The sequence below is a fragment of the Streptomyces sp. NPDC000348 genome, assembly GCF_042898795.1.
In the GTDB taxonomy this organism is placed as follows: domain Bacteria; phylum Actinomycetota; class Actinomycetes; order Streptomycetales; family Streptomycetaceae; genus Streptomyces.
Genome location: NZ_JBIAZD010000008.1, coordinates 115,343 through 171,201 on the forward strand (window position 1 = coordinate 115,343; position 55,859 = coordinate 171,201).

The 55,859-nt window shown below is 72.9% G+C and carries 49 protein-coding genes, 3 tRNA genes and 3 pseudogenes (2 of these 55 running past the window's edge); 28 read left to right on the forward strand and 27 right to left on the reverse strand.

Annotation, left to right across the window (positions count from 1 at the left end):
- From gap to ACFY3N_RS17720, 6 genes are all read left to right on the forward strand, one after another.
- On the forward strand, nt 1–135 hold the final stretch of the coding sequence (gene gap, locus ACFY3N_RS17695) for a type I glyceraldehyde-3-phosphate dehydrogenase (RefSeq protein WP_390817596.1). 864 nt of this gene lie to the left of the window's left edge; 135 of the gene's 999 nt are visible here — the last part of the coding sequence; the start codon falls outside the window, past its left edge; its stop codon occupies nt 133–135.
- A gap of 155 nt (nt 136–290) precedes the next feature.
- Nucleotides 291–364, forward strand: a tRNA-Pro gene (locus tag ACFY3N_RS17700).
- A 202-nt stretch (nt 365–566) separates the two neighbouring features.
- On the forward strand, nt 567–1,850 hold the full coding sequence (locus ACFY3N_RS17705) for an ABC transporter substrate-binding protein (protein WP_390817597.1): 1,284 nt from the start codon (nt 567–569) through the stop codon (nt 1,848–1,850).
- Nucleotides 1,847–2,764 (forward strand): carbohydrate ABC transporter permease, encoded by a 918-nt coding sequence (locus tag ACFY3N_RS17710; protein WP_390817598.1) that lies wholly within the window; start codon nt 1,847–1,849, stop codon nt 2,762–2,764. The genes ACFY3N_RS17705 and ACFY3N_RS17710 overlap by 4 nt, the downstream gene beginning before the upstream one ends.
- Nucleotides 2,764–3,597 (forward strand): carbohydrate ABC transporter permease, encoded by an 834-nt coding sequence (locus tag ACFY3N_RS17715; RefSeq protein ID WP_390817599.1) that lies wholly within the window; start codon nt 2,764–2,766, stop codon nt 3,595–3,597. Before ACFY3N_RS17710 ends, ACFY3N_RS17715 begins: the two co-directional genes overlap by 1 nt.
- Nucleotides 3,598–3,622: 25 nt before the next feature.
- Nucleotides 3,623–4,801, forward strand: coding sequence for an ABC transporter ATP-binding protein (locus tag ACFY3N_RS17720; RefSeq protein ID WP_390817600.1), 1,179 nt, complete (start codon nt 3,623–3,625; stop codon nt 4,799–4,801).
- A gap of 12 nt (nt 4,802–4,813) precedes the next feature.
- On the opposite strand, the gene ACFY3N_RS17725 is transcribed toward ACFY3N_RS17720, so the two are convergent.
- The 6 genes from ACFY3N_RS17725 to ACFY3N_RS17750 form a co-directional block, all read right to left on the reverse strand.
- Nucleotides 4,814–5,341 (reverse strand): NUDIX hydrolase family protein, encoded by a 528-nt coding sequence (locus tag ACFY3N_RS17725; protein WP_030868386.1) that lies wholly within the window; start codon nt 5,339–5,341, stop codon nt 4,814–4,816.
- A 31-nt stretch (nt 5,342–5,372) separates the two neighbouring features.
- Nucleotides 5,373–6,185: an SAM-dependent methyltransferase gene (locus ACFY3N_RS17730; protein WP_390817601.1), complete on the reverse strand. Its 813-nt coding sequence runs from the start codon at nt 6,183–6,185 to the stop codon at nt 5,373–5,375.
- A gap of 116 nt (nt 6,186–6,301) precedes the next feature.
- A complete protein-coding gene (locus ACFY3N_RS17735; RefSeq protein ID WP_390817602.1) occupies nt 6,302–6,958 on the reverse strand; it encodes an endonuclease in 657 nt (218 codons plus the stop codon).
- Between the two features lie 5 nt (nt 6,959–6,963).
- Nucleotides 6,964–7,296, reverse strand: a complete 333-nt coding sequence (locus ACFY3N_RS17740; protein WP_390817603.1) for a DUF3140 domain-containing protein — start codon at nt 7,294–7,296, stop codon at nt 6,964–6,966.
- 42 nt (nt 7,297–7,338) lie between these two features.
- Nucleotides 7,339–7,821, reverse strand: a complete 483-nt coding sequence (locus ACFY3N_RS17745; RefSeq protein ID WP_390817604.1) for a Dps family protein — start codon at nt 7,819–7,821, stop codon at nt 7,339–7,341.
- Nucleotides 7,818–8,078 (reverse strand): WhiB family transcriptional regulator, encoded by a 261-nt coding sequence (locus ACFY3N_RS17750; protein WP_390817605.1) that lies wholly within the window; start codon nt 8,076–8,078, stop codon nt 7,818–7,820. Before ACFY3N_RS17750 ends, ACFY3N_RS17745 begins: the two co-directional genes overlap by 4 nt.
- A gap of 183 nt (nt 8,079–8,261) precedes the next feature.
- On the opposite strand from ACFY3N_RS17750, the gene ACFY3N_RS17755 reads away from it, so the two are divergent.
- A complete protein-coding gene (locus ACFY3N_RS17755) occupies nt 8,262–9,449 on the forward strand; it encodes a thiolase family protein (RefSeq protein ID WP_390817606.1) in 1,188 nt (395 codons plus the stop codon).
- Nucleotides 9,450–9,524: 75 nt separating this feature from the next.
- On the forward strand, nt 9,525–10,298 hold the full coding sequence (locus ACFY3N_RS17760; protein WP_390817607.1) for a sulfite exporter TauE/SafE family protein: 774 nt from the start codon (nt 9,525–9,527) through the stop codon (nt 10,296–10,298).
- On the opposite strand, the gene ACFY3N_RS17765 is transcribed toward ACFY3N_RS17760, so the two are convergent.
- Nucleotides 10,284–11,687, reverse strand: a complete 1,404-nt coding sequence (locus tag ACFY3N_RS17765) for a diacylglycerol/lipid kinase family protein (RefSeq protein WP_390817608.1) — start codon at nt 11,685–11,687, stop codon at nt 10,284–10,286. The two genes, ACFY3N_RS17760 and ACFY3N_RS17765, sit on opposite strands and share 15 nt — an antisense overlap.
- Before the next feature lie 121 nt (nt 11,688–11,808).
- Between ACFY3N_RS17765 and ACFY3N_RS17770 the strand changes: the two genes are divergently transcribed.
- A complete protein-coding gene (locus ACFY3N_RS17770) occupies nt 11,809–12,558 on the forward strand; it encodes a cobalt-precorrin-6A reductase (protein ID WP_390817609.1) in 750 nt (249 codons plus the stop codon).
- Between the two features lie 258 nt (nt 12,559–12,816).
- On the opposite strand, the gene cobF is transcribed toward ACFY3N_RS17770, so the two are convergent.
- Nucleotides 12,817–13,590, reverse strand: a complete 774-nt coding sequence (cobF, locus tag ACFY3N_RS17775; RefSeq protein WP_390817610.1) for a precorrin-6A synthase (deacetylating) — start codon at nt 13,588–13,590, stop codon at nt 12,817–12,819.
- Nucleotides 13,591–13,645: 55 nt separating this feature from the next.
- Complete coding sequence (locus ACFY3N_RS17780; RefSeq protein WP_390817611.1) at nt 13,646–14,176, reverse strand: DUF309 domain-containing protein; 531 nt, start codon at nt 14,174–14,176, stop codon at nt 13,646–13,648.
- 100 nt (nt 14,177–14,276) lie between these two features.
- On the opposite strand from ACFY3N_RS17780, the gene ACFY3N_RS17785 reads away from it, so the two are divergent.
- Nucleotides 14,277–14,350, forward strand: a tRNA-Pro gene (locus ACFY3N_RS17785).
- Nucleotides 14,351–14,431: 81 nt separating this feature from the next.
- On the opposite strand, the gene ACFY3N_RS17790 is transcribed toward ACFY3N_RS17785, so the two are convergent.
- Nucleotides 14,432–15,382: an endonuclease/exonuclease/phosphatase family protein gene (locus tag ACFY3N_RS17790; RefSeq protein ID WP_390817612.1), complete on the reverse strand. Its 951-nt coding sequence runs from the start codon at nt 15,380–15,382 to the stop codon at nt 14,432–14,434.
- 165 nt (nt 15,383–15,547) lie between these two features.
- Between ACFY3N_RS17790 and ACFY3N_RS17795 the strand changes: the two genes are divergently transcribed.
- Nucleotides 15,548–16,528 carry an aldo/keto reductase gene (locus ACFY3N_RS17795; RefSeq protein WP_390817613.1) on the forward strand — a complete coding sequence of 327 codons (981 nt, stop codon included), beginning with the start codon at nt 15,548–15,550 and terminating at the stop codon, nt 16,526–16,528.
- Nucleotides 16,529–16,544: 16 nt separating this feature from the next.
- On the opposite strand, the gene ACFY3N_RS17800 is transcribed toward ACFY3N_RS17795, so the two are convergent.
- From ACFY3N_RS17800 to iolC, 5 genes are read right to left on the reverse strand one after another with little or no spacing between them, the layout of a single operon-like run.
- On the reverse strand, nt 16,545–17,330 hold the full coding sequence (locus ACFY3N_RS17800) for a GntR family transcriptional regulator (protein WP_390817614.1): 786 nt from the start codon (nt 17,328–17,330) through the stop codon (nt 16,545–16,547).
- A 32-nt stretch (nt 17,331–17,362) separates the two neighbouring features.
- The gene (gene iolD, locus ACFY3N_RS17805; RefSeq protein ID WP_390817615.1) at nt 17,363–19,234 is read right to left on the reverse strand and encodes a 3D-(3,5/4)-trihydroxycyclohexane-1,2-dione acylhydrolase (decyclizing); all 1,872 of its coding nucleotides are present in this window, start codon (nt 19,232–19,234) and stop codon (nt 17,363–17,365) included.
- Nucleotides 19,231–20,124 carry a 5-deoxy-glucuronate isomerase gene (gene iolB / locus ACFY3N_RS17810; protein WP_390817616.1) on the reverse strand — a complete coding sequence of 298 codons (894 nt, stop codon included), beginning with the start codon at nt 20,122–20,124 and terminating at the stop codon, nt 19,231–19,233. The genes iolD and iolB overlap by 4 nt, the downstream gene beginning before the upstream one ends.
- A 28-nt stretch (nt 20,125–20,152) precedes the next feature.
- A complete protein-coding gene (locus ACFY3N_RS17815; RefSeq protein ID WP_390817617.1) occupies nt 20,153–21,028 on the reverse strand; it encodes a deoxyribose-phosphate aldolase in 876 nt (291 codons plus the stop codon).
- A gap of 13 nt (nt 21,029–21,041) precedes the next feature.
- Entirely contained in the window at nt 21,042–22,034 is a 993-nt protein-coding gene (gene iolC / locus ACFY3N_RS17820; protein WP_390817618.1) for a 5-dehydro-2-deoxygluconokinase, read from the reverse strand.
- A gap of 315 nt (nt 22,035–22,349) precedes the next feature.
- On the opposite strand from iolC, the gene ACFY3N_RS17825 reads away from it, so the two are divergent.
- Genes ACFY3N_RS17825 through ACFY3N_RS17845 form a run of 5 tightly spaced genes read left to right on the forward strand, consistent with a single transcriptional unit; the run spans nt 22,350 to nt 27,311 of the window.
- Entirely contained in the window at nt 22,350–23,369 is a 1,020-nt protein-coding gene (locus ACFY3N_RS17825; RefSeq protein WP_390817619.1) for a sugar ABC transporter substrate-binding protein, read from the forward strand.
- Nucleotides 23,369–24,445: an ABC transporter permease gene (locus ACFY3N_RS17830; protein ID WP_390817620.1), complete on the forward strand. Its 1,077-nt coding sequence runs from the start codon at nt 23,369–23,371 to the stop codon at nt 24,443–24,445. The genes ACFY3N_RS17825 and ACFY3N_RS17830 overlap by 1 nt, the downstream gene beginning before the upstream one ends.
- Before the next feature lie 5 nt (nt 24,446–24,450).
- Complete coding sequence (locus ACFY3N_RS17835) at nt 24,451–25,362, forward strand: ATP-binding cassette domain-containing protein (protein ID WP_390817621.1); 912 nt, start codon at nt 24,451–24,453, stop codon at nt 25,360–25,362.
- Between the two features lies 1 nt (nt 25,363).
- The gene (locus tag ACFY3N_RS17840) at nt 25,364–26,266 is read left to right on the forward strand and encodes a sugar phosphate isomerase/epimerase family protein (protein WP_390817622.1); all 903 of its coding nucleotides are present in this window, start codon (nt 25,364–25,366) and stop codon (nt 26,264–26,266) included.
- Nucleotides 26,267–26,291: 25 nt separating this feature from the next.
- On the forward strand, nt 26,292–27,311 hold the full coding sequence (locus tag ACFY3N_RS17845) for a Gfo/Idh/MocA family protein (RefSeq protein ID WP_390817623.1): 1,020 nt from the start codon (nt 26,292–26,294) through the stop codon (nt 27,309–27,311).
- Nucleotides 27,312–27,371: 60 nt separating this feature from the next.
- Here the strand turns inward: ACFY3N_RS17845 and ACFY3N_RS17850 are convergent, their stop codons facing one another.
- The 4 genes from ACFY3N_RS17850 to ACFY3N_RS17865 all read right to left on the reverse strand — a co-directional run bounded on the left by ACFY3N_RS17850 (nt 27,372) and on the right by ACFY3N_RS17865 (nt 31,495).
- The gene (locus ACFY3N_RS17850; RefSeq protein WP_390817624.1) at nt 27,372–28,394 is read right to left on the reverse strand and encodes a Gfo/Idh/MocA family protein; all 1,023 of its coding nucleotides are present in this window, start codon (nt 28,392–28,394) and stop codon (nt 27,372–27,374) included.
- Nucleotides 28,391–29,395, reverse strand: coding sequence for a Gfo/Idh/MocA family oxidoreductase (locus ACFY3N_RS17855; protein WP_390817625.1), 1,005 nt, complete (start codon nt 29,393–29,395; stop codon nt 28,391–28,393). The genes ACFY3N_RS17850 and ACFY3N_RS17855 overlap by 4 nt, the downstream gene beginning before the upstream one ends.
- A gap of 94 nt (nt 29,396–29,489) precedes the next feature.
- Nucleotides 29,490–30,302, reverse strand: a complete 813-nt coding sequence (locus ACFY3N_RS17860) for an SDR family oxidoreductase (RefSeq protein ID WP_390817626.1) — start codon at nt 30,300–30,302, stop codon at nt 29,490–29,492.
- Between the two features lie 17 nt (nt 30,303–30,319).
- The gene (locus ACFY3N_RS17865; protein WP_390817627.1) at nt 30,320–31,495 is read right to left on the reverse strand and encodes a phytanoyl-CoA dioxygenase family protein; all 1,176 of its coding nucleotides are present in this window, start codon (nt 31,493–31,495) and stop codon (nt 30,320–30,322) included.
- 106 nt (nt 31,496–31,601) lie between these two features.
- Here ACFY3N_RS17865 and ACFY3N_RS17870 point away from each other — a divergent pair, with 106 nt between their 5' ends.
- Both ACFY3N_RS17870 and ACFY3N_RS17875 read left to right on the forward strand, forming a co-directional pair.
- Nucleotides 31,602–32,639 (forward strand): LacI family DNA-binding transcriptional regulator, encoded by a 1,038-nt coding sequence (locus ACFY3N_RS17870; protein ID WP_390817628.1) that lies wholly within the window; start codon nt 31,602–31,604, stop codon nt 32,637–32,639.
- Between the two features lie 53 nt (nt 32,640–32,692).
- On the forward strand, nt 32,693–33,304 hold the full coding sequence (locus ACFY3N_RS17875) for a TMEM175 family protein (protein ID WP_390817629.1): 612 nt from the start codon (nt 32,693–32,695) through the stop codon (nt 33,302–33,304).
- A gap of 7 nt (nt 33,305–33,311) precedes the next feature.
- Here the strand turns inward: ACFY3N_RS17875 and ACFY3N_RS17880 are convergent, their stop codons facing one another.
- Nucleotides 33,312–34,475 (reverse strand): Gfo/Idh/MocA family protein, encoded by a 1,164-nt coding sequence (locus ACFY3N_RS17880; protein WP_390817630.1) that lies wholly within the window; start codon nt 34,473–34,475, stop codon nt 33,312–33,314.
- Between the two features lie 188 nt (nt 34,476–34,663).
- Between ACFY3N_RS17880 and ACFY3N_RS17885 the strand changes: the two genes are divergently transcribed.
- The 5 genes and pseudogenes from ACFY3N_RS17885 to ACFY3N_RS17905 all read left to right on the forward strand — a co-directional run bounded on the left by ACFY3N_RS17885 (nt 34,664) and on the right by ACFY3N_RS17905 (nt 38,685).
- Nucleotides 34,664–35,314, forward strand: a complete 651-nt coding sequence (locus ACFY3N_RS17885) for a GntR family transcriptional regulator (protein ID WP_390817631.1) — start codon at nt 34,664–34,666, stop codon at nt 35,312–35,314.
- 10 nt (nt 35,315–35,324) lie between these two features.
- Nucleotides 35,325–35,662: pseudogene (locus tag ACFY3N_RS17890) on the forward strand (PrpF domain-containing protein); the annotation flags it as partial.
- Nucleotides 35,643–37,061 (forward strand): annotated as a pseudogene (locus ACFY3N_RS17895) (MFS transporter). The pseudogenes ACFY3N_RS17890 and ACFY3N_RS17895, both read left to right, overlap by 20 nt.
- Nucleotides 37,039–37,112, forward strand: a tRNA-Pro gene (locus ACFY3N_RS17900). The pseudogene ACFY3N_RS17895 and the gene ACFY3N_RS17900 overlap by 23 nt, the downstream one beginning before the upstream one ends.
- A gap of 133 nt (nt 37,113–37,245) precedes the next feature.
- Nucleotides 37,246–38,685 carry a Yip1 family protein gene (locus ACFY3N_RS17905; RefSeq protein WP_390817632.1) on the forward strand — a complete coding sequence of 480 codons (1,440 nt, stop codon included), beginning with the start codon at nt 37,246–37,248 and terminating at the stop codon, nt 38,683–38,685.
- Nucleotides 38,686–38,698: 13 nt separating this feature from the next.
- Here ACFY3N_RS17905 and ACFY3N_RS17910 read toward each other — a convergent pair whose 3' ends face one another.
- On the reverse strand, nt 38,699–39,835 hold the full coding sequence (locus ACFY3N_RS17910) for a hypothetical protein (protein ID WP_390817633.1): 1,137 nt from the start codon (nt 39,833–39,835) through the stop codon (nt 38,699–38,701).
- A gap of 681 nt (nt 39,836–40,516) precedes the next feature.
- Nucleotides 40,517–41,602, reverse strand: a complete 1,086-nt coding sequence (locus ACFY3N_RS17915) for a hypothetical protein (protein ID WP_390817634.1) — start codon at nt 41,600–41,602, stop codon at nt 40,517–40,519.
- A gap of 95 nt (nt 41,603–41,697) precedes the next feature.
- Here ACFY3N_RS17915 and ACFY3N_RS17920 point away from each other — a divergent pair, with 95 nt between their 5' ends.
- The gene (locus ACFY3N_RS17920) at nt 41,698–43,416 is read left to right on the forward strand and encodes a LuxR C-terminal-related transcriptional regulator (RefSeq protein WP_390817635.1); all 1,719 of its coding nucleotides are present in this window, start codon (nt 41,698–41,700) and stop codon (nt 43,414–43,416) included.
- Nucleotides 43,417–43,599: 183 nt separating this feature from the next.
- Here the strand turns inward: ACFY3N_RS17920 and ACFY3N_RS17925 are convergent, their stop codons facing one another.
- Nucleotides 43,600–46,173, reverse strand: a complete 2,574-nt coding sequence (locus tag ACFY3N_RS17925) for a CHAT domain-containing protein (protein WP_390817797.1) — start codon at nt 46,171–46,173, stop codon at nt 43,600–43,602.
- Between the two features lie 166 nt (nt 46,174–46,339).
- Here ACFY3N_RS17925 and ACFY3N_RS17930 point away from each other — a divergent pair, with 166 nt between their 5' ends.
- From ACFY3N_RS17930 to ACFY3N_RS17940, 3 genes are read left to right on the forward strand one after another with little or no spacing between them, the layout of a single operon-like run.
- On the forward strand, nt 46,340–47,770 hold the full coding sequence (locus ACFY3N_RS17930; RefSeq protein WP_390817636.1) for a S8/S53 family peptidase: 1,431 nt from the start codon (nt 46,340–46,342) through the stop codon (nt 47,768–47,770).
- A gap of 59 nt (nt 47,771–47,829) precedes the next feature.
- Entirely contained in the window at nt 47,830–48,405 is a 576-nt protein-coding gene (locus ACFY3N_RS17935; RefSeq protein WP_390817637.1) for an RNA polymerase sigma factor, read from the forward strand.
- A 5-nt stretch (nt 48,406–48,410) separates the two neighbouring features.
- Nucleotides 48,411–48,872: a hypothetical protein gene (locus tag ACFY3N_RS17940; protein ID WP_390817638.1), complete on the forward strand. Its 462-nt coding sequence runs from the start codon at nt 48,411–48,413 to the stop codon at nt 48,870–48,872.
- 236 nt (nt 48,873–49,108) lie between these two features.
- Here the strand turns inward: ACFY3N_RS17940 and ACFY3N_RS17945 are convergent, their stop codons facing one another.
- The 4 genes and pseudogenes from ACFY3N_RS17945 to ACFY3N_RS17960 form a co-directional block, all read right to left on the reverse strand.
- Nucleotides 49,109–49,906: an N-formylglutamate amidohydrolase gene (locus ACFY3N_RS17945; RefSeq protein ID WP_390817639.1), complete on the reverse strand. Its 798-nt coding sequence runs from the start codon at nt 49,904–49,906 to the stop codon at nt 49,109–49,111.
- Nucleotides 49,907–50,042: 136 nt separating this feature from the next.
- Nucleotides 50,043–52,262 carry an NADP-dependent isocitrate dehydrogenase gene (locus ACFY3N_RS17950; RefSeq protein WP_390817640.1) on the reverse strand — a complete coding sequence of 740 codons (2,220 nt, stop codon included), beginning with the start codon at nt 52,260–52,262 and terminating at the stop codon, nt 50,043–50,045.
- Between the two features lie 147 nt (nt 52,263–52,409).
- A complete protein-coding gene (locus ACFY3N_RS17955; protein ID WP_390817641.1) occupies nt 52,410–53,507 on the reverse strand; it encodes a mechanosensitive ion channel family protein in 1,098 nt (365 codons plus the stop codon).
- Nucleotides 53,508–53,693: 186 nt separating this feature from the next.
- Nucleotides 53,694–54,578, reverse strand: a pseudogene (locus ACFY3N_RS17960) (lysylphosphatidylglycerol synthase domain-containing protein); the annotation flags it as partial.
- A 174-nt stretch (nt 54,579–54,752) separates the two neighbouring features.
- On the opposite strand from ACFY3N_RS17960, the gene ACFY3N_RS17965 reads away from it, so the two are divergent.
- Nucleotides 54,753–55,859: the 5' portion of an ABC transporter ATP-binding protein gene (locus ACFY3N_RS17965; protein WP_390817798.1), read on the forward strand. 771 nt of this gene lie beyond the right edge of the window; only the first 1,107 of its 1,878 coding nucleotides appear in the window; the start codon lies at nt 54,753–54,755; the stop codon falls past the right edge of the window.

Consider the following 55,859-nt stretch of genomic DNA (forward strand, 5'->3'; position numbering starts at 1 on the left):
CCGGCGTCGTCGATCTTCGACTCGGCCCTCACCCGCGTCGACGGCCGTCACGTCAAGGTGGTCGCCTGGTACGACAACGAGTGGGGCTTCTCGAACCGCGTGATCGACACCCTCGAGTTCCTCGCCGCCCGCTGACCGGGCACCGGAGGGGACGCCCCCGGCCGGCGGTGCCCGGGACGCGTGCCCCGGGAGCCGCCCTCCGCCCGTAAACGCGCGCGCGATCACCGCCCCGAGTGCGGTATGGTTTCCCTGCACGTCCGGCCGGGTGAATCCCCAGGTCAGACGGGCAACGGGACGTGGCGCAGCTTGGTAGCGCACTTGACTGGGGGTCAAGGGGTCGCAGGTTCAAATCCTGTCGTCCCGACTTGCTGAACAGCAGGCCGGAGGCCGCATCGGGAACACCGATGCGGCCTCTTCGGTGTTCCCGCCCTCGCGCCGACCGCCATGGGTGATTTCTTGCCGGATGTCCTTGATGTCACCCTATGTTCTGTTTAATGTTCGCCGGGTAGGCGCCACCGCGGGAGCGGACACCCGCGCCGCGATCCCGGAAGCGAGGTGGGGAGCCCGTGCACGCGAGGCGCGGACGGACCGGAAGGCCGCGACGGACGCGGGCGCTGGTCGCGCTGACCCTGCTGGCATCGACGCTCGCCGCCTGCGGCGGCGACGAGGACACCTCGCGCCCCACCCTCAACTGGTACAACTTCCCCGACGACTCCGGCGCCCTGCAGAAGGCCGCCGACCGCTGCAGCCGGGCGTCCGGCGGCCGCTACCGCATCAGCTACAACAAACTGCCCCGGGCCGCCGACGGCCAGCGCCAGCAGATGGTGCGCCGGCTCGCCGCCGAGGACGACTCCCTGGACATCCTGGGACTGGACGTCACCTGGGCCGCCGAGTTCGCCGAGGCCCGCTGGATCCGGGAGTGGACCGGCGAGGCGAAGCGGCGGGCCACCGAGGGCACGCTCCGCGTCCCCCTGCAGACGGCCACCTGGAAGGGCAGGCTGTACGCCGTCCCGTACAACACCAACACCCAGCTCCTGTGGTACCGCGAGGACCTGGTGCCCACCCCGCCCAGGACCTGGTCCGAGCTGCTGGACATGTCCCGCGACCTCGCCCGGCAGGGCAGACCGCACTACGCGGAGATCCAGGGCGCCCAGTACGAGGGCCTCACCGTCTGGTTCAACTCGCTGGTCAACAGCGCGGGCGGCACCGTCCTGAACCCGGGCGCCACCGAGCCCTCCCTCGGCCCGCCCGCCGTACGGGCCGCCTCGATCATGCGGGAACTCGCCGGCTCCCCGGCCGCCGACCCCTCCCTGCCCAACCAGATGGAGGACCAGAACCGTCTGGCCATGGAGTCGGGCGTGGCGGCCTTCGAGCTCAACTACCCGTTCGTCTATCCGTCGATGAAGGCGAACAACCCGCGGTTGTTCGAGGACTTCCGCTGGGCGCCCTACCCCCGCGTCGACGCCGACCGCCCCGCCCGCCCCACCATCGGCGGCATCGACCTCGCCGTCAGCGCCTACTCCCGCCACCCCGGCCTCGCCTTCGAGGCGGCCCTGTGCCTGCGCGACCGGGAGAACCAGCTCACCGCCGCGCTCGAGGGCGGACTGCCGCCCACCCTGCGCGCCCTGTACGACGAGCCGGCCTTCATGAAGGAGTACCCCTTCTCGAAGGAGGTGCTGGCCGCCCTGGAATCGGCGAGCGTACGGCCGCTCACCCCCGCCTACCAGAACGTGTCGATCGCCGTCTCCCACACCCTGTCCCCGCCGTCGCGGATCGAGCCCGAGAGCGCGGTCGACACCATCGGGGAGCAGATCGACCAGGCCCTGCGATCCGAGGGTGTGATCCCGTGAGCACGACGACGGAGCCGGTGAAGGGCGGGAAGGTCCTTTCCGCCGGCGCCCGGCAGGAGCGCCGCCTGGGCTGGCTGCTGTGCGCACCGGCCGTCCTCGTCATGACCGCCGTGACCGCCTACCCCATCGGCTACGCGGTCTACCTGTCCCTCCAGCGCTACGACCTGCGCTTCCCGGCACGGGCCGAGTTCGTGGGCCTGAGCAACTACGGCGCGGTGCTGTCCTCCCCGTTCTGGTGGGACGCCTTCTGGGTCACGGTGTTCCTCACCGCCGTGTCCGTGGCCGTCGAGCTCGTCCTCGGCATGGGCCTCGCCCTGGTGATGCACCGCACGCTCCTCCTGCGCGGCACGGTGCGCACCGCGGTCCTCGTCCCGTACGGCATCGTCACGGTCGTCGCCGCCTTCTCCTGGCAGTACGCCTGGACCCCCGAACTCGGCTACCTCGCCGAGCTGCTGCCCAGCGGCGCCGCCCCGCTCACCGAACAGTGGCCCGCGCTCTGGCTGATCGTCCTCGCCGAGGTGTGGAAGACCACCCCGTTCATGGCGCTGCTCCTGCTGGCCGGCCTCGCCCTCGTCCCGGAGGAGACCCTCAAGGCCGCCATGGTCGACGGCGCCACCCCCTGGCAGCGGTTCACCAAGGTCATGCTGCCGCTGATGAAACCCGCCATCCTGGTCGCCCTGCTCTTCCGCACCCTGGACGCGTTCCGGATCTTCGACAACATCTACGTCCTGACCTCGGGCGCCCAGGGCACCGGTTCCCTGTCGATCCTCGGCTACGACAACCTGTTCACCGCGCTGAACCTGGGCATCGGGTCGGCGATCTCGGTCCTGATCTTCCTCTGCGTCGGGATCATCGCCTTCACCTTCGTCAAGCTCTTCGGCGCCGCCGCACCCGGCGCGGAGGTGAAGCGCTGATGGCCGCCGTGGGCACGTCGCACGCCACCCGGTGGGGCGTCGTCAACGTCGTGGTGGTGCTGTACGCCCTGTTCCCGGTGTGGTGGATCGCCGCGCTGTCGTTCAAGGACCCCGGCACCCTCACCGACGGCAACTACATCCCGCGGGACTGGACCTGGGAGAACTACCGGGGCATCTTCGAGACCTCCGAGTTCACCCGTGCGCTGGTCAACTCGATCGGCATCGCCCTGATCGCCACCGTGATCGCGGTGATCCTCGGCACCATGGCCGCCTACGCGGTGGCCCGGCTGCGGTTCCCCGGCAAACGGCTGCTGATCGGCATGTCGCTCCTCATCGCCATGTTCCCGCCGATCTCCCTGGTGTCCCCGCTGTTCAACATCGAGCGGATCATCGGGATCTTCGACACCTGGCTCGGCCTGATCATCCCGTACATGACCTTCTCGCTGCCGCTGGCGATCTACACCCTGTCGGCGTTCTTCCGGGAGATCCCCTGGGACCTGGAGAAGGCCGCCAAGGTGGACGGGGCCACGCCCGCACAGGCCTTCCGGCTGGTCATCGTGCCGCTCGCCGCGCCCGGCGTGTTCACCACCGCCATCCTCGTGTTCATCTTCTGCTGGAACGACTTCCTGTTCGCGATCTCGCTGACCTCCACCGAGTCCGCGCGCACGGTCCCCGCCGCGATCGCGTTCTTCACGGGCAGCTCGCAGTTCCAGCAGCCCACCGGGTCGATCGCCGCCGCCGCCGTGGTGATCACCGTCCCGATCATCATCTTCGTCCTGCTCTTCCAGCGGCGGATCGTCGCCGGACTGACCTCCGGGGCGGTCAAGGGATGAGCGTGAAGGCAAGGAGGCGCCGCCCATGGCCGAGATCGTCCTAGAGGGAGTCACCAAGCGTTATCCGGACGGGTCCCTCGCCGTGCGGGACGTGGACCTCGACATCGCCGACGGCGAGTTCGTGATCCTGGTCGGCCCGTCCGGCTGCGGCAAGTCGACCACCCTGAACATGATCGCCGGACTCGAGGACATCACCGAGGGCACCCTGCGCATCGGCGGCCGGGTCGTCAACGACCTCGCCCCCAAGGAGCGGGACGTCGCCATGGTGTTCCAGAGCTACGCCCTGTACCCGCACATGAGCGTGCGGGAGAACATGGGGTTCCCGCTGAGGCTGGCGAAGGTGGACAAGGCCACCGTCGACAGCAAGGTCGAGGAGGCCGCCCGGGTGCTCGACCTGAGCGGGTTCCTGGACCGCAAACCCGCCAACCTCTCGGGCGGACAGCGCCAGCGGGTGGCGATGGGACGGGCGATCGTCCGTGACCCCAAGGCGTTCCTCATGGACGAGCCGCTGTCCAACCTGGACGCCAAGCTCCGGGTGCAGATGCGCACCCAGATCTCCCGGCTGCAGCGCCGCCTGGGCACCACCACCGTGTACGTCACCCACGACCAGACCGAGGCCATGACGCTCGGCGACCGGGTCGTGGTGATGCGGCAGGGCCTGGTCCAGCAGGTCGGCACCCCGGCCCAGCTCTACGACACGCCGCGCAACCTGTTCGTCGCGGGCTTCATCGGCTCCCCGGCGATGAACTTCCTGGGCGCCTCCCTGTCCGGCGGCGTCCTGCGCACCCCGCTGGGCGACCTGCCCCTCGACGACCGTACGCGCCGGGTGCTGGAACGGCGGGACGCCCCGCGCGAGGTGATCGTCGGGCTGCGTCCCGAGGCCTTCGAGGACGCGAGCCTGGCGCGGGAGACCGGCGGTCCCGTCGTCACCGCCACCGTGGACGTGCTGGAGTCACTGGGCTCCGACGCGTACGTCCACTTCAGCGCGGAGGGCGGTCCGGTGACCACCGCCGAACTGGAGGAACTCGCCGCCGACTCGGGTGCGCGCGACACCGGGGCCGGGGGAGCCCAGCAGATCGTGGCCCGGCTGAACGCCGCCACCCGGGCCCGCGAGGGCGCGCCCGTCGAGCTGCGGGTCGACATGGGCAAGGCCCATGTCTTCGACCCGTCGACCGGCACCAACCTCACCCACGCGGGGGGCTAGCGCCCCCACGCGTCAGATCACGCAGCCCGCGTGGGCCAGTGCCTGCTTCAGCAGCACCCCGTGACCGCCCGGCATCTCGCTCTGCACCGCCTGCGACACGGCCTCCTGCGGGCTGAACCACACCAGGTCGAGGGCGTCCTGCCGGGGCCGGCAGTCACCCGTCACCGGCACGATGTACGCCAGCGACACCGCGTGCTGACGGGGATCGTGGAAGGGGGTGATGCCCTGGGTGGGGAAGTACTCCGCGACCGTGAACGGCTGCAGCGACGCCGGGACGCGCGGCAGCGCCACCGGGCCGAGGTCCTTCTCCAGATGGCGCAGCAGGGCGTCACGGACCCGTTCGTGGTGCAGCACCCTGCCGGAGACCAGAGTCCGGCTGACCGTTCCGTCGGGTCCGATGCGCAGCAGCAGACCGACGCTGGTGACTTCACCGCTGTCGTCGACGCGCACGGGCACGGCCTCGACGTACAGGATCGGCATCTGGGCGCGTGCCATCTCCAGATCGTCGGAGGACAGCCAGCCCGGTGTGGTTTCGGTCATGTCAGACATTGCTTGATCATACTTTCAGCGCTCAGGGCTTCACGGCCACCGCGCCGTACTGCGGTACCGCGACAGCGGAGTCGGATGCGGCGCGCCACTGCGAGCAGGACACCAGACCGGGCTCGACCAGGTCCAGTCCCCCGAAGAAGGCGGTGATGTCCGCGGCGCTCCGGGCGGTGATCGGGGGAGTGGCGTTCTCGTTCCAGAACTCCATGGCCGGGACCTGGAGTTCGCCGCCGACCTCGGGATCGAACGTGGGGTGCGTGAGGACCAGGAAGCTGCCGGAGGGCACCGCCGCCATGATCCGGCGGACGATCTCCCGGGCCTTGTCGGCGTCGAGCACGAAGTTCAGGATCCCCAGCATCATCACCGCGACGGGCCGCGTGAAGTCCAGGGTCTTGGCGGCGCGTCCCAGTATGGCGTCCGGGTCGTGCACATCGGCGTCGATGTAGGCGGTGGCGCCCTCGCGTGTGCCGGTCAGCAGGGTGCGGGCGTGGACGAGCACGATCGGGTCGTTGTCGACGTAGACGATCCGCGAGTCCGGTGCGATCCGCTGCGCGATCTCATGGGTGTTGTCCGCCGTCGGCAGGCCGGTGCCGATGTCGAGGAACTGCCGCACACCGCGCTCGCGGGTCAGATACGTCACCGCCCGGCCCAGGAAGTCCCGGTCCGCGCGGGCGATGTCCCGGACGACCGGGTTGATCGAGGCGACGTGGTCGCCGACCTGCTGGTCGACCTCGTAGTTGTCCTTGCCGCCGATCCAGTAGTTCCACACGCGCGCGTTGTGCGCCACACCGGTGTTCGGCCTCGCCGAGCCGCTCGGCGGGGTGTGGCTCTCACTCACGGTCTCTCCCTCTCCCTCGCCCGTACGGCCGTGATCGGGCCGCCGCGGCCATTGTGCCGCGTGGTGATCACGTTGTCCCGCGAACGGGGGAGTGGAAAAGCCCTGTTGACGCAGGGTCACGGGACGTCGGCCCGGCGCAAGGCGTCCTCGGCCACGTGCCGGTCGATCGCCGCGCGGACCAACGCCGCGGCCAGGAGGGCCGGTTCGGTGTCTCCCGCGAGGCCGAGGAGCCGGTCCGGGGCCTGCGGCAGCCCCAGCCGCCGCGCGCCCTGGAGGGCCTTGGCGTCCAGCAGGGGCGCCGCCTCCGGCCAGACGCGCTGGACCTCGCGCAGGAAGATGTCGGCGCCGGCCGGACCCACGCCGGGGAACTCCTGCAGCAGACGGCGCAGTTCGCCGACGTCACCGTCCGCCTCCTCGCGCAGCCTGCGCAGGTCGCCGCCCCAGCGTCCGGTCAGCAACGCGGCCCCGTCGCCCAGTTGGGTCGCGGTGCGCTCGTCGTAGCGCCGGTAGCCGCCCCGGCCGAGCGCGTCCACCCGCTGCTGCCGGTCGGCCTCCGCCATGCGGCGGGGATCGCGCAGCCCCGCCTCGTACAGGGCACGGGCGGAGGCCACGGCGATCGATCCCCTGATCCGGGCGCTGAGCAGATGGGCCAGCACCAGCAGTCGGTACAGCGGCTGCGGGGTGTTCCTCAGCCCGATGCCGGCCTCCTCCGCGTACGTCCGGCCGTGCGCGTCGACGAGGGCGCGGACCACCCGCCCGTCCCGGTCCGCCACGGCGGCTACGGTTTGAGCGGGTCGTGGCCGAGGGTCATCAGACGGTGCCGGCGGGGTGTGTCCTCGGCCACGGGTTCGTTCTCCGGGTCCGTCTGCGCCATGACGGTGTCCACGACCTCCTCCATCACCCGCAGGTCGTCCTCGGTGAGGTCGGTGCGGCGTTTCTGCAGGATGGCGAGGACGTGCTGCCCCGTCTCGCCGCCGGCCCGGTCCGGCAGCGGTTCGGCCGCCTCGTCGGCCTCGCTCACCCGCAGCCAGGCCGCCAGTTCCGCCGAGGTCATGTTCACCACGCGGTGGAAGTCGTTCCACAGCGCGTCCATCTCGAGGGCGTCGCTCATGATGTGCCCCTTACGTGCGTGCGTGTCCCGGTTGCGGGGCGGTCAGGACTCGCCGGGGAAGTTCTCCGCCTCGAACATCCAGCGCTGCTTCTCCAGGTCCGCGGTGACCGAGATCAGCAGGTCCTGGGTGACCAGGTCCGCCTTCTCGGTGGCGTCGATGCGCTCGCGCAGGCGCGCGACGGCCGCGCCGAGCGCCTCCGTCATCACCTCCACGGCCTGGGAGTCGCGCAGCCAGCCCTCCTTCGGGGCCGGCAGCGAGAAGACCTTGGCGATGGTCTCCGGGCGGCCGTCCGGCGGCACGCCGAGCGCCGCGGCCCGCTCCGCCACCGTGTCGGCGTGGGCGCGCGCGGCGGAGACCACCTCGTCCAGCTGGAGGTGGACGGAACGGAACCGCGGACCCACGACGTTCCAGTGCGCCTGCTTCCCGATCAGCGACAGCCCGAGCAGGTCCACCAGGGTGTCCTGGAGGGCCTCGCAGGAAACCCGGCGGGCCTCCTCGGGCAGGGTGCTCCTCACAACGGTCATGGGGTGCCGTTCCTCCTTCTCGAATCGTCCGTGGTCCCGCGGAGCAGCGCCTCGCGCCCGTCCTCGCCGGTCCGGCCCCGGACGCCCGGGGCCGGACCGGCGTCGAGCGCGGGGCCGAGACGCTGTGCGGTCACCCGGCACCGCGCGTAGACGCGCTCGGCGGCGGTGAGGTCCCGCAGGGCCGGCCCCGTCGACCCGGCGGGGAGGAACAGCTCCGGGTCCTCTCCCGCACGGGCCGCGCTCCGCAACCACTCCATGGACGCGCGGGTGCCCCCGGCCCTCCGGCACAAACACCGCCCCGGACGCCGGGGCGGGCACGATCGCGACCAGGGAACTTCCCAGCGGGCCGGTCCGCGGTCTATAGTCCAAAACTAGCGGTGCTAATTAAGAGTAGTCGCCGATCCACAGCACAGCCATCGGCATCGGTCAGGAGTCCTGTCGTGCGTCCCGTCCACTTCGCGGCCGCCCGCCGCACCCCCATCGGCAAACTGCGCGGAGCCCTCTCCACCGTACGGCCCGACGACCTCGCCGCCGCCGTGATCCGCGGCCTGGTCGCCGACGTGCCCGCGCTGGACCCGGCCCGCGTCGACGAGGTCTACTGGGGCGCCGCCAACCAGGCCGGCGAGGACAACCGCAACGTCGCCCGCATGGCCGCGCTGCTCGCCGGGCTCCCGGAGTCCGTCCCGGGCGCCACGGTCAACCGGCTGTGCGCCTCCGGACTGGAGGCCGTCACCACCGCCGCCCGCACCATCGCGGCCGGCGAGGCCGACATCGTCGTCGCCGGCGGCTCCGAGTCGATGAGCCGCGCCCCCTTCGTCCTGCCCCGCCCCGACGAGGCCCTCCCGCACCGCATGGAGACCGCCGACACCCGCCTCGGCTGGCGGCTGGTCAACCCCGCGATGAAGGAACTCCACGGTGTGCTCGCCATGGGCGAGACGGCCGAGGAGGTCGCCGCCCGGTACGGCGTCCCGCGCGAACGCCAGGACGAGTTCGCGCTGCGCAGCCACCAGCGGGCCGCCGCCGCCCGCAAGGACGGCCACTTCGACGACGAACTCCTGCCCGTGACCCGCCCGGACGGGGTGGTCGTCGACGCCGACGAGTGCGTCCGCGAGGACACCTCCATCGAGAAGCTGGCCCGGCTGAAGCCGGTCTTCCGCGCGGGCGGCTCGGTCACCGCGGGCAACGCCTCCCCGATGAACGACGGCGCCGCCGGCCTGATCCTGGTCAGCGAGGAGGCCCTGAACGAGCTGGGTCTGGAGTCGCTCGGCCGCTACGTCGCCGGCGCCTCCGCCGGCGTCCACCCGGACGTCATGGGCATCGGCCCCGTCCCCGCCACGCGCAAGGTGCTCGCCCGCGCCGGCTGGACCGTCGGCGACCTCCAGGAGGCCGAGTTCAACGAGGCGTTCGCGGCCCAGGCCCTGGCCTGCGTCGACCAGCTCGGCATCGACCCCGACCTGGTCAACCCCAGCGGCGGAGCCATCGCCCTCGGCCACCCGCTGGGCTGCTCCGGCGCCCGCATCCTCACCACCCTGCTCCACCGCATGCGCCGCACCGGCGCCGAACGCGGCCTGGCGACCATGTGCGTGGGCGTGGGCCAGGGGAGCGCGGTGCTGGTCGAGAGGCACTGACCACCGCCCCGGGAGCCATCAGGCGAGACGGTCCTTACGGGCGCCCGTTGCCTGCCTCTAGCATCGGTCCCCGCAATGAACACCATGACGTCCTGGCACCTCAGCGGCTGGGAATTCGCCGCGCTCGCCCTCGCGGCCCTGCTCGTCGGCTTCTCCAAGACCGCCGTCAGCGGGGCCAACACGGTCAGCCTCGCCATCTTCGCCGCCGTGCTGCCCGCCCGGGCCTCCACCGGCGTCCTGCTGCCCATCCTGATCGCCGGGGACGTGCTCGCCGTCCTCACCTACCGCCGGCACGCCCACTGGCCCACGCTGTGGCGGCTGTTCCCGGCGGTCGCGGCGGGCGTCGTCGCGGGAACCCTGTTCCTGGTGTGGGCGGACGACGGGATCGTACGGATCTCCATCGGGGCGATCCTGCTGCTGATGGCCGGGGTGACGGTGTGGCGGCGGCGGACGGCCGACGCGGACCGGGAGCCCGACGGGGTCACCACCCGGGCCGGCCGCGCCAAGGCCCGCTCCTACGGCGTCCTCGGCGGCTTCACCACCATGGTCGCCAACGCGGGCGGCCCGGTGATGTCGATGTACCTGCTCTCCGCGGGCTTCCGGAAACTCGGCTTCCTGGGCACCTCGGCGTTCTTCTTCCTGATCGTCAACACCTCCAAGCTGCCCTTCAGCGCCGGTCTCGGCCTGATCGACGCCGACTCGCTGCTGCTCGACGCGGTGCTCGTGCTGTTCGTGGTGCCCGGCGCCCTCCTCGGCAGGTGGGCTGTGGACAGGATCAACCAGCGGCTCTTCGAGCAGCTGGTGATCGCGGCGACGGTGGTGGGCGGTGTGCAGCTACTGGTGCCCTGAGCGGGGCCCGGCCGGAGGCTGCGGTTCGTGGGGCGCCCGGTGGGAGTGGTGGAGCCGGCTCGGCGCGGCGGTGCGGCCGACCGTCGCCGCCAGCTTGCGCAGCCGCCGCCAGTCCAGCCGCGGCGGAGCCTGGGTGACGCCGGGCCGCCTGCGCGGGACCCGCACGCGCAGCGCGCCGGGTGCGATGCGGCAGTGGACGGGGGCGGGCAGCACCATGGCCTCCCCGTCGATCCCCGCCTCGATCTCTGCACGGTCCGCCTCGATGACGACCTCGGTGGCGGTCACGATGGTGAGCCCGCTCGGCTCCGGGTTCAGCAGCAGGGCGGCGGCGCTGAAGGCGCCCTCCAGCCGCACACCGAGGACGCCGAGCACGGCGGAGTCCAGCCGTTCGCGCCGGCCGAGGCCGAAGGGGTCGCCGGTGCGGTAGGGATTGTTGCTGACCAGCACGGCCTGCGGCGCGGTGAGCGTCGTGTCCCCCGCGCGGGCGACCAGCCGGGGCCCCTGCTGGCCGGTCAGCAGGTCCGGCAGCATCTCCAGGCTGGTGCCGATCTTGTCGTCGCGGTAGGCGGGGCTCTGCACGATCGCCGCGTACGCGCCGAAGGAGGCGTTGTTCACGAACGGCTGCTCACCCGCGAAACCCAGGTCGACGCGGAGCTCGACGCCGTCCGTGAGCGCGTCGAGACAGGCGGCCGGGTTCCCGCGGTCGAGGCCGAGGTCCAGGGCGAAGTGATTGCGCGTTCCGGCACTGATCACCAGGAACGGGATGTCGTGCTCGGCGGCCACGGCCGCCACCAGCGCCTGCGTGCCGTCGCCGCCGGCGGCGCCCAGCAGATCCGCGCCGTCCGCGACGGCGGCCCGGGCCAGCGCGGTGACGTCGTGCTGCCTGCCGGGTTCGAGCAGCACCACCCGGGCGCCCAGGCGCTCCGCCTTCTCCCGCAGCCGGAACCGGCCCACCTTGCCGCCGCCCGACCGGGGATTCATGATCAGCACCGGCCGCCGCGGCGGCGGCAGCCGCCGCTCCCGCGCGGGGGCCTGCCCGCCGCCCGTGCCGCGCAGCGCGAACCTGCCGCTCCACACCGCCAGCGCCCACAGGGTCAGGGACACCAGCAGCGCCCAGAACAGGGTCACGGCGAACAGGGCGATCAGACCGGCCGGCACGCACACGGCGACCAGCGCGGACACCCACCGCAGCGGGCCCCGCAGGGTCAGCGTCCACCACACGGCGGCCGCGCTGAGCCCCAGCCCCGCGACCCCGCACACCAGCAGCAGCAGACCGCGCAGCCCGCCGTAGACGAGGGGGGTCGCCACCGCGAGCGCGGCGGCGGCCAGCGCCCCCCGCGCCGCCCATCGCTGGGCGTGATAGCCCCGCCTGCTCCAGTCCACGGCCATGCTTCCTCCAGTCACCCGGCGTCATCGTAGGACGTGCGCGTACGTGTGTGCGGCCGGATGGCGATCTTCGTCGGGCGGGCCGGCGCCGGACGCGGCGTCCGGGCCCCGTACCCTCGGCGCCATGTCCCTCCACATCCTGGTCCTCGGCGGCACCACCGAGGCACGCGCACTGGCCGGCGAGCTGTCCGCCCGCCCCGCGACCAGGGTGACCACCTCCCTCGCCGGACGCGTGAGACGGCCGGGCGCGGTCGCCGGCGAGCTGCGCGTCGGCGGTTTCGGCGGCGCGGCGGGGCTCGCGGACTGGCTGCGCGAGCAGCGCGTGGACGCGGTGGTGGACGCCACCCACCCCTTCGCGGAGACCATCACGGCGAACGCGGCACGGGCCGCGGCCGCCACCGGGCTGCCCCTGGTGGTGCTGCGCCGCCCCGGCTGGCGGCCGGGTCCCGGCGACCACTGGCATCCGGTCCCGTCCCTGCCGGCGGCGGCCGACCTGCTGCCCCGGCTCGGACACCGGGTGCTCCTCACGACCGGCCGCCTCGGCCTCGCGGCCTTCGCCCACCTGACGGACCTGCGTTTCGTCGTCCGGTCGGTCGAACCCCCCGAGCCGCCCGTGCCGCCGCACACGCACGTGCTGCTGGCCCGCGGCCCCTTCACCGTGGCCGACGAGACGGCCCTCCTGCGTGAGCACCGCGTCGACGTGCTGGTGACGAAGGACAGCGGCGGAGCGGCGACCGCCGCCAAACTCACCGCGGCCCGCGACCTCGGCCTCCCGGTCGTCGTCGTGCGCCGCCCGCCGCTGCCGGACGGCGTCCCGGCGGTCGAGGACGTACCGGCGGCCCTGCGCCGGCTGGACGCCCTCGCCCGGCCCTGAGCCGGACGGTCCGCCCCGGGCCCGGCCGCACGGCCCACGTCCGGCCGCACGGGACACGGTCGATCGTCACGTCCACCGGGGCCCGCGGCCCGGGCCTCCGGGCCGTCGTCTCGTGCGCGGCCCGCCTCCCGCCGTGCGGCGTGACCGCCGCCGACGGCGTCCCCGGGCCGCCCCCCGGCAGGCCGCCCCCCGCGGCCCGCCACTCCGCCCCGGGTGTGCCCCGGCGGGTCGGCGGCCGGGTGTGCCCCGGCCGGACGCTCAGCCCTCGGCCGGTCTGCGGCGCAGCAGGTACGTGTCCATGATCCAGCCCTTGCGCTCGCGGGCCTGCGCACGGAGCCGCTCGATCCGGGGAGCCGCCTCGGCCAGCGGCCCCGAGACGAGGATCTCGTCCGGCGTGCCGATGTAGGCGCCCCAGTAGATGTCGACGTCCTGGTCGACGTAGGCACGGAAGGCCTGGTGGGCGTCGAGCATCACCACCACGTCGTCCACGCCTTCCGGGAACCCCTCGGCGAGCCGCCGGCCCGTGGTGATCTGCACCGGGCGGGCGACCCGGTTGAGCCCGGTCCGGTGCCGGGCGACGAGCGCCGACACACTGCTGATGCCCGGCACGACGTCGTAGTCGAAGGCGACGCCGCCGCGCTCCAGGATCTCCTCGAGGATGCCGATCGTGCTGTCGTACAGCGACGGATCCCCCCACACCAGGAACGCCCCGGTCTGGTCCTCGCCCAGCTCCTGGGCGATCAGCCGCTCGTAGATGTCCGCGCGGGCACTGCGCCAGTCCCCGACGGCGGGCGAGTAGGCCGACCCGCCGGCCGTCCGGTCCCGCTCCGGGTCACGCGCCTCGACGACGCGGTAGCCGCCCCCCGGTACGTGCGCGTCGAGCATGTCCCGGCGCAGCCGGGTCAGGTCCGCCTTCGCCTCGCCCTTGTCCAGGATGAAGAACACGTCCGTGCTCCGCAGTGCCCTGACCGCCTGCAGGGTCAGCTGGTCGGGGTCGCCCGCGCCGATACCGATGACATGAATCTCTCGCACGCCCCGAGTCTGCCGCACGGCACCGGCGGCGCGTGCACCGCACCCGGTCCCTCCGTCAGGAGGACCCCCGCAACCGGGGCGCCCGCGCCCCCGCGTCCACCGGAGCGCCCCGCTCCACCTCGGCCGCCAGGTCCCGGGCCCAGGCGATCACACCGGGAAGATCGATCCCGTGCGGCCGGTGACCGGCCCCCGCCGTCGCGGCCCACGCCTCCGCCGCACCGGCCCCGCGCCGCAGCAGCCGTGCCCCGCCGGTGACGTTCCCGCGCGCGGCGTGGGTGAGCCCCACGGCGAGCTGGGCCAGCCCCCGCCACAGCTCGCGCTCCTCCCGCGGCCCCGACTTCCAGGCGTCCTCGAACACCTCGTGCGCGTGGAACGGCTTCCCCCCGTCCAGCAGCCGCTGCGCCTCCGCGACGCTCTCCTCCGGCCGCCGCACGACCCCCTCGGGCTGCCGGGGCACCCCCGGCGCGCCGTACGGCAGGGGCCGCCCGAGCCCGTCCCGCGGCCGGGCGTTGCGGGCCCGCCCCTCACTGTCCCGGTCCCGCGCGGCGGCCGTCCGGCCCGGGGAAGTGCTCTCCGTGCTACCCATACGCCGATTGTCCCGCGCCCGGCCCGATTCGGGCCCTCCCGGGGGCGTGGGGTAAAGTGCTGTTCGCGCGATCACGCGGATCCACCCCACGCGATCGCACCGGGACGTGGCGCAGCTTGGTAGCGCACTTGACTGGGGGTCAAGGGGTCGCAGGTTCAAATCCTGTCGTCCCGACTTGCGAGACAGCAGGTCAGAGGCCGTATCGGAATCCTCCGATACGGCCTTTCGGTCGTCTCCCGTCGCGCGGCCACTCCTTCACCGCAGGGTGACCCGCGCGGCGACCGGCAGATGGTCGCTGCCGGTGGCGGGCAGGGCGCGGATGTGGGTGACGCTCGCCGAGCGGGCCATGACCTGGTCGATCCGGGCCAGCGGGAGGGCGGCGGGGAAGCTGAGGGCGAAGCCCCGCCGCGCCGCGCCCATCCGCGAGGTGAGCGGAGCCAGCCCGCGGTCGTCGACCGTGCCGTTGAGGTCGCCCAGCAGGATCACCCTGCTCAGCGGCTCGGCGGCGACGGCTCCGCCCAGCAGGCCGGCGCTCTCGTCGCGCCGGGAGGACGCGAGACCGCCCGCCCCGACACGGACCGAGGGCAGGTGCGCGACGTACGCCGCGATCTCGCCGCGCGGCGTGTGGACCACGGCCCGCAGTCCGCGGCTCCAGGGCTGTGTGACGCCCCTCGGCGCGATGTCCAGGAGCCGGGCGTCGGTGAGCGGATGCTTCGACCAGAGCCCGACGGTGCCCCGGACCGCGTGGTACGGGTAGTCCGGGGCGAGCGTCCTCTCGTAGACCCGCAGTGCGGGGGACACCAGCTCCTGCAGCGCGAGGAGATCCGGCCCGGCGTCGATCAGGGCGCGGGCCGTGCCCGCCGGGTCGGTGTTCTCGTCGCTGACGTTGTGCTGCACCACGACCAGGTCGTACGGGCCGGGCTCCGCACCGGGCAGCAGCAGCCCGCCGAACTGGTGCGTCCAGACCGCCGTCGGCAGGAGCAGCGCCACCAGGGCGGTGGCCGAACGGCGCAGCAGGGCCAGGCCGAACAGCACGGCGATCACCAGGCCGAGCCACGGCAGGAACGTCTCCAGCAGACTGCCCACGCGGCCCACGGAGTTGGGCACCGCCCCGTGGAACGCCAGCAGCCAGGCCGTCAGCACCGCGAGAGCGGCCGGCACCCGCCCCCGCCTCCACACCCACCGGCGCCACGCCGCCCGCTCCATCCGGTCTCCCGTCCGCTCGACTCGTTGTCCAGGACGAAGCGCGAGGCGGATCGGTTTCCGCTTCGTCCCGACGGGCCGCGGACGCGCTTGACTTGGAGAGCTCTCCAAGCGGAAGACTCCCGTTCCGTGCCCCGACGACGGGGTGTGAGACGGGAGGGATCAGGCATGAAGTACCGCACCATCGGCACCGGTCCGCACAGCCGTCGCGTGAGCGTGCTCGCGCTCGGGGCGATGCTGTTCGGGTCGGTGACCGACGAGAGGACCTCCTTCGCCCTGCTCGACCGCTACGTCGAGGCCGGCGGGAACTTCATCGACACGTCCGACAACTACGCCTTCTGGACCGACGGCGGCCAGGGCGGGCAGAGCGAGGAACTGCTCGGCCGCTGGCGCCGCAGCCGCGGGGCCGGCGACGGGCTGGTCTTCGCGACCAAGCTCGGCGCCCGCCCCCTCGCCCCCGGCACGAGCTACACCGACAACGCCGAGGGCCTGTCCGCGAAGGTGATCCGGGAGTCGTCCGAACGCAGCCGCGAACGGCTGGGCCTGGAGCGGCTGGACCTGCTGTACGCGCACATCGACGACCACACCGTTCCCCAGCGCGAGACGGTCGAGGGCTTCGGGGCCCTGGTCGCCGAGGGCGCGGTGGGGCTGCTCGGCGTGAGCAACCAGGCCGTGTGGCGGGTGGAGCGGGCCCGCGCCCTCGCGGCGGCGGCCGGCCTGCCCGGCTACGAGGTCCTGCAGTACCAGCACAGCTATCTGCGGCCCCGCACCGACGTCCCCGACGACCTCTTCCCCGACGGCGGCCTCGGCCACGCGGGCGCGGAGCTGGCCGGCTATCTGCGCGCCGAGCCCGCCCTGACCCTGGTCGCCTACTCGCCGCTGCTCAAGGGCGCCTACAGCCGCCCCGAACGCCTGCCCGGCGACTACGACCACCCGGGCACCCCCGCCCGCCTCGCCGCACTGCGCGAGGTCGCCCGGGAGACCGGGGCGACGCCGGGCCAGGTCGTACTGGCCTGGCAGATCGGCCACGAGCTGCCGATCCTCCCGCTGGCCGGGGTCTCGTCACTCGCGCAGCTGGAGGAGAACCTGGCGGCGGTGGACCTGGAGCTGTCGGCGGAGCAGCGGGCCCGGTTGGACGCGGCGCACTGAACCGCCGGCCCGCGCCTCAGGATCTGACCAGCAGCTGGAAGTCGAACGAGTACCGGGACGCACGGTAGACGTGGGTGCCGTACTCCACCGGTCGGCCGGTGTCGTCGTAGGCGGTGCGCTCCATGGTGAGCAGGGCGGCGCCCTCCTTCTCGTCCAGGCGGGCGCCCTCCCGGGCGGTGGCCGCGCGGGCGCCGACGGTCTGGCGGGCACTGTGCAGGGTGAGGCCGGCCGAGCGCATCATCCGGTACAGGCCGGTCGCCTCCAGGCGGGCACCGTCGAGGTCCAGCAGGCCCGGCGGGAGGTAGTTGCACAGCAGGGCGACCGGCTGGCCGTGGGTGCGGCGCAGGCGTTCCAGCAGGACCACCTCGCCGCCCTCGGCCAGCCCCAGGGCGGCCGCCACGTCCGCGGGCGCCGGGACCGTCTCGTTGCGGACCACCTGCGTGGTCGGGCCCTGCCCGGCCGCCTCCAGGTCGTCGTAGAGACTGCTCAGCTCCAGGGGGCGCCTGACCTTGCTGTGCACCACCTGCGTGCCCACCCCGCGCCGCCGGACCAGCAGCCCCTTGTCGACGAGCGACTGGATGGCCTGGCGGACGGTGGGGCGGGACAGGCCGAGCCGCACGGACAGGTCGACCTCGTTGCCCAGCAGGTTGCCGGGGGCGAGGACGCCCTGCTCGATCGCCGCCTCCAGCTGCTGCGCGAGCTGGTGGTACAGCGGCACCGGACTGCCCCGGTCCAGGGCGAAGTCCAGGGTGGTCAGCGCGGGTCCGGCCGCGGCACGTGCGGGGTCGCCGGTCTTCGCCATGGACGTACCTTCCTGTAGCGGCGCGGGCGGGTTCACAGGTGGCGCCGTCGCCCGGCGACCTCGGAGTCGTACCGTTCGCGGGCCCGGACGGCGGCCTCGCGGGTGGCCACCTCGGCCACCGGCACGTCCCACCAGGCCTCGGCCGGGGGAGCGGTGGGCGCCGGGTCGGTCTCGACGTACACGCACGTCGGCCGGGCGGAGGCGCGGGCCTCGGCCAGCGCGTTCCGCAGCTCCCGCACGGTCTTGGCGCGCAGCACGTCCATGCCGAGGCTGGCCGCGTTCGCGGCGAGGTCCACGGGCAGCGGGGCGCCGGTGAAGGTGCCGTCGCCGGCCCGGTGACGGTAGGCGGTGCCGAAGCGTTCGGCGCCCACCGACTCCGACAGGCCGCCGATGGAGGCGTACCCGTGGTTCTGCACCAGGACCAGGTTGACCGGCAGGTTCTCCTGGACGGCGGTGACGATCTCCGTCGGGTTCATCAGGTACGTGCCGTCGCCGACCAGCGCCCAGACCGGTGTGCCGGGTGCGGCCTGCTGGACCCCCAGCGCGGCCGGGATCTCGTAGCCCATGCAGGAGTAGCCGTACTCCAGGTGGTACTGGCGGGGGCTGCGCGACCGCCACAGTTTGTGCAGGTCGCCGGGGAGCGAACCGGCCGCGTTGATCACCACGTCCGCGTCGCCGACGACCGCGTCGAGCGCGCCGAGCACCTGCGTCTGCGTCGGCACGGCCGTGTCGTCGTCCGCGCGGTACGCGGTCGCGACGACCCGCTCCCAGCGCTCCTTGCCGGCCCGGTACTCCGCCTCGTAGGACGGCTCCACGCGGTGGCCGGCGAGCGCCCCGGCCAGCTGCTCCAGACCCGTGCGCGCGTCGCAGACCAGGGTGCGCGCCGCCAGCTTGTGCGCGTCGAAGCCGGTGATGTTGAGGTTGAGGAAGCGGACGTCCGGGTTCTGGAAGAGGGTGCCGGAGGCGGTGGTGAAGTCGGAGTAGCGGGTGCCGACGCCGATCACCAGGTCGGCGGTGCGGGCGAGCGCGTCGCTCACCGCCGTGCCGGTGTGGCCGATGCCGCCCAGGTCGGCGGGGTGGTCGTGGCGCAGGGAGCCTTTGCCGGCCTGGGTGGAGGCGACCGGGACGCCGGTGGCGTCCACGAACGCCCTCAGCGCCTCCTCGGCCTCGCTGTGGTGGATCCCGCCGCCCGCGACGATCAGCGGGCGGCGCGCGGCCCGTACGGCCGCCACGGCCGCCGCCAGCTCCACCGGGTCCGGGGCGGGACGGCGCACGGTCCAGACGCGCTCGGCGAAGAACTCCTCCGGCCAGTCGTACGCCTCCGCCTGCACGTCCTGGGGGAGGGCCAGCGTCACCGCACCGGTCTCGGCCGGGTCGGCGAGCACCCGCACGGCGTTGAGGGCGGATGGGATCAGCGCCTCGGGACGGGTGACGCGGTCGAAGTACCTGGACACCGGGCGGAGCGTGTCGTTGACCGACACATCGGCCTCGACCGGGTGCTCCAGCTGCTGGAGCAGCGGGTCGGCGACGCGTGAGGCGAAGTAGTCGCCGGGGAGCAGGAGCACGGGCAGCCGGTTGACGGTGGCGAGCGCCGCGCCGGTGACCAGGTTGGTCGCGCCGGGGCCGATGGACGTGGTCACCGCCTGCGCCGAGAGCCGGTTCAGCTGGCGGGCGTACCCGACGGCGGCGTGCGCCATCGCCTGCTCGTTGCGCCCCTGGTGGTACGGCATGACGTCCGCGTGCTCGACCAGTGCCTGCCCGATGCCCGCCACGTTGCCGTGGCCGAAGATGCCCCAGGTGCCCGCGACGAGCCGGCGCCGCACGCCGTCCCGTTCGGTGTACTGGGCGGACAGGAACAGCACCAGGGCCTGGGCGGTCGTCAGTCGGCGGGTGGCGGCGTTCATGCGGACCTCTCCGGTGCGGTGTAGAGGGGGAGTCGGGGGTCGACGGCCTGGTCCGGCCAGGTGTCGCGGATCCAGGCGTGGTCGGGGTGGTCGCAGATCAGCCAGGCGCGTTCGGTCCCGGGGCCCGCCATGACGTTGAGGTAGTACATGTGGTGGCCGGGTACGGCCATGGACGGGCCGTGCCAGCCGTCCGGGATGAGGACGACGTCGCCGTCGCGCACCTCGGCCAGGACGTCCGTCCCGCGGCCCGGACCGGACGGGGAGACCCGCTGGTAGCCGAGGCCGGGGGTGCCGTCGTGGCCGGCGAACTCGAAGTAGTAGATCTCCTCCAGCACGGACTCCTCGCCGGGCCGGTGCTCGTCGTGCTTGTGCGGCGGGAAGGACGACCAGTTGCCGCCCGGGGTGAGCACCTCGACCGCGATCAGCCTGTCGCACTCGAACACGCCCGCCGCGCCGAAGTTGTTGACCTGCCGGGAGCAGTTCCCGGTGCCGCGCAGCTCCACGGGGACGTCGGCGGCCGGTCCGTAGCGGGCGGGCAGCCGGCGGGTGCAGCGGGCGCCGGTGAGCGCGAACCGTCCGCCGCCGGTGGAGGACACCGTCGCGCGGGCGTCGCGCGGGACGTAGGCGAAGTCGGTGACGCCGTCGAACACGCCGGTGCGGCCGGCGAGTTCGAAGGTGTCGTGGCCGAAGTCGTCGGCGGCGGTGACCGTGCAGCCGCCGCTCAGCGGCAGCACGATCCACTCGCTGTCGCCGGCGTCGAAGGTGTGCGTGCCGCCCGGCTCCAGCTCCAGGACGCGCAGGCTCGAGTAGCCCCATCCGGCGGTCTCCGGGGCCACGTCGACGGCGTAGGGGCCGGCGGGCGCCTTGCCCGCGGGAAGGTGATGTGTCATGGCGTGCCTCCGTGTCGCAACGGGCTTCTCACAACAGGCCGACGGCCGTGTCGACCGCCGTCTCCACACTGCCCTCGGCCGGGTAGAGCAGCGAGCGGCCGACGACCATCCCCATCACGGTGGGCAGCCGCAGGGCCTTGCCCCACCGCTCGTACGCCGCCTCCTGGTCGCCGACCTCGCCGCCGAGCAGGACGACGGGCAGCGTGGAGGCCGCCAGTACCTCCGGCATGGCGTCGACGTCGTCGGTGACGGGGAGTTTCAGCCAGGTGTAGGCGGAGGTGCCGCCCAGTCCGGAGGCGACGGCGATGGAGCGGGTGACGGCCTCGGCGGACAGGTCGTTGCGGACCCGGCCGTCCACCCGGCGCGAGACGAACGGCTCCACGAACACCGGCAGCCGGCGTTCGGCCATGGCGTCCACGGCGCGGGCGGCGGACTCCAGGGTGGTCAGCGAGCCCGCGTCGGCGTAGTCGATGCGGACCAGCAGCTTGCCCGCGTCGAAGCCCAGCCGGGCGATGTCCTCGGCGCGGTGGCCGGTGAAGCGGTCGTCCATCTCGAAGGACGCGCCGGCCAGGCCGCCCCGGTTCATCGAGCCCATGACCACCTTGTTCTCCAGCACCCCGAGGAGCAGCAGGTCCTCCAGGATGTCGGCGGTGGCCAGCACGCCGTCGACGCCCGGGCGGGACAGCGCGGTGCAGAGACGTTCCAGCAGGTCGGCGCGGTTCGCCATGGCCAGCCTGCGGTCGCCGATGCCGAGCGCGCCCCGGGCGGGGTGGTCGGCGGCCACGATCATCAGCCGGCCGCTGTCGCCGACCAGCGGGCGCCGTGCCCGGCGGGCGGCGGCCTCGGCGACGGCCTCCGGGTTGCGGGCCCGGACCGCGGTGAGGTCGGGGATGCTGAGGTTCAAGGAAGGGCTCCGTTCAGGACTGGCTCGGCAGGCCCGCCGCGTCCGGCGACGCGGCCCGCGCGAGGAGGTCCGCGACCTCCGGCCCGGTCGGCATGGCGGACGAACAGGCGAGGCGGGAGGCGACGAGGGCTCCGGCGGCGTTGGCGTGGCGCATGGTCTTCTCCAGGTCCCAGCCGGAGAGCAGGCCGTGGCAGAGCGAGCCGCCGAAGGCGTCGCCCGCGCCGAGGCCGTTGACCACCTCGACCGGCACCGGCGCCACCTCGGCCCGGGTGCCGTCGCGGTGCACGGCGAGCACGCCCCGGGGCCCCTGCTTGACCACGGCCAGTTCCACCCCGGCCGCCAGCAGCGCCTCGGCGCAGGCCCCGGGCTCGCGCACCCCGGTGGCGACCTCGCACTCGTCGAGGTTGCCGACCGCGACCGTGGCGTGCCGCAGCGCCTCGCGGTAGTACGGGCGGGCCTGGTCCGGGTCCCGCCAGAACATGGGGCGCCAGTCCAGGTCGAAGACGGTGGTCCCGGACCGGTCGCGGGCCTCCAGGGCGGCGAGGGTGGCCGAGCGGCTCGGCTCCTCGCTCAGTCCGGTGCCGGTGATCCAGAAGATCCCGGCCGCGCGTACGGCGGACAGGTCCAGCTCGTCGGCGCGGATCTCCAGGTCGGGGGCCTTGGGACGGCGGTAGAAGTACAGCGGGAAGTCGTCCGGCGGGAAGATCTCGCAGAACGTGAGGGGAGTGGGGTACGCGGCGACCGGGGTGACCCAGCGGTCGTCCACGCCGAACCCCTTCAGCGCCTCGTGCAGGAAGGTGCCGAAGGGGTCGTCGCCGGTGCGGGTGATCACCGCCGCGGAACGGCCCATCCGGGCGGCCGCCACCGCGACGTTCGCGGCCGATCCGCCCAGGAATTTCCCGAACGTCTCCACGCGCGCCAGCGGAACGCCGGTCTCCAGTGGATAAAGATCGACCCCGATGCGGCCCATGGTGATCAGGTCGAAATACTGTGGTGAGTCGGCCATTGAGCGACGCTCCTCGAGCTGCTGGGGATGCGGGTCCCAGGGCGTCCTGCCACGGTGGGGCGTGGATTCCGGGGACCTGCCACCTCACAGGTGTAGGTCTCGGAGGGCGGCGATGTCAATAGTTTGTACTTACATTCTGACTAGTTAGTGAAATGATGTCTTAACAAAGTATTGACAGCGGCCGTTTCTGGGGATTGGATCGCGTCCCAGCACAACGGCCGTGTTCCACGGCAGACTCCGGACTCCCGAGGCTTTGGACACCGGATCCTCGGACTCCCGCCCTTTCCCCGCGTAGCACAGTGAGGTGCAGGACAGATGGACCGCTCTTCTCACACCCGCTCCCGCAGAATCGCGCCGTTCGTCGCGGTCGCGGCGGCTGCCGCCCTGACCCTCGCCGGCTGCTCCAGCGGGTCCGGCGGCAAGAAGTCCGAGGAGGGCGGAGCGGACGCCTCCGCGGGCAAGGCGTCGACGCCCCGCATGACGGTCGCCCTGGTCACCCACCAGGCGCCCGGTGACACCTTCTGGGACATCGTCCGCAAGGGCGCCGAGGCCGCGGCGGCCAAGGACAACGTCAAGCTCGTCTACTCCGCCGACCCGAACGCCGGCAGCCAGGCCACCCTGGTGCAGAACGCGATCGACCAGAAGGTCGACGGCATCGCGGTCACCCTCGCCAAGCCGGACGCGCTCAAGGACGTCATAGCCAAGGCGGACGCGGCCGGCATCCCCGTCGTGGGCCTCAACTCCGGGCTGAGCGACTGGCAGGACCTCGGCCTGCTCGAGTTCTTCGGCCAGGACGAGTCGGTGGCGGGCGAGGCGTTCGGCAAGAAGCTGAACGAGGTCGGCGCGAAGAACGCCGTCTGCGTCGTCCACGAGCAGGGCAACGTCGGCCTGACCCAGCGGTGCGACGGGGTGAAGAAGACCTTCGAGGGCGAGACCCAGATCCTCAACGTCAACGGCACCGACATGCCGTCGGTGAAGTCGACGATCACCGCGAAGCTGAAGCAGGACTCCTCCATCGACTACGTCGTCACCCTCGGCGCGCCCTTCGCCCCGACCGCGGTGCAGTCGGTCGGCGACGCGGGCAGCAAGGCGAAGGTCGCCACCTTCGACCTCAACAAGGAGCTGACCAAGTCGATCGAGGCCGGCGACATCCAGTTCGCCGTGGACCAGCAGCCCTACCTCCAGGGCTACCTCGCCGTCGACGGCCTGTGGCTCTACGAGAACAACGGCAACTACAGCGGCGGCGGTGAGCAGCCGGTGCTGACCGGCCCGGCGTTCGTCGACAAGTCCAACGTCGACGCGGTCTCCGAGTACGCCGCGAAGGGCACTCGGTGATGAGCATGGCCCAACAGGCTGAGCCGGCGGTGACCCCACCGCCGGCCCCCGGCCCCAAGCAGAGCGACGGCCGCACCGTGCGGCGCCCCCCGGCGCTGCGCCTGCTCGCCCGGCCCGAGGTCGGCGTATTCCTCGGCGCCGTGGCCGTCATGGTGTTCTTCCTGTTCACGGCGCCGCCGGTGCGCGACGGCAGCTCCATGGCGAACATCCTCTACCAGTCGTCGGTCATCGGGATCATGGCACTGCCGGTCGCGCTGCTGATGATCGGCGGCGAGTTCGACCTCTCGGCCGGTGTCGCCGTCGTGGCCTCGGCGCTGACCGCGAGCATGCTCAGCTACCAGCTCACCCTGAACGTGTGGATGGGCGTGATCGTCGCCCTGGCGGTCTCCCTGGGGATCGGCGCGTTCAACGGCTGGATGCTGGTGCGGACCGGGCTGCCGAGCTTCCTGGTCACCCTCGGCACCTTCCTGATCCTGCAAGGTGTGAACCTGGCGGTGACCAAGCTGGTCACCGGCAACGTCGCCACCGACAGCATCAGCGACATGGACGGCTTCGACCAGGCCAAGGCGCTGTTCGCCTCCTCGTTCGAGGTCGGCGGCGTCCAGGTGAAGATCACCGTGGTGTGGTGGCTCGTCTTCGCCGCCCTGGCGACCTGGGTGCTGCTGCGCACCAAGTACGGCAACTGGGTCTTCGCCGTCGGCGGCAACAAGGACAGCGCCCGCGCGGTCGGCGTCCCCGTCACCTTCACCAAGATCTCCCTGTTCATGCTGGTCGGCTTCGGCGCCTGGTTCGTCGGCATGCACAACCTGTTCTCCTTCAACACCGTGCAGTCCGGCGAGGGCGTGGGCCAGGAGCTCATCTACATCGCCGCGGCGGTCATCGGCGGCTGCCTGCTCACCGGCGGCGCCGGCTCCGCGATCGGGCCGGTCTTCGGCGCCTTCATGTTCGGCATGGTGCAGCAGGGCATCGTCTACGCCGGCTGGAACCCCGACTGGTTCAAGGCATTCCTCGGCGTGATGCTGCTCGGCGCCGTCCTCATCAATCTGTGGGTCCAGCGCCAGGCGACCCGGAGGTGACCGCGATGACCGACAAGACGACCGGCACCCACGGTGCCGTCCTCGAGGACACCCCGCCCGACGGCGACCGCCCCCTGGTCGAACTGCGCGGTGCGGGCAAGTCCTACGGCAACATCCGTGCCCTGCACGGTGTCAGCCTCACCGTCCGTCCCTCCGAGGTGACCTGTGTCCTGGGTGACAACGGGGCCGGCAAGTCCACCCTCATCAAGATCATTTCGGGTCTGCACCAGCACACCGAGGGCGAGTTCCTCGTCGACGGCGAGCCGGTGCGCTTCGCCACCCCGCGCGAGGCCCTCGACCGGGGCATCGCCACCGTCTACCAGGACCTCGCGGTCGTCCCGCTGATGCCGGTGTGGCGCAACTTCTTCCTCGGCTCCGAGCTGACCAAGGGCCCCTGGCCCGTGCGCCGCCTCGACATCGACCGGATGAAGCGGACCGCGGACGAGGAACTGCGCAACATGGGCATCGTCCTGGACGACCTGGAGCAGCCCATCGGCACGCTCTCCGGCGGCCAGCGCCAGTGCGTCGCCATCGCCCGCGCCGTGTACTTCGGCGCCCGGGTGCTGATCCTGGACGAGCCGACGGCCGCCCTGGGCGTCAAGCAGTCCGGCGTGGTGCTCAAGTACATCGCGATGGCCCGCGACCGCGGCCTGGGCGTCATCTTCATCACCCACAACCCGCACCACGCCTACATGGTCGGCGACCACTTCAGCGTGCTGCGCCTGGGCACCGTGGAGCTCAGCGCCGCCCGCAGCGAGGTCGGCCTCGAGGAGCTGACCAACCACATGGCCGGCGGCGCCGAACTGGCCGCCCTCAAACACGAACTGGCACAGGTCGGCGGCGTCGACACCGAGGAACTCCCCGAGGAGGGCGACCTCCGGGCCCCCGCAGCCGCAGCTCCGGAAGGAAAGTCCTGACATGGCAGTCGCGCTCGACCGCATCCGGATCGGCTCCGCCCCCGACTCCTGGGGTGTCTGGTTCCCCGACGACCCGCGGCAGGTGCCCTGGCAGCGCTTCCTCGACGAGGTCGCCGAGGCCGGCTACTCCTGGATCGAACTGGGCCCCTACGGCTACCTCCCCACCGACCCGGCACTCCTCGGCGACGAGGTGGACAAGCGCGGCCTCAAGGTCTCCGCCGGCACCATCTTCTGCGGACTGCACCGCGGCCCATCCGAGTGGGACGCCACCTGGGAGCAGGTCGGCCGGGTCGCCGCGCTCACCCGGGACATGGGGGCGAAGCACCTCGTCGTCATCCCGTCCTTCTGGCGCGACGACAGGACCGCCGAGATCCTCGAAGCCCCGGAGCTCACCACCGAGCAGTGGGGCCACCTCACCAAGGGCATGGAACGCCTCGGCCGCGAGGTGCGGGACACGTACGGCCTGGACATCGTCGTCCACCCGCACGCCGACACCCACATCGACACCGAGGAGCACGTCGAGCGCTTCCTCGACTCGACCGACTCCGGCCTGGTCAACCTCTGTCTGGACACTGGCCACTACGCCTACTGCGGTGGCGACAGCGTCAAGCTGATCGAGACCTACGGCGAACGCATCGGCTACCTCCACCTCAAGCAGGTCGACCCGGAGATCCTCGCCGACGTCGTCAGGAACGAGGTCCCGTTCGGGCCGGCCGTGCAGCGCGGGGTGATGTGCGAACCGCCCGCCGGCGTCCCCGAGCTGGGCCCGGTCCTCACGGCCGCGCAGAAACTGGACGTGGACCTGTTCGCGATCGTCGAGCAGGACATGTACCCCTGCGAGCCGGACAAGCCGCTGCCGATCGCCGTCCGCACCCGCGCGTTCCTCCGCTCCTGCGGCGCCTGACCACCCGGAAGGGGAGGCGAGAGAGATGAACCGGCGCGAGCCACTGCGCATCGCCGTCGTCGGCACCGGCCGCATGGGAGCGGACCACGTACGCCGGATCGACCGGGTCGTCAGCGGCGCGCGGGTCACCGCCGTCGTGGACGTCGACGCCGGACGGGCCGAGGCCGTCGCCGCGGGCGTCGACGGCTGCACCGCGTACACCGACCCGGCCGCCGCGATGGCGGCGGCCGACGTCGACGCCGTGCTCGTCGCCTCCCCGGGGCCGGCCCACGAGGCCGCCCTGCTCGCCGCGTTCGAGCACGACCTGCCCGTCCTGTGCGAGAAGCCGCTCACCCCCGACGCGGCCTCCGCCCTGCGCGTCATGGAAGCCGAACAGGCCCTCGGCCACCGCAGGGTCCAGGTCGGCTTCATGCGCCGCTACGACGCCGAGTACGTCAAGCTGAAGGCCCTGCTGGAGACCGGGCGGCTGGGCCGTCCGCTGATGCTGCACAACCGCCACCGCAACGTGGCCGCCCCGCCCTTCTTCACCAGTGCCATGCTCATCAGCGACTCCGTGGCCCACGAGGTGGACGCCACCCGCTGGCTGCTCGGCCACGAGATCACCGCCGTGACGGTCCTGCGCCCCACTCCGTCGGCCGGCGCCCCCGAGGGACTGCGCGACCCGCAGTTCGTCGTCCTGGAGACCGACGGCGGCGCGCTTTCCGACGTCGAGATCTTCGTCAACTGCGGCTTCGGCTACCAGGTACAGGCCGAAGTGGTCTGCGAACGCGGCACCGCCCGCATCGGCGACGGCCACGCCCTGGTCACCCACACGGCCGGCCGCTGGGGCGGCACCATCACCCAGGACTGGACCGAACGCTTCGCCCAGGCCTACGACGACGAGATCCGGACCTGGGTCGACACCACCCGCCGGGGCGAGGTCACCGGTCCCAGCACCTGGGACGGCTACGCCGCCGCGGCCGTCTGCGAGGCGGGGGTGCGGGCCCTGGAGGAGGGCGGCCGGGTGACGGTCGACCTGGTGGAGAAGCCGGCGCTGTACCACTGACACCGCGCGGTACGGCCGCCCCCGAGGGGGCGGCCGTGTCCGGGTGCGCCCGGTGGCGCCTCAGCCGCCGAGCGCGGTGCGCGGGCGGGGGCCGAGCCCGGCCGCCTCGTAGCACGCGTCGATCAGCCGCATCGTCCTCACCGCGTCGGCCGCGTCCAGCGGGAGCGCCGTGCCCTCGCGCACCCGGGCGGCGAACGCCTCCAGCTGGTACGTGTACGACGACCGGGTGCCGAGGTGTTCCGTGCGTACGCCGTCCGGAGTGCGGATGACGACACGGTCGTCCCGCTGCGGGAGCACGAAGTTCGGGACCGTCGCCTCGCCCCGGCTGCCGACGACCCGCATGCTCATCTCCAGCCGGTCGTACGCCATGTGGCAGCGGGCGCCGCCCGTCGCGCCGCCCGGGAACCCCAGCTCGGCGTCCAGCCACTCGTCCACGCCCGGGGCGCCCTCCCGTTCACCGGCCCGCGCGGACAGCGGGCGCGGGGCGCCGCCCGCCCACGGGGCGAGCATGCGCAGCGCGTGCACGCCGTAGCAGCCGAGGTCCATCAGGGCGCCCCCGGCCAGGGACAGCGACCAGCGCGGGTCGGCCGCCTCCGGGGCGGGGATCGCCACCATGGCCTCCGCACGGCGGAGTTCGCCCAGCTCCCCGGAGGCCAGCAGGTCGTGCAGCCGCCGGGTGACCGGGTGGAAGAGGTAGTGGAAGGCCTCCATGAAGACCGTGCCGGACCTCGCCGCCGCCTCCCGCACCTCCTCCGCCTCCCCGGCGTTGCTCGCCGACGGCTTCTCGCTCAGGACGTGCTTGCCGGCCGCCAGCGCCGCCAGGTTCCACGGGCCGTGCAGGCCGTTGGCGAGCGGGTTGTAGACGACGTCGACCTCGGGGTCGGCCAGCAGCTCGGCGTACGAGCCCAGGGCCCGCTCCACCCCGTGCGCCGCGGCGAACGCCTCGGCGCGGGAGCGGTCGCGGGCGGCCACCGCGACCAGGCGGTGGCCGCCCGCGCGGGCCGGGGCGACGAGGGAGCGCTCGGTGATCCGCGCGGCTCCCAGGACGCCGATGCGCAGGGGTTCCGGGCCGGACCCGCTCATGCCTGCCGCACCTCCTCGAGGGTGACGGGCCGGTGCTCGTGCAGGGACAGGGTGCACGCCTCGGCGATCCAGCCCGCCTCCAGGGCGTCCGCGACCGTGCACGGCGAGGGCAGGGAGCCGGCCACGACCTCGGTGAACGCCGCCAGTTCGGCGCGGTAGGCCGCCGCGAAGCGGTCCATGAAGAAGTCGTGCGGGGTGCCCGCCGGGAAGGCCGTGCCCGGCTCCACCGACCGCAGCGGCAGCTTGTCCTCCAGCCCCACCGCGATGGAGTCGGCGAAGCCGTGGAGCTCCATGCGGACGTCGTAGCCCCGGCCGTTGTGACGGCTGTTGGAGACCACCGCGAGGGTGCCGTCGTCCAGCGTGAGGACCGCGCCGGTGGTGTCGGCGTCGCCCGCCTCCCTGATGTAGCCGGCGCCCCGGTTGCCGCCGACCGCGTACACCTCGGTCACCTCGCGGCCGGTCACCCAGCGGATGATGTCGAAGTCGTGCACCGAGCAGTCCCGGAAGATGCCCCCGGAGGCGGCGACGTACGCGGCCGGCGGCGGCGCCGGGTCCAGCGTGGTCGAGCGCACGGTGTGCAGCGTGCCCAGCTCCCCGCCCCGCACGGCGGCCCGCGCGGCGGCGAAGCCGGCGTCGAAGCGGCGGTTGAAGCCGATCTGGATCGGCACGTCACGGCCCTCGACCGCCTTGAGCACCGCCACGCCCTCGGCCATGGTGCGGGCGACCGGCTTCTCGCAGAAGACGGGCACGCCCGCCTCCGCACAGGCCAGGATCAGCGCCGGGTGGGCGTCGGTCGCTGCGGCGACGACCACGCCGTCCACCCCGGCCGCGAGCAGGGCCTCGGGGGAGTCCGCGACCTCGGCGCCGAACCGTTCGGCGGCGGCCTTCGCGGCGTCCGCGAACGGGTCGGAGACGACGAGGGACCCGACGGCGTCGAGCCCCGACAGGGTCTCGGCGTGGAAGGCGCCGATGCGGCCGAGACCGAGGATTCCGATGCGCATGGGGGAGGGTGCTCCTTGCTTGCGGGCTTGCGGGCTTGCGGGCTTGCGGGCTTGCGGGCTTGCGGGTTCGTACGAGCGGGGCGTGCGGGGGAGGTCAGTCGAGGCCGCCGAGGACGTTCTGGTCCCAGTCGATCACGGAGCCGGTGACCACCCCGGAACGGTCGGAGAGCAGCAGGACCACGAAGTCGGCGATCTCGTCCGGGTGGCCGAGCCTGCCCATCGGCAGCCGCGCGGCGGCCTGTTCGCGCCAGTCGTCCCCGGCGCCGTGGAAGGCGCGCTGGGTGGCGTCCTCGCCCTCGGTCGCGGTCCAGCCGATGTTCAGGCCGTTGATCCGGATCCGGTCCCAGCGGTGGGCGTGCGCCGCGATGGGGGTCCCCCCGCGCGAGCGAAGCCGAGGGTGGGGGAGGGTGAGGCCGATCAGGCCCGCCTTCGCGGCGACGTACGGCGCCAGGAACGGCTGCCCGCCGTGCGCCGACGAGGTGATGACGTTGACGACCGTGCCGGGCGCCGCGCGCCGCACCATGTCCGCGACGGTGGCCTGCACGGCGAAGAACGGCGCCCTGAGGTTGATCGCGATGTGCTGGTCGAACAGTTCGGGCGTGGTGTCGAGCAGCGTCCCGCGCGAGGTCAGGCCGGCGGAGTTGACCAGGCAGTCGATCCGCCCGTACGCCTCCACCACCCGCGCGACACAGGCCTTGGCCTGCTCGGCGTCCGCCAGGTCGGCCCGTACGGACATCGCCTTGCCGCCCGCGGTGGCCAGCTCGGCCACCAGCGCCCCGGCGGGCTCCGGGCGCCGCCCGCTGACGGCCACCACCGCCCCCTCGCGGACCGCGGCCCGTGCGACGGCGGCGCCGACGCCCTGACTGCCGCCGTTGACGAGGACGACCTTGTCGTCGAGAAGTCCCATGCCGGTGTCCGGGCCCTTCAGCTCTCGCGCCGCTTGGCGCCGGCCCGCAGTTCGTCCCGCAGGGTCCGGGCGGTCCACCCCTCGCGCAGGGCCCGGCGTACGACATCGGCCTGCGAGGGCGGGGCCAGGCCCTCGACCGGCGGGTCGCTGTCGAGGTTGGTGGGGAAGGGGTACCCCTCGGCGCTCGCCGCGACGACGTTCTCCAGCCACCGCTCGCCCGCGCCCTCGGCCTTGCGCCGCAGGAGCACCGGGTAGACGGCGCCCGCCACGGCCTCGCGGTCCACCGTCTCCATCGCCCGGCCGAACGCCGAGGACACCTGGAGCAGGTTGGCCATGCGCCGGACGTCCGCCGAGTGGTTGGCGCCGGCGGCGTGGAACAGCGCCGGGTTGAAGAACACCGCGTCGCCCTTGGCCAGGGGGAGTTGCACGTGGTGCTCCTCGAAGTACGCCCGGAACTCCGGCAGCCGCCAGGCGAGGTAGCCCGGCTCGTACTTCTGCGAGTGCGGCAGGTACAGCGTGGGTCCGGACTCGACGGGCATGTCGCAGTGCGCCACCGCGCCCTGGAGGGTGAGCGCGGGGGAGAGGCGGTGCACCTGCGCCGGGTAGGCGGCGGCGACCTCGTTCGAGAGGAAGCCGAGGTGGTAGTCGCGGTGCGCGGTCTGCGCCGCCCCGCCCGGGTTGACCACGTTGACCTGGGAGGTGACCTGGTAGCCGGGGCCGAGCCAGGCCGAGGAGACCAGCGCGATCGTCTCGTTGCCGTAGTAGTCGGCGAACGCCTCGGGGTCGTACAGGGCCGCCTTCTCCAGGGCGTTCCACACCCGGTCGTTGGCGCCCGGCCTGGCGAAGTGGTCACCGGCGCCGGCGCCCGAGGCGCGCTGCTCGGCGATCAGGGCGTCGAACACGGCGGTGGTCCGGTCCACCACCGCCGGGTCGGCGAAGGCCCCGCGGATCACCACCACGCCGGGGCCGTCCGCCAGCGCGCGCACCAGCTCGGCCTGTACGGCACGGCGGTCGGCGAGGGCGAGCCGGTCGGCGTCGTACAGCGGCACGTTCCGCTCGACGGCACTGGCGTGCGGGTGGTCGGCGGCCCCGGTCGGCTGCTCGACCAGCGCGCGGAAGGCGTCCAGGTCGCAGTCCCGCTCGGACAGCCAGGTGGCCGGCGCGGAGGACTGCTGGTACGTGGATGCGGACATGGGGCCGTCCCTTCGGTCACGGAGCGACGCGGCTGGTGTCATTCTTGTCAGTACAAACCCTTCCAACAACCAGCAGGAAGCCATCAAAAACCCCTCAGGAGCCGATGTGGGCCACCCCTTCCCGATCCGGGAAATCGCACGTCAGGCAGGGTTGAGCGAGGCCACGGTGGACCGGGTCCTCAACGGCCGGGGCGGCGTGCGGGAGAGCACCGCGCGAGAGGTGCACCGGGCGATCGCCGACCTGGACCGGCAGCGCACCCAGGTCCGCCTCGTCGGCCGGACGTTCATGGTGGACATCGTGATGCAGTCGCCGGAGCGGTTCTCCACCGCCGTCCGGGCCGCCCTGGAGGCGGAACTGCCCTCCCTGCACCCGGCGGTGGTCCGCTCCCGCTTCCACTTCCGCGAGACGGGCCCGGCGGGGGAACTGGTCGCCGTCCTGGACCGGATCGGCCGGCGCGGCTCCCAGGGCGTGCTCCTCAAGGCCCCCCACGTCCCCGAGGTCACCGCGGCCGTCGGCCGGCTCGCGGCGGCCGGGGTCCCCGTGGTGACCCTGGTGACGGACCTGCCCGCGAGCGTCCGGATCGGCCACGTCGGCAGCGACAACCGCGCGGCGGGCGCGACCGCCGCCTACCTCATGGGGCAGTGGCTGGGCGACCGTCCCGGCCATGTGCTCACCAGCCTCTCCAGCGGCTCCTTCCGCAACGAGGAGGAGCGCGAGATGGGCTTCCGCAGCACCATGCGCTCCCGGCACCCCGGGCGGAGCCTCGTGGAGATCGCCGAGGGACACGGTCTGGACGCCGCCACCCAGTACGACCTGGTCCGGGCCGCCCTGGAACGCGACCCGGAGATCCGCGCGGTCTACTCGATCGGCGGCGGCAACATCGCCACCCTGCGCGCCTTCGAGGACGCCGGGCGCGAGTGCGCCGTGTTCGTCGCGCACGACCTGGACCACGACAACACCCGACTGCTGCGCGAGCACCGGCTGTCCGCCGTGCTCCACCACGATCTGCGGCACGACCTGCGCGAGGCCTGCCACCTGGTGATGCGCGCCCACGGCGCCCTGCCGCCCGCCGGGCCCACCCTCCCCTCCGCGATCCAGGTGGTGACCCCGTACAACATGCCGCCCGCGACGATGGCGGGGTGACGGCCGGGCGTGTAACCCCGTGCGGTGGGCCGGGCCTGCCTACCGTCGTGCGCATGAGGAATCCGACCCCGGAAGGCGGGCCCGAGCGGCTGATCACGCTCGCCGACGGCGTGTTCGCCATCGCCATCACCCTGCTGGTCCTGGACGTCTCCGTGCCGCAGGGACTGAGCTCCGGGGAATTCCACCGGGCCCTGGGCGACGTGCTGCCCAACCTGGGCGCCTACGCGGTCAGCCTGGCGGTGCTGGCCGGCTTCTGGCGCGACCACCGGGCGATCTTCCGCACGGTCCGGCAGGTGGACGGGCAGGTGATCTCGCTGACCGTGCTCGGTCTGGGCCTCGCGGCACTGCTGCCGTTCCCGACCGCGCTGGTCTCCGAGTACGGCGAGGAACGCGTCTCGGTGATCATCTACGCGGCGGCGGTCTCCTCGCTCGGCGCGGTCCACCTGGCGCTGGCCGCCCTCGTCGCCCGGCGCCCCTGGCTGCGCGGCGGGGCCGCCCCCGTACGGGACGAGACACTCTCCGCCCTCGACCTGGGGGCGACGGTGGCGGTGTTTCTCGTGACCATTCCGCTGGCCCTGGTCATGGGGCCCGGCGCCATGTGGTGGTGGCTGGTGCTGGTGCCGGTCAAGGTGTGGCTGGGCCGCCGGGAGAACGCGTCCCGCTGACGGCGGGTCAGGCCGGCGCGTCCACCGTCACCCAGGCCCCGCTCTCGGCCGACCGCGTCATCGCGTCCAGCACCGCCGCGCTGTGCACGGCGTCGGCGAGGGTGGCGCCGTGCGGGACGCCCTCGGCGACGGAACGCAGGAAGCGGTAGGCCTCGATCACCTTCAGGTCGTCGTAGCCCATGGCGTTCGCGGCACCCGGCTGGAAGGCGCCGAACTCGCCGTGGCCCGGGCCGACGTAGAGGGTGCTGACGGGCTGGTCCTGGTAGGCGGTGCCCCGGCTGACGCCCAGCTCGTTCATCCGGCGGAAGTCCCAGAACACCGCCCCCTGGGTGCCGTGCACCTCGAAGCCGTAGTTGTTCTGCTCGCCCACCGACACCCGGCAGGCCTCCAGCACCCCGCGCGCACCGGAGGCGAACCGCAGCAGACAGCCGACGTAGTCCTCGTTCTCCACCGGGCCGAGTTCACCGCCGGCCGCGCGGGAGTGACCGGCCGTGGCGCCCGCCGGACGGGCCCGCTCGGGCAGGAAGACCGCCGTGTCCGCGGTCAGCGAGGCGATGTCGCCGAGCAGGAAACGGGCCAGGTCGGCGCCGTGCGAGGCCAGGTCGCCGAGCACCCCGCTGCCCCCGCGCTCCCGCTCGTAGCGCCAGGTCAGCGCGCCCTCGGGATGAGCCGCGTAGTCGCTGAAGAGACGGATGCGGACATGGGTGACGGTACCGATGTCACCGGAGGCGATCAGCTCGCGGGCCGCCTCGACGGCGGGCGCGTTGCGGTAGTTGAAGCCGACCGCCCCCTGGACACCGGCCCCGGCCACCGCGTCCGCGACCGCGCGGGCGTCGTCCGCGCCCAGGCCCACCGGCTTCTCGATCCAGATGTGCTTGCCGGCCCCGGCCATCGCGACACCGATCTCGCGGTGCAGGAAGTTCGGGGCGGTGATGCTGACGGCCCGCACCCGGGGATCGGCGGCCACCTCCCGCCAGTCGCGGGTCGTCGAGGCGAACCCGAACTGCGCGGCGGCCTCCTCGGCCCGGCCCGGCACCTCCTCGGCGACCATGATCAGCTCGGGGCGCAGGGCGAGCTGCGGATAGTGGTGCCGCACGCGTGCGTACGCCTGGGTGTGCACCCGTCCCATCCAGCCGAATCCGACGACGGCGACGCCCAGCGCATCCACCATGAAAGCCTCTCTCCGGCCCGGTCCGTGTCCTGTCCGCCCACCTTCTGCGGGGACCCGGCGTCATGTCAACCTTTTGACAGGACAATGCGCATGCCGGGAGCGGTTCCCGCAATGCGGCGGACAAAATTGTTGCCAATCTTGTTTGGCTGGATTTACGTTCGACAGGCACTCACTCAGGGAGGGCAACCATGCCGAACCAAGCCCGTCCGGGCACCGGGGAGCAGGCCAAACAGCTTGCGCTCGGGCAGCTGCGGGAGGCGATCCTGCACGGCGAGATGGCGCCGGCGCAGCGGCTGGTGGAGAACGAACTCGCCGAGCAGTTCGGCGTGACCCGGGCCAGCATCCGGGCCGCGCTGATCGAGCTGGAGTCCCAGGGGCTCGTGGAGCGGATCCGCAACCGCGGTTCACGGGTGCGGGTGGTGACCGTGGAGGAAGCGGTCGCCATCACCGAGTGCCGCCTGGTCCTCGAAGGTCTCTGCGCGGCGAAGGCGGCGGCCGCCGTCACCGACGCACAGGTCACCGAGCTCAAGGACCTGGGCACGTCGATGCGCAAGGCCGTGGCCGACGGCGAACCGCTCACCTACTCGGAGCTCAACCACGAACTCCACGCCAGGATCAGGGAGTTCTCCGGCCAGCTGACGGCCATGGAACTCCTGGAGCGGCTCAACGCCCAACTGGTGCGGCACCGCTTCCAGCTGGCGCTGCGTCCGGGGCGTCCGCAGCAGTCCCTGAACGAGCATCTGGCCATGATCGAGGCGATCGGGGCCAGGGACCCGCAGGCGGCCGAGGCGGCCGTGCGCGCCCACCTCACCAGCGTGATCGAGGCGCTGCGCGACTGACACACGCACCGGGGCGGGCGCCACCCGCACCTTCATTCCGGTGCGCTGCCACACCTCCATCGGCGTCCTGGGCGCCGCGAGCGTGGCGGCCGGACTGCGCCTGACGGGCAGGTGGGGGAGGGGATCGCGGAACTCCCCGGGTCCGGCGACCGGGTGCGCGTCGAACACCCCACCGGCTTCCTGGAGGCCGACGTTCACGTCGACCCCGGCTCCGCCACGGTCCGCCGCACCGCCGTCGTACGCACCGCGCGCAAGATCTTCGACGGCACCGTCTTCCCCCGGCCCGCCGAGACGGCGCCGATCCCCGCACAACGCCCTGGAGGCACCCATGACTCCGCCGCTCGGTGACATCGCCCATGTCGGCCACGCCCAGCTGTTCACGCCCGACCTGGACGCCGGCGTCGCCTTCTTCACCGACTACCTCGGCCTGACCGTCAACGGCCGGGACGGCGACACCGTCTACCTGCGCACCTACGACGACTAGGAACACCACAGCCTGGTGCTCACCGCCCGTGAACGGCCCGGTCTCGGCCGGCTCGCGCTGCGCACCTCCGGTGAGGAGGCCCTGCACCGCAGGGTCGCGGCCCTGGAGGCGGCGGGGCGGCCCGGGAGGTGGGTCGAGGACGAGCCCGGCATCGGCAGGCTCTACCTCACCGCCGACCCCGACGGCCACGAGCACGCCCTGTACGGGGAGAGCGAGCACTACCGGGCCCCCGACGGGCTGCGGCCGGCGCTGAAGAACCAGCCGCAGGCCAGGCCCAACCGGGGCGTGGGCGTGCGCCGCCTCGACCACGTCAACTTCCTCGCCGCCGGCGACCTCGGCAGCTACGCCACCTTCGGCATGCTCGTCGGCGCGCTGACCGCGGGGACGGTCGCCGACCGCATCGGCCGCAAGAAGCTGATGGTCTCCTGCGTCGCGCTCTTCTCGCTGGCCTCCGGCCTCTGCGCGGCCTCGGACGGTGTCGCCGTCTTCGGCCTCGGCCGGACCCTGGCCGGCATCGGTCTCGGCGGTCTGCTGCCGACCGCGATCAGCATGGTCTCCGACTGCGCCCCGCGAGGTCGCGCCGCCCTCACCAGCGGCCTGCTGATGACCGCCCACCACGCCGGCGGCATCCTCTCCGCCTACGTGGCCCTGTGGATCGTCGAGCCGCTCGGCTGGCGCGCCGCCTTCTGGGTCTGCGTGGTCCCGCTGCTCTTCGTCCCGGTGCTCGCCCGGTTCCTGCCCGAGTCGCTGAGCTTCCTCGTCGCCCGCGGCCGCACCGAGGAGGCCCGCGCGCTGGCCGCCCGCTACGAGGTCGAGCTGCCCGCCGCCAAGGACCGGACCGCCGCCGGCGCCCCCTGGGCCAACCTGCTCAACCTGTTCCGCGATCTACGCGACCGTGTCCATCGGCTCCGCCCCCGCCAACCGTGCCACGGCGGTCGGCTGGACCTCCGGCATGGGCCGCTTCGGCGCGGTCTTCGGGCCGTGGCCGGGCGGCCAGTTGCTCGCCGCGGACAAGGGCGACTGGGGTTTCACGGCCTTCGCCGCGGCCGGCGCGGCGTCGATGGTGTTCATCGGGATCGCGGCGCTGCGGACCGCGCGGTCGGCGCAGCGGGACGGCGAGCCGCAGCACCTGGCCATCGCCGGCTGAGTCCGGCCCCCGCCGTACGGAGCCGACACCCCGGGCGTCCCGATGAGGTACTGTTGACCAGCGTGATCACGCGGTTCACCGCGTGTATCGCATCGGGACGTGGCGCAGCTTGGTAGCGCACTTGACTGGGGGTCAAGGGGTCGCAGGTTCAAATCCTGTCGTCCCGACACACAACGGGCCGTCGGCCCCGCTCAGGGCCCTGCCTCGCTTCGGTGAGGCAGGGCCCTCGATCGTTTCGGGGGACTGCCGATCGGGGGAGCCCCGCATGCGGGGCTCCGGTCCGGGCCTGAGCCTGGGTCCATGAGTATCCGTCCATGGGTGATCGTCGAGGCTCCGGACCGGCGAGGGCTTCGCCGGGTCGTCGTAGGTGGCAGAACGGTGGGCAGTGCCTGGTCACTGACCCAACTGCGGGACATGCTCGGCCGCCACGGTTATCCGAAGGACATGGACCTGGAGGATCCGGCGTCCGTCTGCTGGCGCGGAGGGGACAGCGGGGAGTGGCCCGACCGCGCCGGGCGAAGGCGCACGGTCCTCGTACTGATGGCGGCCGGAATGTTCACTTCCATGGTCCTGAACACAGTGATCGGATGGCCGGACGCCACCGGAGCCCTCACGTTCGCACAACGGATGAGCGGGGCCCTGATCGTTCTGTCCGGTGTGGTGCAGTGCGCGGCGTTGATCGCGGTGTTCGACTACTGGCTGAGACGGCAGTACAAGATTTCCGGGGCGGTCGTCCTGGTAGGGGTTTTCATTGCGTTCGCCACGGACGGCATTCTGCTGCTGATGTGGTTCGACGAAAAAGAATACACACCCTATCTGCTGGTGTTCATGCCTCTCCTGGGCTGGTCCCTGTGGGCGCTCTGGCTCCTCATTCGGGAGAAGGCATGGCAGGGGACCCCGCGGCCCAGGACATTTGCGACCGGGGTGGTCGCCACAACGGTCCTGACGGGCGTGAGCCTGGCATATTCAACCATGTACCAGCCTGCGGCGGCACCCACACACTTCGTACTGAAGGCAGAATTCGGCGCGCCGCAGGCCGATCACAGGCATCCGTTCGTGCACGTCCCGCTGAAATTTTACATGAAGAACGACGGAGGAATTCCGGTCTACATCATCAACGACAACTTCACCGTGTACGGAAGAATTGCCGAGTATTCCGGGGGTGATGACCGGCTGAAGGAGTGGAAAAAGAGTCTGGACGAGAAACACGAGGAGGATGCGGAACGTTACGTCAATCGGATGAGATTCACCAAGGTGAGCAGCGGGCAGTTCTACCGTCCGGGTTACTCGCTCGATGTCGGCCAGGAATACACCATGGAGCGCGTGTTTCAGATCCCGGTGAACTCCGCGTTCGACACGATAAATGTCGACCTGCAGATCACGTACATGAGGAAGGACCGCGGGAAAATTGACGTGAACCAGTTCCGGCGCGCGCACCGTTCGTGGGACAAGGGGGAGGGCCGGTACTACTGCAGTCCGGAGAAATGCGGGGAGGAGCTCTACTATCACGGCAGGGTGCGGCACAACAACAATCTTGTCAATGTGACGCGTGGACCGCGTTATGTGACGGCGGTCTGGTCCCCCGGGGAGACTCCCATGTATTCCATCTCGTCGTTCCACTTCGCGGGCGGGGTCTCCCGCGCGGAGGAGAGGAGGGAGGTGGAAAGATACAATGTATCGACTGCCTACGCCGACATGGCGGTGCCCGTCGCGCAACTGCTGAAAGCGGCCGGAGGCTGACCGGTGCGAGGTCCTACGATTCCTCTTCGGCCATCTGGAGCCAGGTGCCGGCCTCCACCCCCTGCCGGCCGAGTTGCCGAGCCGACTGCAGGCAGTGCAGACCCGGAGTGCCGACGGTGCCGAACAGCTTGTCCGCCGGTACGATCCGGGCGAGCCCCGTGACGAGCCCCGTCACCTCGAACGGGGCGTTGTCGTACGTGTCGTTCCGCAACTGGGCCTGGACATCGAGGGCGTCGGACCCGGATTCCTTGGCCTTCCAGTAGTCCTTCACCCCTTCGCTGTTCCATTGTGCGGGAATCATTTTCTCAAGGCCCCGGGTGAGACTGCGCTCGGAGACGGATTCGAAGACGGCGTTGGTGCAGACTTCGGCGGCCTCGCCGAGCGGTGCATCCGGCAGCCCCTGGGCCAGGATGACCTTCTTCAGTTGCTCGTTCAGCCGGGCGAGCTGTTCGTCCGCTTCCTTCCGGGCTTCTTCCCGGTCCATGTCCGACACCGTGGGGTCACTGCTCTCCTGCACGGAGGAACTGGCTTCGTCCGCGGTCTCCGCGAGACCGATCCGATTCCCCTCGGACGTCTCGGACCGGCCGGTGGTCTCCAGGGCGACGCCGATCGTCGCCGCGTCCTGACGGGGCTGCTGCGCGGCGCTGATCCCGCTCTTCGCCGCACTTTCACCCGGTGCCGAGTACGAGCCCTTGTCCGGCACCAGGACCCGGTACACCTGGTCGATGCTGTTGGCCACGTCCTCCCTCAGCTCCCGCGGCGTCCCAGGGGCGCCGACCAGGTCCAGGACGGAGGTGCACCTCTGCACGGTGAGGATGGTCACGGCCCGTTCCTCGGCCGGAACACTCGGATCGCTGACGGCGTCCAGCGCGGAGATCATCTGCTGCACGATCACGATCAGCTTTTCCCGCACCTCGGCAGGCGTCCTGGGATCGTTGATCACGTCCAGTGCGGCAGCGATGTTCTGTGCGCTCTCGATGACTCCTTCCCTCTCCTGCGGTGGCACCTCCGGGGCTTCCGCCATCTTCAGAACGGTGGTCAGTTGCGCCACGCTCGACGTGAGCTCTTCAGGGGCTTCCGCTGTTTTCTGGATCAGCTCATCGGTTACCTCTTCAATTTCCTTCTTCTGTTCCGTGGCGGGCTCGGGCATCGCCGAATGCGAATCCTCCCCGGGTTCGGTCGACTGACCGGTGTCCGACGGTCCGTCCGGCTCCTGCGTATCGCCCGTGGAGGTGTCGTCCGGTTCCGTCGGTTTCGTCGGTCCGGTCGATTCGCCCGGTTCCGTCGAATCCGTCGGCCCGGTCGGTCCCGTCGTTTCCGTCGGTGAGGGCTCCGTCGGTGTCGGCTCCGTCGGCGGGGTGGGTGGGGGAGGGGTTGTCCGGGCGGGTACCGCAGTCGTGACTCCGTCATTGGTGGGGGACGCCGCCGTGGCGATCGTCGGACTTGCGGGAAATGCAAGCGCCGCAGCCACGACGGATGCGCCGACCGTGCGGGAGATATGTCGCCGGGTGATCCTGGGCATGATGATTCCGGATGGGATGGGCGTCGTGCCGCGCTTCCGTCTCCCTCGCGCGCTCCGCTCCCTTGCGAGTGGCACTGCGAAGAGATTGAAATATGAATCGGACAATATGGGGCCGATATCATTCCACTCTTCACCCGTACCGCGCGGCACGCAACGCGAAGCCCCGCAGCCACCGGCCGGCACGGGTGCCGCGCGAACACCGGGATCGCCAGGGCCGGGGACGTCACCCTCCCCCGAAGGCGACGTCCCCGGCCGCTCCCCCGGCGCCGGACTGTGGCTCGGATGCCCGCGGGCGGTCGTCGTGTGCCGTCACCAGCACATGACCGCCGTCTCGCCCGGACCCCACACGGAGTACAGGCGGACACGGACGTAGTAGCGGCGGCCCTTGACCAGCCGGGCCGCGATGGCCGCGTTGTGCGCGGTTCCCCCGTCGTCGTGGCCGGCGAGGAAGCGGGGTTCCCCGTCCCGCTCCTCGAAGAGCACGACGACCCGGTCGGCCTCGCCGAAGGTGCCCACCGTGTAGTCCCGGGTCTCCGGCGGGTCGATGCGGAAGTCCGCCTGCTCACCGGGGCCCAGACCCAGCGGCACCGAACGGAACGGCACCAGCGGGGGAGGCCGCGGCGGATCCGGCGGCGGGTACCGGCGGAGGACGAACTCCTTGTCGGCCGGGGAGAGGGTTCCGGGCGGGTACACACCCCCGTGGTACTGCTCCGGCTCCAGGACCAGCCCCGGCGGCAACGCGTACTGCATGATCGACTGGGGGTCCCAGACGGAGCCGTTGACCTCGTCCGGGTCGAGCCTGCGCAGGATGTTGTCGTACGTCCTGTCCCGGCTCCAGTGGTTCGGGGGACCCGCCAGCTCGGCGTACACGGCCTCCTCGTCCCAGTGGATACCGGCGTACGGGCTCTGGTGCTCGTGCAGCATGCCGAGCGCGTGCCCGATCTGGTGCAGGGCGGTCGCGCGCTCACCCGGTGCGGTCAGGTCCCAGCCGAAGTTCATGGTGCGCTCGTGCACACCGACGCGGAGCGCGTCCCTGCCCACGGCCGACCAGGTGCCGTCACCGAGCTGGAACCCGATGCGCAGCTCCGCCTCGGTGCGGTCGCGGACCTCGGTGAACGTCAGGCCCGGCCCGAGTCCCCGCCACTCCTCGAAGCACTCGCGCACGACGTCCTGCTGCTCCTTGGCCCCGCCCCACGGGACCCAGCGGGTCCGCCCGGTCCCGGGCACGGTGATCCTCGACCCCGCGGTGTCGCCGCCGAAGAAGGAGTAGTGCAGCACGGTGCCGTTGACCCACAGCCGCCGCCCGCCGATCAGCGCGCCGAGCCGCTCGGCGGCCAGGCCCGGCGGATACGCGGGGGCCGGCTGCGGCGGCAGCGAGCAGTGGCGAACGGTCATGGACCACAGGCTGCCGTGCGGCGGGGCCGGGCGCCTGAGTCGGAGTCTGCTCAAGTGCCCCTGTATCAGGCTTGAGTATCCGTGCTCCTGTTCCCGTGACGACTTCACGACGGGATGCCATCGGGCCGCACGAGCCGCACGAGCCGAACGGGAAGGACACGACGGTCCTGCGGCCGCCCTGGCCGTTCACCGGCCGGGAGGACGAACTCGACCTGGTGCGGCGCTCACTGACCGGCGCGGGGCGCGGCCTCGTGGTGACCGGACCGGCGGGACGGGGCAAGACCCGGCTCGTCACCGAGGCGGTGCGGGGCACCGACTGCGCCCGGGTCACCGGGACTCCGCAGACCCGGCACCTGTCCTTCGCCGCCTTCGCCCCGCTGCTGCCCGAGCCCGTCACCCTGCACCGCGCCCTGCGGCAACTGACCGGTGTGCGCACGCTGTTCGTCGACGACGCCCATCTGCTCGACGACGCCTCCGCCGCCCTGGTCCACCAGCTCGCCGTGCACGGACGGACCCGGCTGCTGGTCGTCGTCGCCGACGGCGAGCCGGTGCCCGCCGCCGTGTCCCGGCTGTGGACCGGGGAGCTGCTGCCCCGGCTCGCCCTGCCGTCACTGTCCTGGGAGGACACCGCGCGGCTGTTCGCGGCGGGCGCGGAAGCCGCCCCGGAGCCGCTCACCGCGAACCTGCTGCACCGCCTGTGCCACGGGGACCTGCGGCTGCTGCGGGACCTCCTGGACGCGGCACGCGCGCACGCCCGGCCCGCCGGGGCCCCGGGCGCCTGGGAGTGGCGCGGCCCGCTGCCCCTGACCCCGGCCGTACGCGAACGCACCGCCCCCCTCCTGGACCACGCCCGCCCCGAGGAACGCGAGACGCTCGACCGCCTCGCCTTCGCCGAACCCCTGCCGCTCGACGGCGACGGCGGCGACCTCGACCCCACCGTCCTGGAACGCCTGGAGACCACGGGCCTGGTCCACGTCGACGACCACGGCGGCGTCCGCCTCGCCCACCCCCTGCACGGCCCGGCCCTGCGGGCCGCCGCCGGCCGGCTGTGCGCCCGCCGGCTCGCCCGCACGCCCGAGGACTGCGCCCCCGCCCTGGACGCCGAGTCGGCGGAGCTGATCCGGCGGATCGAACGGGCCGACGTGACGGCGGTCCCCACCCCGGTGGGGGACTGGCTCGTGGGCGAGGGGATGCCGGTCCCGGCCGGGTACGCGGCCCCGCGCGCCCGGTACGCGCGGCTGCGCGGCGCACTGCGGGAGGCGGCCGCATGGGCCCGCGAGGGCCTGCGCACCACCCCCGCCGACCCGGCCTGCCGCACCGAACTCACCCTCGCGGAAGGGACCCCCGAGGCGTACGGCGACCCGTACGACGCCGTACGCCTCGGCGCCCCCGGACGGGCCGCGGGCCGGCTCACCGGCGTCTTCGCCGGCCACGCCGACGCCCTCGCGCGGGCCGACGGGCCTGCACTGGACCGGGTGGGCGAGGAGTTCGAGCGGCGCGGCTTCCTGCTGTTCGCCGCGGAGGCGCACGCACAGGCCGTCTCCGCCCACCGGGAACCGCACGCCGCCCGCACCGCGCGCACGCGTGCGGCCGCTCTCGCCCGCCGCTGCGAGGACGCCCGTACGCCGGCCCTCGCGGGCCTGGCCCTGGGCGAACTCACCGCGCGTCAGCGGCAGATCGTCACGCTGGCCGCGGCGGGTCTGAGCAACCGGCAGATCGCGGAACGCCTGACCCTCTCCGTCCGCACGGTGGGCAACCACCTGTACGGGGCGTACACCCGGCTGGGCACGACCGTGCCCCGGCGGACCGCCTGACGGGCCCGGGGGGTCTGTTTCGTGGGCGGCTGCGGGTGGTTCGTGGTTGCTCGCGCAGTTCCCCGCGCCCCTTTCAGGTCGGTCCAGTGGACCCACCTCAAGGGGCGCGGGACTGTGTCGACATGCGGCTCCGCCGCGTGGGCGCGACCAGCCACCGACCACCCGCAGCCGCCCACGGCGGGCTCACGCCGCCCCGAAGGCGCTGAAGGCCCACCCCGTGGCCCGATGCACCGCATCCCCCGGCAGCGCGGCACGCGCATCCCGCAAAGCCTCCGCCAAGGACAACCCGGCCCCCAGGCCCATATGGAGGGCCACCATGAGGGGGACGACCGCCGCATCGTTGACGGGGGCGCTGCACGCCACCACCCCCGCCGTGCCCAGCGGCAGCAACGCCGTCACCAGGCCGAGGAGTTCGTCGGCCCCGACCGTGGCGAACCGCGCCGTGTCGCAGCAGGACAGGATGATGCGGTACGGGCTGCGGTCCAGCCGCTCGAAGTCGTGCACGATCAGCGGCCCGTCGGCCATCCGCAGGGACGAGAACAGCGGGCCGTCCGCGCGGAACGCGCCGTGCGCGGCGATGTGCGCCAGCCCCGCCCCGTCCAGCTCCCGCAGCACGCGCGGCACCGTCGCGTCGTCGTACTCCAGGACGGTCGCACCGCCGTAGCGGCCGGCCAGTTCGGGCACCTCCGCGCCGCCCGTCGCGAGCCCCGGACCGCGCACCAGCACCTGGCGGCCCTCGGGCGACGGCGCCGTCTCCTTCGCGCGCAGCCAGCTGCTCGCCGACGGCGACACGCTCAGCACCCGCTCCCGCAGCGAGGGCAGCAGCGCCCACGGCACCCGGTGCAGCCGCCCCGGCGGCACGACCACCACCGGGCCGTCACCGAGATGCGCCGCGGCCGGACCCAGCAGCAGCTCCTCCAGCCGGCGGCCCGCCGCCTCCACCACCGGCAGCCGGGACTCCGCTCCCGGATGGGCCAGCCGCCGCAGCCCCGCCTGTACGTGCTCGGCCTCGGTCTCCGCCGCCGCCAGCAGCCCGGCCTCGAACCGCCGCACCCTGCCCTGCCCGCACAGCAGCACCTGCACCCGCCCGTCGAGCACGGCGAGTTCCACCAGCTGTCCGTCGTCGCCGTCGCCCAGCCGCGCGAGCAGCCGGCCGACGTCGAAACGGTCCCCGTCGCCGGGGGCCTCACCGCGCATGTGCAGCGTCCGGGAGCGGATCTCCCGTTCCAGCCGCCGCTGTTCCCGCTCCAGCGCCGGCACGGGCCTGCCCTCCATGCGGGCCTCCTCCGCGCGGGCGGCGATCTCCCGGTAGGCGGTCATGCCGCTGAGCAGCGCCGGGTCGGCCGGCGGCCGGGTGGGCGGTGCGGACAGGGCGGTGGCCCGCCAGCGTTCGCTCCACACCAGCAGCCGCCGCGGTCCGCCCGAGACCAGACTGGCCCGCTGGGCGAGCGCGGCCAGCTCCGCGCCCTGCGCGGTGGCGCGGGCCCGCAGCTCCGAGGCGCCCAGCGTCATCCGGTGGTCGTCGAGCACGTCGAGACCGCGTCGGCAGGCCTCCAGCACGCCCCGCGCGGAACCGGCGGCCTGCGCGCGCAGCGCCTGCGCCGCCCAGCCCGTCATCCGCGCGAGCGGCGGCCCGCCGCGTCTGCTCCGCGCGGCGACCGCGAGATGCCGCTCCGCGTCCGCCGTCCAGCCCAGGTCCAGCGCGATCCGGCCGGCGAGCAGGGACGCCTCCGGGGCGGCCGGGGCGCCGAGCGCGGCCAGCCTCTCCGCCACCGTGGCCGCGTCCGCGACCAGCCGGCCCGAACCGCGCCCGGCCGCGTACCGGGACTCGATCAGCACCAGCCGCGCGTGCGTCTCCCACCAGGTGCGCCGCTGCCCCGTGAACAGCCGCACCGCGAGCGCCGCGCGCGCGATCGCGGTCTGCGGCTCGCCGGCCAGCCGGGCCGCCCGCGCGGCGGCCAGCAGCAGCTCCGCCTTGCGCGTGGACTGCCCGCCGATCCCGTCCAGCGCCCGGATCGCCGCGTCCGCCTCGGCCAGCGCCTCCCCGGCCAGCCCGGCCGCCAGCAGCACCTCGCAGCGCCGGATGTTCAGCATGAACGTCGGCGTGCCGAGCTTGGCGTACCGCTCCTCCGCCTCGTCGAGCAGCCGCAGCGCCGCCGGGACGTCGCCCGAGCGGAACGCGGCCTGCCCCCGGCTCTCCACCGCGTCCGCCTTGTCGTGCTCCTGGCCGGTGGTGTCCCACAGCGCCTCGGCCGCCGTGAAGTCGGCGTCCGCCCGCTCCACCGAACCCAGCGCCAGATGCACCGTCGCCCGCAGCGTCAGCGCCCGCGCCGTCCAGATCACGTCGTCGGCCTGCCGCAGCACGGGAATGGCCCGCCGTACGTCCTCCAGGGCCTCCTTGTGATGGCCCAGCACCCACCACGAGTACGCCCGGCGGAACAGCACCCGCGCGCGGGTGTGTCCGGTGCCGCGCTCGACGCCGCGCCCCAGCGCGTCCATGCCCTGCCGGGTGCGCCCCGCGTGCACCAGCGCGACCCCGAGGGTGGCGAGGACGTCCGCCTCCCGATCGGCCGAGTCCGCGCGCGCCGCCCAGGCCCGGGCCCGGCGCAGATGGGTCAGGGCCAGCCGCATGTCGCCGAAGTCCCGCTGCCAGATGCCGATCACCTGGTGGGCGACGGAGGCGTGCAGGGGCGGTGGACGGTCGCCCAGCAGCTCTTCCGCCCTCGCCAGCGCCTCACCCGGGGCGGCGAACACCATCGGCAGCAGTTCCAGCACCGTGTCGCTTCCGGCTGTCACCCCACGATGGTAGTGGTCCGCAACCACGCCCCACAGGTGTGACGTTGTATCAAACGCCCGCTCCACGGCTCTGCATACACGACAGCTCCGCGGCACCGGCCGCCGTCGCACCAGTGGAGGACACGCCATGGCACCACAGCGATTCCGCGAGCAGTTCGCACAGATCCAGCGCTCGATGCCCGACGTCCCCCTGGCGATGGGACCGGACGACGCGGGCGAGTTCCTCTACGAGAAGGGCGTGGTGCTCGCCCGCGACGGAGAAGAGGCCCGTGTCGTCGAGGACACCGTGCGGCAGCACTTCACCACGTTCTCCGGCCTCACCCCGGACCAGGTGCGCCGGACGGGTCCGGAGACCAACCGCTCCGGCATCACCCGCATCCGGGTCGCCGATCCCGGCCGGGGCGACGGCAGCGGCGACCCGGCGGTCGCGGGAGCGCTGCGCGCGCTGTCGGCGGCCGAGGGGCGTGCCGGACGCCGGCTGATCAGCCGCAACCACGTGGTGTCGATCGCGGTCAACGCCTGCCCGGGCGACGAGCCCGTGCCGGTGCCGCGCGGCGGGCAGCCCAACCCGGCCGCCGCCGACGCCGTGCACGACCCGGACACCGCCGTCGGCGTGCTCGTCGTCGACACCGGCCTGATGCACGACCACCGCTCCTACCCGCTGCTCGCGCACACCCGGGGCGACGCCCAGGTGGCGGAGTGCGACGGCGACGGCGTCCTCCAGCAGTACTGCGGGCACGGCACGTTCATCGCCGGACTCGTCGCCGCCGTCGCCCCCAACACCGACATCACCGTCCGCGGCACGCTGAACGACGCGGGCGCCGTCCTGGAGTCCGAGTTCGGCGAGAAGCTCTTCGAGGCCGTCGACCGGGGCGGCTGGCCCGACGTCATCAGCCTCTCCGCCGGCACCTCCAACGGCCGTACCGACGGACTCCTCGGCGTCGACGCCTTCATGCGGGAACTGCGCGAGCGGCCCACCCTGCTGGTCGCCGCCGCCGGCAACAACGGCAGCGCCACACCCTTCTGGCCCGCCGCCTACGCCGATCTGCCCGGCTACGAGAACGCCGTGCTGTCCGTCGGCGCGCTGCGCGGGGACGGCGAGTTCGGCGCCTGCTTCAGCAACCACGGCGGCTGGGTGAAGGCCTATGCGCCCGGTGAGCGTCTCGTCAGCGCCCTCACCGGCTTCGAGACGCCCGTCCCGTACGTGTACCAGCACTCCACCTACGACGCCTGCCGCTACGGCTTCACGTACGCCTGCACGTGTCACCACCCGCGTCACACCGGCGTGCTGAGCGAGGACGGCGGCTCCGGCAAGCCGGACCAGGTGATGTTCGAAGGACTCGCCCAGTGGAGCGGTACCTCGTTCGCCACCCCCGTCGCCGTCGGCATGGTCGCCGCCCACATGACCGCACAGGCGGAGACCGACCCGCGCAAGGCCCGCCGGCAACTGCTCGACGCCACCACCGAGTACGCGGAAGTGCGCGGGGCGCACGTTCCGGCGCTCCTTCCGCCCTCCTGGCGCCCCGTGCAGGTCTCACCACTCCCGGCACGGGCATGAGGACCGGAGCCGTCCCCTCCGCGGCGTACGATGACGTGCCGTACACGAGGGGTGGGACCGTGGAGCGTACTGAAGTCGGCGCGTTGGTCCGGTCCGCTGTCGACGGCGACGCGGCGGCCTGGAAGGCGATCGTGGAAGGGCTGGGCCCACTGGTGTGGTCCGTGGTGCGCGCGCACCGGCTCTCCGACGCCGACGCGCACGAGGTCTACCAGACCGTGTGGTTCCGGTTCGCCCAGCATCTGGGGCGGATCCGGGAACCCGACAAGACGGGCTCCTGGCTGGCCAGTACCGCCCGGCACGAGTGCCTGAAGGTGCACAGGAACGCGCGCCGGCTGATGCTGACGGACGATCCGCAGCTGCTGGACCGGGTCAGCGAGGACGGTGCGCCGGAACAGTCGTTGCTGGAGGCGGAGGAGGCGGCCGCGCAGGGCGAACGCGTGCGGCGGCTGTGGCAGGAGTTCGAGGAACTGGGCGATCGGTGCAGGCAGTTGCTGCGGGTGCTGATCGCCTCGCCGCCGCCCAGTTATCAGGAGGTGTCCGCCGCGCTCGACATCGCGGTGGGCAGCATCGGGCCGCTGCGCCAGCGCTGTCTGCGCCGGCTGCGGACCCGGCTCGAGGCACGGGGGACCATGTGAACGACATGACCGACGACGCGGGACTCGACACGGACTTCGACGACGGGCTGCTGGAGGAGGAACTCCGGCAGGCGGCGGCCGTCCTGGACCCGCTGCCTCCCGCCCTGCTGCAGATCGCCGTCGACGCCTACGCGCTGCACGACCTCGACGCCCGCGTGGCCGAGCTGACCTTCGACTCGCTGGTCGACGCCATCCCGGTCAGGGGCGCGACGGACGTACCGCGCATGCTCACCTTCACCGCCGGTGAGGTGACACTGGACGTCGAGGTGACCGCGGAGGGCCTGATGGGCCAGGTGCTGCCGCCCCGGCCGGCCCGCATCGAGGTACTCGGCGGTCCGCAGACCACCACCTCGCTCACCGCCGACGACCTGGGCCGCTTCGCCACCGCCGGCCCGCCCTCCGGCCCCTTCGCCCTGCGCCTGCGCACCGACGACGACGTGGTCGTCACGGAGTGGCTCCGCGCCTGAGGCCGCCGGGGGCGGGCCCGCGGCTTCGGAGGACCCCGCCCTCCCCGTCGTACGCGTCGTGGCGCGGTGCGCCCGCGCCACGGACCGCAGCCGCCCCGTGGCGGGACCGCGCTGCCCGCCATTCCCGCGCGGGGCGCGCCGGCCCGCGGTGCGTCCGGGCCGGGCGCCACCACCCGCCTGCCCGTCCGGCCTCGGGACCGCGTGGCACGGCCGCCCCCGGCGCGCGGGCCCCGGTGTCAGCGGGAGACCGCGTCGACCAGGGCGGCGAGCGCCGAGGCGAGGCGGGGCAGGCCCGGCCCCGCGGGGCCGCCCGGTTCGGTCATGTAGGTGTCCCGGCGGATCTCCACCATCAGGGCGGACACCTCCGCCCGCTCGCCGTAGAACTCCAGCGGCACGTACGTCCCGGCGAACGGGCTGTCCAGCCCCGTCTCCCCGCACGGCGCGAACGCCTCGCGGGCGGCGGCGAGCAGCCCGGGCGGGGTGTGGAAGGAGTCGGTGCCCAGGCAGACCTCCGGCCGTGGCCCCTCGCCGTGCAGCTCGTAGGGCAGCGGCGCGCTCGGATACGAGTGCACGTCGATGATCACGGCCCGCCCGGTCGCCGCGAGCCGGCCGGCGACCGCCTCCGTCATCGCCCGCGCGTACGGCCGGAAGTACCGCTCGACCAGCGGCTCGGCGTCGAACCCGGCGGGCCGCAGCACGTCCTTGTGCGTGGTCCGCGTGTAGACCGCGCCCATGCCGACGGCCAGCATCTCCTCCCGCTCGTCCGGGAACCGCTCGGGATCGACGACCAGCCGCGACAGCCGGTTCACGAACCGCCACGGCGCGACGCCGGCCGCCCGGGCCGCCGCCTCGGCGATCGTCGCGGTGTGCGAGTCGGTGATGTGGTCCAGCTCCCGCTCAAGACCGGCGTCCTCCAGCACGATCCCGGCCCGTACGTCCCCCGGTATCTCCCGGGCGGAATGCGGTACGTGCAGGATCACGGGGGAGTCCGGATCACCGGGGACGAACTCGAAGGAGGGGGGCACCTCGGTCATACGGCTGCTCCAGGGGCGTTCTCGGGGGTGCACGGCATGATCAAGGTGTCACACGGCACTGACAACGCCGCCCGGGACACGGCTCCGCCCCGGCCGGGCGCACGGCCGGCCGGGGCGGAGTACGGGGTCGTCCGCGTCAGCTCAGGGACGCCAGCGCCTCGTTCCACGTGGTGGACGGACGCATGACCGCGGCGGCCCTGGCCGGGTCGGGCCGGTAGTAGCCGCCGATCTCGGCGGGCTTGCCCTGGACGGCGTTCAGCTCCTCGACGATCTTCGCCTCGTTGGCGGCGAGCGTCTCGGCGAGCGGCGCGAACGCCTTCGCCAGGTCCGCGTCGTCGCTCTGCGCGGCCAGCTCCTGCGCCCAGTACAGCGACAGGTAGAAGTGGCTGCCGCGGTTGTCGATGCCGCCGACGCGACGGGTCGGGGACTTGTCCTCGTCGAGGAAGGTCGCCGTGGCGCGGTCGAGGGCGTCGGCGAGGACCTTGGCACGGGCGTTGCCCGTGGCCTCGGCGTACTGCTCCAGGGACGGCACCAGCGCGAAGAACTCACCGAGCGAGTCCCAGCGCAGGTAGTTCTCCTTGACCAGCTGCTGCACGTGCTTCGGCGCGGAGCCGCCGGCACCCGTCTCGAACAGGCCGCCGCCCGCCATCAGCGGGACGACCGACAGCATCTTGGCGCTGGTGCCCAGCTCCAGGATCGGGAACAGGTCGGTGAGGTAGTCGCGCAGCACGTTGCCGGTCACCGAGATGGTGTTCTCGCCGCGGCGGATGCGCTCCACCGACAGCCTGGTCGCCTCGACCGGGTTCAGGATGCGGATGTCCAGGCCCTCGGTGTCGTGCTCCGGGAGGTACTGCTCGACCTTGGCGATCAGGTTGGCGTCGTGGGCGCGGGTGGCGTCCAGCCAGAACACCGCCGGGTCGCCGGTGGCGCGGGCGCGGGTGACGGCCAGCTTCACCCAGTCGCGGATCGGGGCGTCCTTGGTCTGGCAGGCGCGGAAGATGTCACCGGCGGAGACGGCCTGCTCGAGGACCGCGTCGCCGTTGCCGTCGACCAGGCGGACCGTACCCGTGGTGGGGATCTCGAAGGTCTTGTCGTGGCTGCCGTACTCCTCGGCCTTCTGCGCCATCAGACCGACGTTCGGGACCGAGCCCATGGTGGACGGGTCGTAGGCGCCGTTGGCCCGGCAGTCCTCGATCACGGCCTGGTAGACGCCGGAGTAGCTGGAGTCCGGCAGGACGGCGAGGGTGTCGGCCTCCTGGCCGTCCGGGCCCCACATGTGGCCGGAGGTGCGGATCATGGCCGGCATGGAGGCGTCGACGATGACGTCCGAGGGGACGTGCAGGTTGGTGATGCCCTTGTCGGAGTCGACCATCGCCAGCGCCGGGCCCTCGGCGAGCTCGGCGTCGAAGGACGCCTTGATCTCGGCGCCCTCGGGGAGGGTCTCCAGACCCTTGTAGATGCCGCCCAGACCGTCGTTCGGGGTCAGGCCGGCCGCGGCGAGCTTGTCGCCGTACCGCGCGAAGGTCTTCGGGAAGAAGGCGCGCACCACGTGGCCGAAGACGATCGGGTCGGAGACCTTCATCATCGTGGCCTTCAGGTGCACGGAGAACAGCACGCCCTCCTGCTTGGCGCGGGCGACCTGCGCGGTCAGGAACTCGCGCAGCGCGGCGACGCGCATCACGGAGGCGTCGACGACCTCGCCCTTCAGGACGGGCACGGACTCGCGCAGCACGGTGGTGGTGCCGTCGTCGCCCTTGAGCTCGATGCGCAGCGCGCCGTCCTCGGCGATGACGACCGACTTCTCGGTGGAGCGGAAGTCGTCCGCGCCCATGGTGGCGACGTTGGTCTTCGACTCGGCGGTCCAGGCGCCCATGCGGTGCGGGTGGGTCTTGGCGTAGTTCTTCACCGAGGCGGGGGCACGGCGGTCGGAGTTGCCCTCGCGCAGCACCGGGTTGACGGCCGAGCCCTTGACCTTGTCGTAGCGGGCGCGGATCTCCCGCTCCTCGTCGGTCTTCGGGTCGTCCGGGTAGGCCGGAAGCGCGTAGCCCTGGCCCTGCAGCTCGGCGATCGCGGCCTTGAGCTGCGGGATCGACGCCGAGATGTTCGGCAGCTTGATGATGTTGGCCGCCGGCGTCTTGGCCAGCTCACCGAGCTCCGAGAGGGCGTCCGGGATGCGCTGGTCCTCGGCCAGGTACTCCGGGAACAGGGCGATGATGCGCCCGGCCAGCGAGATGTCACGCGTCTCCACGGCGACACCCGCCTGCGAGGCGTACGCCTGGACCACCGGCAGGAAAGAATACGTCGCCAGGGCCGGGGCCTCGTCAGTGTGCGTGTAGATGATGGTCGAGTCAGTCACCGGGTGCTCCGCTCCACGTCTGCAACATTGCTCGACATCAAGATATCTCGTGATCGACCGGGGCTCGACAGGGGTCCGCGCCGACTTCCGGCCGACCTCCCGCCGCGGCCCGGCCGGCGCGGCGGGAGATCACCGGGGACGGCGGGCTCAGACCGGCCGGGTGAGGGTCATGTCGTCCGGCGCGGAGTCCGTGTCGCGCTGCTGGGGGAGCACCACGGAGCCCTGCTGGAGCGCCACCGTCCGCGCCGGCGACGGGATGCGGATGCCCTCCTCGCGGTAGCGGCGGTGCAGGCGCTTGACGAACTCGTGCTTGATCCGGTACTGGTCGCTGAACTCGCCGACGCCCAGGATGACCGTGAAGCCGATGCGGGAGTCCCCGAAGGTGTGGAAACGCACCGCGGGCTCGTGCTCCGGCACGGCGCCGGTGATCTCCGTCATCACCTCGGCGACGACCTCCATGGTGACCCGCTCCACCTGCTCCAGGTCGCTGTCGTACGACACCCCGGCCTGCACCAGGATGGTCAGCTGCTGCTCCGGACGCATGAAGTTGGTCATGTTCGTCTTGGCGAGCTGCGCGTTCGGGATGACCACCAGGTTGTTGGACAGGTTGCGGACGGTCGTCTGGCGCCAGTTGATGTCCTCGACGTAGCCCTCCTCGCCGCTGCTCAGCTGGATGTAGTCGCCGGGCTGCACGGTCTTGGAGGCGAGGATGTGGATGCCCGCGAACAGGTTGGCGAGCGTGTCCTGCAGCGCCAGCGCGACCGCCAGACCGCCGACGCCGAGGGCGGTGAGCAGCGGGGCGATCGAGATGCCCAGCGTCTGCAGCCCCACCAGGAAACCGATCGCCAGGACCAGGATCCGGGTGATGTTCATGAAGATGGTCGCCGACCCGGCGACCCCGGAGCGGGACTGGGTGACCGAGCGCACCAGCCCCGCCACCACCCGGGCCGCCGAGATCGTCGCGGCGAAGATGACCAGCAGGGTCAGCACCTGGTTGACGTTGTGCTGCACGGTCCGGGTCAGCGGCAGCGCCGCCGCGGCGGAGGCCGCGCCGCCCGCGATCGCCGCCCACGGCGCGATCATGCGCAGCGCGTCCACGAGGACGTCGTCCCCGCGCCAGCGGGTGCGGTCCGCGTGCCGGCCCAGCCAGCGCAGCAGCATCCGCAGCAGGAAGGCCGCCAGCAGCCCGGCGGCGAGGGCGATGCCGGCGTACACCAGGTCGTGGCCGGTGAGCGCGCGGGTCACCGCTCACCCCCGGCGAACGCCCTGGCCGACGGCCGTATGTGAAGTCGTGTCACGTGTCGTCACCTGCTCGAGTTCTACGGGATGTACATCACGCCGTCCGCCCCCCGCCCTGCGGCCTGCGCGATCGCTCATCCTGCCGTATCCCGCAGGGCGGTCCGCACCGGCCCGGCCCCGCCCCGCCGGTCGGATCACCTTCAGCCGCACCAGCGCGCCCAGGGTCAACGCCCCCGGCGGCAACGGCAGCCACACCGTGACGACCCGGAAGGCCGGCACCACCGCCGTGGCCGGCGCCGCGGCCCCGCCCACCGCCACCACCAGCGCCGCCCCCACCGAGCCGATCCCGCCGGGGGTCGGCACCAGCGCCACCGCGACCGTCGCCGCCGGATACGCCACCGCCATGTGCGCCGGCGGCACCGGCGGCCCGAACGCCGATCCCACCAGCACCAGCGCGGTCGCCTGCGGCGCGGGGAAGGCCGGCGCCCCGCCCCACGGCGCCGACGCCCGGGCGGGCAGGGCGTGCACCGACCGCGCCTCGCCCAGCGCCGTCCGCAGGAACGCGGCCGCCGCCCGCCGCAGCCGCCGTACGGCCACGAGGGCGCCCGCCAGGGCGGCCAGTACCGCGCCGACCGCGAGCAGCAGCGGACCGAACGCCCCCTCGGGCAGCAGGGAGCCGAACCGCAGCGCGCCGGGGAACGCCACGAGCAGGGCGGCCGGCAGCCCCACCCGGCCCGCGGACTCCGCCGGCAGGTACAGCGCCAGGGCGGCCGAGGAGCGGGCCGGCGGCAGTGCGCACACCGTCATGAACCGCAGGTTGACCGCGCTCGCGCCCAGCCCCGTCGGCAGCGGGTGGTTGGCCGCGCCCGCCGCGAACTGCGTGGCCGGCAGCCGTCGCGCGGGCAGCCGTTCGGGGACCGCGCCCTGCCGGGTGCACGCGGCCGCCACCCAGGTCAGACAGGTGGCGCCGGCCGCGGCGAGCAGCCAGGGCCACCGGGCGGTCCCCAGCTGGGCGAAACCCTCGGCCAGGACCGACCGGTGCCGCACCGCGACCGCGGCCACCAGCAGCGGCAGCACCACCAGGATCCGGCGGATCGTCCCCGTCACGTCCACCGAGCCTGTCCGCCGCGCGCCGACGCCGGGTTGCGGCCGCCCGGACGGCCGCTTACGGCCGGGCGGCGGCCGGTGACGCGGCACGGGACCGTCCTTGACCTCAATCATGCTTGAGGTTCTACCTTCGCGTTCATGAGCATGGAGACCACAGCGTGGACACAGCTGCGCGGCGTCATGGCCGCCGAGGACGAGCACCGCCCCCTCACCAGGGCGACACCGCGCCGCATCGCCGCCTTCGCCCGCCCCCACCGCCGCCGTCTGGCCCTGTCCGTGCTCCTCGGCACGGCGACCGCGGCGCTCGCCGTCGCCACCCCCGTGCTCGCCGGGCGGGTCATGGACACCATCGTCTCCGCCGGCGACGAGGCCACGGTGGTCCGGCTGGCCCTGCTCATCGCGCTGATCGCGGTCGTGGAGGCGGCCCTCGGCGTACTCGGCCGCAGGGTGTCCGCGGCCCTCGGCGAGGACCTCATCCTCGATCTGCGGACCGCGGTCTTCGACCACGTACAGCGGATGCCGGTCGCGTTCTTCACACGCACGCGTACGGGAGCCCTCGTCTCCCGTCTCAACAACGACGTCATCGGCGCCCAGCGGGCCTTCAGCAACACCCTGTCGACCGTGGTCGGCAACCTGGTCACCCTCGTGCTCGCCCTCGCCGTGATGCTCACCCTGTCCTGGCAGATCACCCTGCTCGCACTGGTCCTGCTGCCGGTGTTCGTGATCCCGGCCCGCCTCATGGGCCGCCGCATGGCCGGCATGCAGCGCGAGGCCGCCGCCCTGAACGCGGCCATGGGCACCCGGATGACGGAGCGGTTCTCCGCCCCCGGCGCCACCCTGGTCAAGCTGTTCGGACGCCCCGAGGAGGAGTCCGCCCAGTTCGCGCTGCGCGCCCGCCGGGTGCGGGACATCGGCGTCCGTACGGCCACGGCGCAGACGGTGTTCATCACCGCGCTGACCCTCGTCTCCGCCCTCGCCCTCGCCCTGGTCTACGGCCTCGGCGGCCGGCTCGCCCTCGGCGGCACCCTGGACCCGGGCGCCGTCGTGGCGCTGGCGCTGCTGCTGACCCGGCTGTACGCGCCGCTCACCTCGCTCGCCGGGGCACGGGTGGAGGTGATGAGCGCGCTGGTCAGCTTCGAGCGGGTCTTCGAGGTCCTGGACCTCGAGCCGATCGTCCGGGAGGAGCCGGACGCGCGCGAGGTGCCCGAGGGCCCGGTCTCCGTCGAGTTCGACGACGTCCGCTTCGGCTAC

Coding starts and splice junctions, on each gene's coding strand:
- ACFY3N_RS17715 (WP_390817599.1), top strand. CDS start 2,764: ATGGCCGCCGTGGGCACGTCGCACGCCACCCGGTGGGGCGTCGTCAAC.
- ACFY3N_RS17720 (WP_390817600.1), top strand. CDS start 3,623: ATGGCCGAGATCGTCCTAGAGGGAGTCACCAAGCGTTATCCGGACGGG.
- ACFY3N_RS17725 (WP_030868386.1), bottom strand. CDS start 5,341: ATGACCGAAACCACACCGGGCTGGCTGTCCTCCGACGATCTGGAGATG.
- ACFY3N_RS17740 (WP_390817603.1), bottom strand. CDS start 7,296: ATGAGCGACGCCCTCGAGATGGACGCGCTGTGGAACGACTTCCACCGC.
- ACFY3N_RS17745 (WP_390817604.1), bottom strand. CDS start 7,821: ATGACCGTTGTGAGGAGCACCCTGCCCGAGGAGGCCCGCCGGGTTTCC.
- ACFY3N_RS17750 (WP_390817605.1), bottom strand. CDS start 8,078: ATGGAGTGGTTGCGGAGCGCGGCCCGTGCGGGAGAGGACCCGGAGCTG.
- ACFY3N_RS17760 (WP_390817607.1), top strand. CDS start 9,525: ATGAACACCATGACGTCCTGGCACCTCAGCGGCTGGGAATTCGCCGCG.
- ACFY3N_RS17765 (WP_390817608.1), bottom strand. CDS start 11,687: ATGGCCGTGGACTGGAGCAGGCGGGGCTATCACGCCCAGCGATGGGCG.
- ACFY3N_RS17770 (WP_390817609.1), top strand. CDS start 11,809: ATGTCCCTCCACATCCTGGTCCTCGGCGGCACCACCGAGGCACGCGCA.
- ACFY3N_RS17780 (WP_390817611.1), bottom strand. CDS start 14,176: ATGGGTAGCACGGAGAGCACTTCCCCGGGCCGGACGGCCGCCGCGCGG.
- ACFY3N_RS17790 (WP_390817612.1), bottom strand. CDS start 15,382: ATGGAGCGGGCGGCGTGGCGCCGGTGGGTGTGGAGGCGGGGGCGGGTG.
- ACFY3N_RS17795 (WP_390817613.1), top strand. CDS start 15,548: ATGAAGTACCGCACCATCGGCACCGGTCCGCACAGCCGTCGCGTGAGC.
- ACFY3N_RS17800 (WP_390817614.1), bottom strand. CDS start 17,330: ATGGCGAAGACCGGCGACCCCGCACGTGCCGCGGCCGGACCCGCGCTG.
- iolD (WP_390817615.1), bottom strand. CDS start 19,234: ATGAACGCCGCCACCCGCCGACTGACGACCGCCCAGGCCCTGGTGCTG.
- iolB (WP_390817616.1), bottom strand. CDS start 20,124: ATGACACATCACCTTCCCGCGGGCAAGGCGCCCGCCGGCCCCTACGCC.
- iolC (WP_390817618.1), bottom strand. CDS start 22,034: ATGGCCGACTCACCACAGTATTTCGACCTGATCACCATGGGCCGCATC.
- ACFY3N_RS17825 (WP_390817619.1), top strand. CDS start 22,350: ATGGACCGCTCTTCTCACACCCGCTCCCGCAGAATCGCGCCGTTCGTC.
- ACFY3N_RS17830 (WP_390817620.1), top strand. CDS start 23,369: ATGAGCATGGCCCAACAGGCTGAGCCGGCGGTGACCCCACCGCCGGCC.
- ACFY3N_RS17835 (WP_390817621.1), top strand. CDS start 24,451: ATGACCGACAAGACGACCGGCACCCACGGTGCCGTCCTCGAGGACACC.
- ACFY3N_RS17840 (WP_390817622.1), top strand. CDS start 25,364: ATGGCAGTCGCGCTCGACCGCATCCGGATCGGCTCCGCCCCCGACTCC.
- ACFY3N_RS17845 (WP_390817623.1), top strand. CDS start 26,292: ATGAACCGGCGCGAGCCACTGCGCATCGCCGTCGTCGGCACCGGCCGC.
- ACFY3N_RS17850 (WP_390817624.1), bottom strand. CDS start 28,394: ATGAGCGGGTCCGGCCCGGAACCCCTGCGCATCGGCGTCCTGGGAGCC.
- ACFY3N_RS17855 (WP_390817625.1), bottom strand. CDS start 29,395: ATGCGCATCGGAATCCTCGGTCTCGGCCGCATCGGCGCCTTCCACGCC.
- ACFY3N_RS17860 (WP_390817626.1), bottom strand. CDS start 30,302: ATGGGACTTCTCGACGACAAGGTCGTCCTCGTCAACGGCGGCAGTCAG.
- ACFY3N_RS17865 (WP_390817627.1), bottom strand. CDS start 31,495: ATGTCCGCATCCACGTACCAGCAGTCCTCCGCGCCGGCCACCTGGCTG.
- ACFY3N_RS17875 (WP_390817629.1), top strand. CDS start 32,693: ATGAGGAATCCGACCCCGGAAGGCGGGCCCGAGCGGCTGATCACGCTC.
- ACFY3N_RS17880 (WP_390817630.1), bottom strand. CDS start 34,475: ATGGTGGATGCGCTGGGCGTCGCCGTCGTCGGATTCGGCTGGATGGGA.
- ACFY3N_RS17885 (WP_390817631.1), top strand. CDS start 34,664: ATGCCGAACCAAGCCCGTCCGGGCACCGGGGAGCAGGCCAAACAGCTT.
- ACFY3N_RS17905 (WP_390817632.1), top strand. CDS start 37,246: ATGAGTATCCGTCCATGGGTGATCGTCGAGGCTCCGGACCGGCGAGGG.
- ACFY3N_RS17910 (WP_390817633.1), bottom strand. CDS start 39,835: ATGCCCGAGCCCGCCACGGAACAGAAGAAGGAAATTGAAGAGGTAACC.
- ACFY3N_RS17915 (WP_390817634.1), bottom strand. CDS start 41,602: ATGACCGTTCGCCACTGCTCGCTGCCGCCGCAGCCGGCCCCCGCGTAT.
- ACFY3N_RS17925 (WP_390817797.1), bottom strand. CDS start 46,173: ATGGTGTTCGCCGCCCCGGGTGAGGCGCTGGCGAGGGCGGAAGAGCTG.
- ACFY3N_RS17930 (WP_390817636.1), top strand. CDS start 46,340: ATGGCACCACAGCGATTCCGCGAGCAGTTCGCACAGATCCAGCGCTCG.
- ACFY3N_RS17940 (WP_390817638.1), top strand. CDS start 48,411: ATGACCGACGACGCGGGACTCGACACGGACTTCGACGACGGGCTGCTG.
- ACFY3N_RS17945 (WP_390817639.1), bottom strand. CDS start 49,906: ATGACCGAGGTGCCCCCCTCCTTCGAGTTCGTCCCCGGTGATCCGGAC.